The 57,671-nt window shown below is 46.7% G+C and carries 51 protein-coding genes and 1 pseudogene (2 of these 52 only partly in view); 22 read left to right on the top strand and 30 right to left on the bottom strand.

Going from position 1 to position 57,671, the window contains the following annotated elements; all coding sequences use genetic code 11:
• A protein-coding gene (locus WBJ53_RS25910) for a HAMP domain-containing sensor histidine kinase (RefSeq protein ID WP_338871634.1) crosses the window boundary here: on the top strand, positions 1 to 1,051 show its 3' portion. It extends 263 nt beyond the left edge of the window; the window shows 1,051 of its 1,314 coding nt (coding positions 264-1,314); its start codon lies off the left edge, out of view; its stop codon occupies positions 1,049 to 1,051.
• 8 nt (positions 1,052 to 1,059) lie between these two features.
• Positions 1,060 to 1,431, top strand: coding sequence for a DMT family protein (locus WBJ53_RS25905; RefSeq protein WP_338871632.1), 372 nt, complete (start codon positions 1,060 to 1,062; stop codon positions 1,429 to 1,431).
• A gap of 17 nt (positions 1,432 to 1,448) precedes the next feature.
• Here the strand turns inward: WBJ53_RS25905 and rfaD are convergent, their stop codons facing one another.
• Positions 1,449 to 2,414 (bottom strand): ADP-glyceromanno-heptose 6-epimerase, encoded by a 966-nt coding sequence (rfaD, locus tag WBJ53_RS25900; RefSeq protein WP_338871630.1) that lies wholly within the window; start codon positions 2,412 to 2,414, stop codon positions 1,449 to 1,451.
• Positions 2,415 to 2,685: 271 nt separating this feature from the next.
• On the opposite strand from rfaD, the gene WBJ53_RS25895 reads away from it, so the two are divergent.
• A complete protein-coding gene (locus WBJ53_RS25895; RefSeq protein ID WP_338871628.1) occupies positions 2,686 to 3,102 on the top strand; it encodes a 6-carboxytetrahydropterin synthase in 417 nt (138 codons plus the stop codon).
• 64 nt (positions 3,103 to 3,166) lie between these two features.
• Positions 3,167 to 4,291 (top strand): lipid-A-disaccharide synthase, encoded by a 1,125-nt coding sequence (lpxB, locus tag WBJ53_RS25890; protein WP_338871626.1) that lies wholly within the window; start codon positions 3,167 to 3,169, stop codon positions 4,289 to 4,291.
• Here lpxB and WBJ53_RS25885 read toward each other — a convergent pair.
• Both WBJ53_RS25885 and hisB read right to left on the bottom strand, forming a co-directional pair.
• Positions 4,281 to 4,847, bottom strand: a complete 567-nt coding sequence (locus WBJ53_RS25885) for a 1-acyl-sn-glycerol-3-phosphate acyltransferase (protein WP_338871624.1) — start codon at positions 4,845 to 4,847, stop codon at positions 4,281 to 4,283. The two genes, lpxB and WBJ53_RS25885, sit on opposite strands and share 11 nt — an antisense overlap.
• A gap of 306 nt (positions 4,848 to 5,153) precedes the next feature.
• On the bottom strand, positions 5,154 to 6,302 hold the full coding sequence (gene hisB / locus WBJ53_RS25880; protein WP_338871622.1) for a bifunctional histidinol-phosphatase/imidazoleglycerol-phosphate dehydratase HisB: 1,149 nt from the start codon (positions 6,300 to 6,302) through the stop codon (positions 5,154 to 5,156).
• Positions 6,303 to 6,570: 268 nt separating this feature from the next.
• Between hisB and WBJ53_RS25875 the strand changes: the two genes are divergently transcribed.
• The 13 genes from WBJ53_RS25875 (at position 6,571) to WBJ53_RS25815 (ending at position 23,949) form a co-directional block, all read left to right on the top strand.
• Positions 6,571 to 7,590: an NYN domain-containing protein gene (locus WBJ53_RS25875; RefSeq protein WP_338871620.1), complete on the top strand. Its 1,020-nt coding sequence runs from the start codon at positions 6,571 to 6,573 to the stop codon at positions 7,588 to 7,590.
• A 2-nt stretch (positions 7,591 to 7,592) separates the two neighbouring features.
• Positions 7,593 to 8,894 carry an aminodeoxychorismate synthase component I gene (pabB, locus tag WBJ53_RS25870; protein ID WP_338871618.1) on the top strand — a complete coding sequence of 434 codons (1,302 nt, stop codon included), beginning with the start codon at positions 7,593 to 7,595 and terminating at the stop codon, positions 8,892 to 8,894.
• 263 nt (positions 8,895 to 9,157) lie between these two features.
• Positions 9,158 to 12,016 (top strand): TonB-dependent receptor, encoded by a 2,859-nt coding sequence (locus WBJ53_RS25865; RefSeq protein WP_338871616.1) that lies wholly within the window; start codon positions 9,158 to 9,160, stop codon positions 12,014 to 12,016.
• A 132-nt stretch (positions 12,017 to 12,148) separates the two neighbouring features.
• Positions 12,149 to 12,898: a GLPGLI family protein gene (locus WBJ53_RS25860; protein WP_338871614.1), complete on the top strand. Its 750-nt coding sequence runs from the start codon at positions 12,149 to 12,151 to the stop codon at positions 12,896 to 12,898.
• Positions 12,899 to 13,079: 181 nt separating this feature from the next.
• A complete protein-coding gene (locus WBJ53_RS25855) occupies positions 13,080 to 14,159 on the top strand; it encodes a hypothetical protein (RefSeq protein WP_338871612.1) in 1,080 nt (359 codons plus the stop codon).
• 102 nt (positions 14,160 to 14,261) lie between these two features.
• A complete protein-coding gene (locus WBJ53_RS25850) occupies positions 14,262 to 15,311 on the top strand; it encodes an alpha/beta fold hydrolase (RefSeq protein WP_338871608.1) in 1,050 nt (349 codons plus the stop codon).
• A gap of 34 nt (positions 15,312 to 15,345) precedes the next feature.
• Positions 15,346 to 18,348, top strand: a complete 3,003-nt coding sequence (locus WBJ53_RS25845; RefSeq protein WP_338871606.1) for a DPP IV N-terminal domain-containing protein — start codon at positions 15,346 to 15,348, stop codon at positions 18,346 to 18,348.
• 86 nt (positions 18,349 to 18,434) lie between these two features.
• Complete coding sequence (locus WBJ53_RS25840) at positions 18,435 to 18,854, top strand: DUF4180 domain-containing protein (protein ID WP_338871604.1); 420 nt, start codon at positions 18,435 to 18,437, stop codon at positions 18,852 to 18,854.
• Between the two features lie 71 nt (positions 18,855 to 18,925).
• On the top strand, positions 18,926 to 19,372 hold the full coding sequence (locus WBJ53_RS25835) for an SRPBCC domain-containing protein (RefSeq protein ID WP_338871602.1): 447 nt from the start codon (positions 18,926 to 18,928) through the stop codon (positions 19,370 to 19,372).
• Between the two features lie 3 nt (positions 19,373 to 19,375).
• Positions 19,376 to 20,134, top strand: a complete 759-nt coding sequence (locus WBJ53_RS25830; protein WP_338871600.1) for an AraC family transcriptional regulator — start codon at positions 19,376 to 19,378, stop codon at positions 20,132 to 20,134.
• A 112-nt stretch (positions 20,135 to 20,246) separates the two neighbouring features.
• Positions 20,247 to 21,398 (top strand): NAD(P)/FAD-dependent oxidoreductase, encoded by a 1,152-nt coding sequence (locus WBJ53_RS25825; RefSeq protein WP_338871598.1) that lies wholly within the window; start codon positions 20,247 to 20,249, stop codon positions 21,396 to 21,398.
• A gap of 158 nt (positions 21,399 to 21,556) precedes the next feature.
• Positions 21,557 to 22,819, top strand: coding sequence for an acyl-CoA dehydrogenase family protein (locus tag WBJ53_RS25820; protein ID WP_338871596.1), 1,263 nt, complete (start codon positions 21,557 to 21,559; stop codon positions 22,817 to 22,819).
• Between the two features lie 56 nt (positions 22,820 to 22,875).
• On the top strand, positions 22,876 to 23,949 hold the full coding sequence (locus WBJ53_RS25815) for a phosphotransferase family protein (protein WP_338871594.1): 1,074 nt from the start codon (positions 22,876 to 22,878) through the stop codon (positions 23,947 to 23,949).
• Positions 23,950 to 24,025: 76 nt separating this feature from the next.
• Here the strand turns inward: WBJ53_RS25815 and WBJ53_RS25810 are convergent, their stop codons facing one another.
• The 15 genes and pseudogenes from WBJ53_RS25810 to WBJ53_RS25740 form a co-directional block, all read right to left on the bottom strand.
• Positions 24,026 to 24,679 carry an SCO family protein gene (locus tag WBJ53_RS25810; protein WP_338871592.1) on the bottom strand — a complete coding sequence of 218 codons (654 nt, stop codon included), beginning with the start codon at positions 24,677 to 24,679 and terminating at the stop codon, positions 24,026 to 24,028.
• Positions 24,651 to 25,226: a hypothetical protein gene (locus WBJ53_RS25805; protein WP_338871590.1), complete on the bottom strand. Its 576-nt coding sequence runs from the start codon at positions 25,224 to 25,226 to the stop codon at positions 24,651 to 24,653. The genes WBJ53_RS25810 and WBJ53_RS25805 overlap by 29 nt, the downstream gene beginning before the upstream one ends.
• Positions 25,198 to 26,007, bottom strand: a complete 810-nt coding sequence (locus tag WBJ53_RS25800) for a YHYH protein (RefSeq protein ID WP_338871588.1) — start codon at positions 26,005 to 26,007, stop codon at positions 25,198 to 25,200. The genes WBJ53_RS25805 and WBJ53_RS25800 overlap by 29 nt, the downstream gene beginning before the upstream one ends.
• 117 nt (positions 26,008 to 26,124) lie before the next feature.
• On the bottom strand, positions 26,125 to 26,598 hold the full coding sequence (locus WBJ53_RS25795; RefSeq protein ID WP_338871586.1) for a toxin-antitoxin system YwqK family antitoxin: 474 nt from the start codon (positions 26,596 to 26,598) through the stop codon (positions 26,125 to 26,127).
• An 82-nt stretch (positions 26,599 to 26,680) separates the two neighbouring features.
• Positions 26,681 to 27,481: a YHYH protein gene (locus WBJ53_RS25790; RefSeq protein ID WP_338871584.1), complete on the bottom strand. Its 801-nt coding sequence runs from the start codon at positions 27,479 to 27,481 to the stop codon at positions 26,681 to 26,683.
• Positions 27,482 to 27,530: 49 nt separating this feature from the next.
• Positions 27,531 to 28,100 carry a periplasmic heavy metal sensor gene (locus WBJ53_RS25785; RefSeq protein ID WP_338871582.1) on the bottom strand — a complete coding sequence of 190 codons (570 nt, stop codon included), beginning with the start codon at positions 28,098 to 28,100 and terminating at the stop codon, positions 27,531 to 27,533.
• Positions 28,079 to 28,402: a hypothetical protein gene (locus WBJ53_RS25780; protein ID WP_338871581.1), complete on the bottom strand. Its 324-nt coding sequence runs from the start codon at positions 28,400 to 28,402 to the stop codon at positions 28,079 to 28,081. The genes WBJ53_RS25785 and WBJ53_RS25780 overlap by 22 nt, the downstream gene beginning before the upstream one ends.
• A 30-nt stretch (positions 28,403 to 28,432) precedes the next feature.
• Positions 28,433 to 29,017: an RNA polymerase sigma factor gene (locus WBJ53_RS25775; protein WP_338871579.1), complete on the bottom strand. Its 585-nt coding sequence runs from the start codon at positions 29,015 to 29,017 to the stop codon at positions 28,433 to 28,435.
• A 107-nt stretch (positions 29,018 to 29,124) separates the two neighbouring features.
• Positions 29,125 to 30,165: a hypothetical protein gene (locus WBJ53_RS25770; protein ID WP_338871577.1), complete on the bottom strand. Its 1,041-nt coding sequence runs from the start codon at positions 30,163 to 30,165 to the stop codon at positions 29,125 to 29,127.
• A 99-nt stretch (positions 30,166 to 30,264) separates the two neighbouring features.
• Positions 30,265 to 31,635 carry a glutamine synthetase family protein gene (locus tag WBJ53_RS25765; protein WP_338871575.1) on the bottom strand — a complete coding sequence of 457 codons (1,371 nt, stop codon included), beginning with the start codon at positions 31,633 to 31,635 and terminating at the stop codon, positions 30,265 to 30,267.
• 198 nt (positions 31,636 to 31,833) lie between these two features.
• Positions 31,834 to 33,075, bottom strand: a complete 1,242-nt coding sequence (locus tag WBJ53_RS25760; protein WP_338871573.1) for a nucleoside transporter C-terminal domain-containing protein — start codon at positions 33,073 to 33,075, stop codon at positions 31,834 to 31,836.
• 146 nt (positions 33,076 to 33,221) lie between these two features.
• Positions 33,222 to 33,581: pseudogene (locus tag WBJ53_RS25755) on the bottom strand (Uma2 family endonuclease); the annotation flags it as partial.
• Positions 33,582 to 33,596: 15 nt separating this feature from the next.
• Positions 33,597 to 33,800: a Uma2 family endonuclease gene (locus WBJ53_RS25750; RefSeq protein ID WP_338871571.1), complete on the bottom strand. Its 204-nt coding sequence runs from the start codon at positions 33,798 to 33,800 to the stop codon at positions 33,597 to 33,599.
• Between the two features lie 40 nt (positions 33,801 to 33,840).
• The gene (gene ppk1 / locus WBJ53_RS25745) at positions 33,841 to 36,177 is read right to left on the bottom strand and encodes a polyphosphate kinase 1 (RefSeq protein ID WP_338871569.1); all 2,337 of its coding nucleotides are present in this window, start codon (positions 36,175 to 36,177) and stop codon (positions 33,841 to 33,843) included.
• 176 nt (positions 36,178 to 36,353) lie between these two features.
• Positions 36,354 to 36,887 (bottom strand): helix-turn-helix transcriptional regulator, encoded by a 534-nt coding sequence (locus WBJ53_RS25740; protein WP_338871567.1) that lies wholly within the window; start codon positions 36,885 to 36,887, stop codon positions 36,354 to 36,356.
• A 264-nt stretch (positions 36,888 to 37,151) separates the two neighbouring features.
• Here WBJ53_RS25740 and WBJ53_RS25735 point away from each other — a divergent pair, with 264 nt between their 5' ends.
• The 5 genes from WBJ53_RS25735 (at position 37,152) to WBJ53_RS25715 (ending at position 42,588) form a co-directional block, all read left to right on the top strand.
• Positions 37,152 to 37,358 carry a hypothetical protein gene (locus WBJ53_RS25735; protein ID WP_338871565.1) on the top strand — a complete coding sequence of 69 codons (207 nt, stop codon included), beginning with the start codon at positions 37,152 to 37,154 and terminating at the stop codon, positions 37,356 to 37,358.
• A 147-nt stretch (positions 37,359 to 37,505) separates the two neighbouring features.
• Complete coding sequence (locus tag WBJ53_RS25730) at positions 37,506 to 38,810, top strand: hypothetical protein (RefSeq protein WP_338871563.1); 1,305 nt, start codon at positions 37,506 to 37,508, stop codon at positions 38,808 to 38,810.
• Positions 38,811 to 38,844: 34 nt separating this feature from the next.
• Positions 38,845 to 39,240 carry a hypothetical protein gene (locus WBJ53_RS25725; protein ID WP_338871561.1) on the top strand — a complete coding sequence of 132 codons (396 nt, stop codon included), beginning with the start codon at positions 38,845 to 38,847 and terminating at the stop codon, positions 39,238 to 39,240.
• Between the two features lie 3 nt (positions 39,241 to 39,243).
• On the top strand, positions 39,244 to 41,406 hold the full coding sequence (locus tag WBJ53_RS25720; RefSeq protein ID WP_338871560.1) for a peptidase domain-containing ABC transporter: 2,163 nt from the start codon (positions 39,244 to 39,246) through the stop codon (positions 41,404 to 41,406).
• Positions 41,407 to 41,421: 15 nt separating this feature from the next.
• Positions 41,422 to 42,588 (top strand): HlyD family efflux transporter periplasmic adaptor subunit, encoded by a 1,167-nt coding sequence (locus WBJ53_RS25715; RefSeq protein ID WP_338871558.1) that lies wholly within the window; start codon positions 41,422 to 41,424, stop codon positions 42,586 to 42,588.
• A 35-nt stretch (positions 42,589 to 42,623) separates the two neighbouring features.
• Here the strand turns inward: WBJ53_RS25715 and gyrB are convergent, their stop codons facing one another.
• The 12 genes from gyrB to WBJ53_RS25655 form a co-directional block, all read right to left on the bottom strand.
• Positions 42,624 to 44,624, bottom strand: a complete 2,001-nt coding sequence (gyrB, locus tag WBJ53_RS25710) for a DNA topoisomerase (ATP-hydrolyzing) subunit B (protein WP_338871556.1) — start codon at positions 44,622 to 44,624, stop codon at positions 42,624 to 42,626.
• A 458-nt stretch (positions 44,625 to 45,082) separates the two neighbouring features.
• Complete coding sequence (locus WBJ53_RS25705; protein ID WP_338871554.1) at positions 45,083 to 45,487, bottom strand: hypothetical protein; 405 nt, start codon at positions 45,485 to 45,487, stop codon at positions 45,083 to 45,085.
• Positions 45,488 to 45,519: 32 nt separating this feature from the next.
• Positions 45,520 to 46,731, bottom strand: a complete 1,212-nt coding sequence (locus WBJ53_RS25700) for an alanine dehydrogenase (RefSeq protein WP_338871552.1) — start codon at positions 46,729 to 46,731, stop codon at positions 45,520 to 45,522.
• Between the two features lie 139 nt (positions 46,732 to 46,870).
• The gene (gene tsaE, locus WBJ53_RS25695; RefSeq protein ID WP_338877237.1) at positions 46,871 to 47,293 is read right to left on the bottom strand and encodes a tRNA (adenosine(37)-N6)-threonylcarbamoyltransferase complex ATPase subunit type 1 TsaE; all 423 of its coding nucleotides are present in this window, start codon (positions 47,291 to 47,293) and stop codon (positions 46,871 to 46,873) included.
• A gap of 66 nt (positions 47,294 to 47,359) precedes the next feature.
• Positions 47,360 to 47,677: a hypothetical protein gene (locus tag WBJ53_RS25690; RefSeq protein WP_338871550.1), complete on the bottom strand. Its 318-nt coding sequence runs from the start codon at positions 47,675 to 47,677 to the stop codon at positions 47,360 to 47,362.
• Positions 47,678 to 47,882: 205 nt separating this feature from the next.
• A complete protein-coding gene (locus tag WBJ53_RS25685; RefSeq protein WP_338871548.1) occupies positions 47,883 to 49,610 on the bottom strand; it encodes a RagB/SusD family nutrient uptake outer membrane protein in 1,728 nt (575 codons plus the stop codon).
• 78 nt (positions 49,611 to 49,688) lie between these two features.
• On the bottom strand, positions 49,689 to 52,940 hold the full coding sequence (locus WBJ53_RS25680; RefSeq protein WP_338871546.1) for a TonB-dependent receptor: 3,252 nt from the start codon (positions 52,938 to 52,940) through the stop codon (positions 49,689 to 49,691).
• A gap of 180 nt (positions 52,941 to 53,120) precedes the next feature.
• Positions 53,121 to 54,878 (bottom strand): phospho-sugar mutase, encoded by a 1,758-nt coding sequence (locus WBJ53_RS25675; protein WP_338871544.1) that lies wholly within the window; start codon positions 54,876 to 54,878, stop codon positions 53,121 to 53,123.
• Between the two features lie 98 nt (positions 54,879 to 54,976).
• On the bottom strand, positions 54,977 to 56,635 hold the full coding sequence (locus WBJ53_RS25670) for a D-alanine--D-alanine ligase (RefSeq protein WP_338871542.1): 1,659 nt from the start codon (positions 56,633 to 56,635) through the stop codon (positions 54,977 to 54,979).
• A 400-nt stretch (positions 56,636 to 57,035) separates the two neighbouring features.
• Entirely contained in the window at positions 57,036 to 57,230 is a 195-nt protein-coding gene (locus tag WBJ53_RS25665) for a DUF433 domain-containing protein (protein WP_338877236.1), read from the bottom strand.
• A 29-nt stretch (positions 57,231 to 57,259) separates the two neighbouring features.
• Positions 57,260 to 57,526 carry a NifU family protein gene (locus WBJ53_RS25660; protein WP_338871540.1) on the bottom strand — a complete coding sequence of 89 codons (267 nt, stop codon included), beginning with the start codon at positions 57,524 to 57,526 and terminating at the stop codon, positions 57,260 to 57,262.
• 90 nt (positions 57,527 to 57,616) lie between these two features.
• Positions 57,617 to 57,671 carry the final stretch of an Mrp/NBP35 family ATP-binding protein gene (locus WBJ53_RS25655; RefSeq protein WP_338871538.1) on the bottom strand. 1,049 nt of this gene lie beyond the right edge of the window, so the window shows 55 of its 1,104 coding nt (coding positions 1,050-1,104); the start codon falls outside the window, past its right edge; the stop codon is at positions 57,617 to 57,619.

The raw sequence follows: 57,671 nt of genomic DNA, 5'->3' as shown, positions 1-57,671 counted from the left end.
CCCTGACCAGTCGGGGATGGCCTACGATTCTCGCCACCAGTTGCATTGGTATCAGTCGGTTACGGTTCAGACCACACCGTTTCAGTTGCCGAACGGGCTAACGAGTCTGACACTTGCTGTTCCGAAAGATAGCCTGGTTCAGGATATGATTCAGTTGCGGTGGGTATTTGGGGTAGGGTGGCTCATAAGCCTTGGGCTGGCTTTTGTGGGCGGGTATATTGTTGCGGGCTGGCTTTTGAAACCCATTCAGGCCATTGTTCGTCAGGCTGGAAAAATTACGAATGCGGCAACTATTGAGTCAATCGAACTACCCCGAACTCACGACGAACTTTACCGTTTGACCGATACCCTAAATCAAATGCTGGCCCGGATTAGGGAGAGTGCCGAACTACAGCGCAATTTTTTTGGCGCTGCCGCTCATGAGCTTCGCACGCCACTAACGATCATGAAAACCGGGCTCGAAGTAACTCTGAATAACCCTCAGATCGAGCCAGAAACGGTTTCATTATTAACTGGACAACTGGACGACGTAAGGCGTCTTACGCGGCTGTTGGATGAGTTTCTAACCTTGAGTCATCCCGATGTAGAGCGCCGTACATTAAAAAAAGCGATGGTTTCTTTGCCCTCGCTGGTAAAAAACTGCATTCGGCAACTGCAAAGTATTGCAGACGAGTATGACGTGAAAATTGAGCTTGACGTACCAAATCAGGAGATTGAAATGCTTATGACTGATCCGGTTAAACTTGAACAGGTGCTACTCAACTTAATCGAAAATGCTGTAAAATATGCCGTTGGTGGCAGTATTGTGTTTGTGCTGTTGCGCTGGGATAGCGTTCCGGTTGTTGTTGTGCAAAATCAGACCCACAATGAAACGGGCCCTGTTCTTGATTTAATCCAGCCCTATTTTCGGGCCGATCCGCTTAAAGAAGGACATGGATTGGGATTATGGATCAGCCATCAGCTAACAAACTTACTCAAAGGACAGTTAGCTATTCGCTGGGCCAATTTCCAGTTTATCAGTACGTTAACTTTACCAAAAAAAATTGATTGATTTTACCCATGAGAGGGCTCTATTGCGTTTTGTTACTCACGTTATCAAATATTTTTATGACACTGGCCTGGTATGGACATTTGCAGCTCAAACAGTACCCAATGCTTGCAAAGCTGTCGCTTTGGGGAATTGTGGTGTTAAGCTGGGGGCTGGCTTTCTTTGAATATATTTTTCAGGTACCAGCCAACCGGCTCGGGTCGAACGAAACAGGCGGGCCTTTTTCGCTGTTTGAACTGAAAACAATTCAGGAAGGAGTTTCGCTAACGGTTTTTACCCTGATTACTGTCTTTTTTTTCAAGACTGATAAGCTGGCGTGGAATCACCTTGTAGGCTTTGCGTTTATCGTAATCGCCGTATTTTTTATTTTCAGGAAGTGGTAAGCAGGCAGTTACACTATTTAAAGATAATTTCCTTCGCTGAGGTAGCTCCTTACATAGTCGGCAATACCTTCTTCGAGCGAAAAAAACGGGCGGTCGTAGCCAATCGATCGCAGTTTCGACATATTGGCCTGAGTAAAATACTGGTATTTGTCGCGTATGTCGGCCGGCGTATCGATAAATTCGATTTCGGCATCGCGGCCCATTGCATGAAATGTAAGCGTAGCCAGATCGAGAAAAGTACGGGCTTTTCCGCTGCCTAAGTTATAAATCCCCGAATTACGCCGGTGATGCATCAGGAATGAACAGACTTCAACCACATCTTTTACATATACGAAATCCCTCATCTGACCACCGTCGCTGAAATTTGGGTTGTGCGAGCGGAATAGTTTCATGTGTCCCGTCTGGCAAATCTGGTTGTAGGCATGGAAAATTACTGATGCCATCCGGTCCTTATGATATTCGTTAGGACCGTATACATTAAAGAATTTAAGACCAGCCCAGAAAAAAGGCTTACGCTCCTGTTCGAGTGCCCAGATATCGAATTCATTCTTCGAATCGCCGTAAGGATTCAGCGGCTTTAACTGCGGAATCACCGATTCATTATCGTCGTAGCCAAATTCACCAAGGCCATACGTTGCCGCCGATGAGGCATATACGAGCGGAATCTGATAGTCGATACATCGGTTCCAGATTTGCTTTGAGTATTCGACGTTCAGGTGTTCGAAAATTTGCCGGTCAAATTCAGTTGTGTCAGTGCGTGCTCCGATATGGAAAATGAATTCAATTTCCTGATAATTGTTATCGAGCCAGCCAAAAAAATCTTCGCGATCTACCCGTTCCTGAATCCGTTTACCAGTAAGATTAGCTTCTTTACGCGGGTCCGAAAAATCATCAACAGCAATGATAAAATTGAAATTTTCCTGATTCAATTTGTTTATTAAACAACTCCCGATAAAGCCAGCAGCCCCCGTAACGATAATCATAAAGTGCTCTTGGTAAACGTTTTGATTGGTGTAATGAGGAAAATGTCAGGGCGAATGAAGTGAAATTGGCTGTAAAGATACAAAGATAAAGATGAACAAAGGAATAGCGTATTTGATGATTAAATTGTATTTTTCATATAATAGGCTTGTTGGACTGTATCTGATTTTTGGCACAAAGAGATAGTTTTATTCCGCCCAAAGAGTTCGTACCTTTGTGCCCTGATTTTTAAAAACCGGCGTTTCTGGCAACCGCCTTATCTAAACCAGACAAATGGTATACATTAATAGAATTGAACATTTCAACGCAGCTCACCGGCTCTATAACCCGGCCTGGTCTGAAGAGCGGAATAAAGAAGTTTTTGGTCCATGCGCCAATATTAACTGGCATGGGCACAATTTCGAACTAATCGTTACGGTTAAAGGCGAACCCGATCCTGATACTGGCTTTGTGATCGATCTGAAGCTATTGGGCGATATTATCCGGCGGGAAGTGATTGAAAAAGTTGACCATAAAAACCTCAACCTTGACGTTGATTTCATGCAGGGGAAAATGGCCAGCTGTGAGATTTTTGTGATGGAAATCTGGAAAATTCTCGAACGTGCCCTGAGTGCTGTAACAGAGGCTCATCTGCATCAGATTCGTCTGTACGAAACGCCCAAAAATTTCGTCGACTATTTCGGCGAATAGGTTTTTGCGTATGCTATAGGACACACGGCAGACAGGTGAAATACCTATATCATACCCATCATACATGAACTACTACCTCATTGCTGGCGAACGTTCCGGCGATCTTCATGGTGCCAATCTGATTCGGGCTATCCGGCATTACGATTCGGAGGCACAGTGTCGGGCATATGGTGGTGAACAGATGCAGGAAGCCGGTGCTGTACTGGTGCGTCATTACCGCGATATGGCCTTTATGGGGTTTCTGGAAGTAGTTAAAAATCTGGGAACCATTCGGCAAATCATGCGCGAATGTCAGGCCGATTTGTTGGCTCATCGGCCCGATGCACTCATTCTGATCGATTATGCCGGTTTCAATTTGCGGATGGCGCGGTTTGCCCGGCAGCATGGCATTCGGGTTTTTTATTATATATCGCCAAAAGTATGGGCCTGGAATCAGCGACGTGCCCTAAAAATTAAAGCAAACGTTGATCGGCTGTTTACTATTCTGCCCTTCGAAACGGAGTTTTTTGCCAACTATGAGTATGAAGTCGAGTATGTGGGTAATCCGCTACTCGATGCGCTGGCCGATTTTAAACCGAACCCTGATTTTCGTGCAACGCTCAACCTGGATAATCGCCCCGTAGTTGCGCTGCTACCCGGTAGTCGGCGGCAGGAAATTATGGTTATGTTGCCCGTGATGCTCGAGGTAAGTCGGCAGTTTGCCGACTATCAGTTTGTTGTTGGAACGGTTAGCAATTTGCCTGTATCTCTATACAACAGTTTGCTGGAAAAGTATCCTGATGTGAAACAAGTCAACGATGCAGCCTATGACTTACTTCATAATGCAACGGCTGCACTTGTTACGTCAGGTACGGCAACGCTCGAAACGGCCTTGTTCAATGTTCCTCAGGTAGTTTGCTATAAAACAACAACTGTCTCATATGCTATAGCCAAACGGTTGATTGCGGTTCCGTTTATTTCGCTGGTAAATCTGATTGCCGGGCATGAAGTAGTGAAAGAACTGATTCAGAGCGACTTTACCGCTAATTTGGTTTCGAAAGAATTAGGATCTGTTTTACCGGGTGGTCAGCACCGGGCCGAACAACTGGCCGGATATGCCGATGTCCGGCAAAAAATGGGAGAACCAGGGGCATCGGAGCGGGCTGGCCGCAAAATGGTGGAACTGGTGAGAGCAACAGCTAGTGCATGATACCCGTTTGTTCCCAGTCTTTTAACCAGTCTTTTTTTATTCCGTGAACCTGCGAGAAAAACTTATAAAACGGAAGCATGTCGTTTTCATAGTTACCCGTAACGACAATAGGCTCTCCAAGAATAACCAGCTTTCGAGGCCAGTCGAAACCAACCGGAATGATTGGTACACCCGCTTTGAGCGCAATGTAGTAAAAGCCGGTTTTTAGTTTGGAAACGTTACTTCGGGTACCTTCGGGAGTGATGCAGATGTGTAACGACGGATTCTCGTTAAATACGTCAACTGTAGCATCGACGAGGTTGTGCGATTTGTCGCGATAAACGGGTTTGCCCCCCAGCAGTCGAAAAAACCAGCCCGCATACCAAGTAAATAGTGTACTCTTGGCCAGATATTGAATCCATACGCCAATGGCAGAACGGACACCTAATCCGACAAAAAAATCCCAGTTGGTGGTATGGGGCGCTACCGCCCATATTCCTTTTGGCAAGTGCGGCACAGAGCCTGCCACCCGCCATCCGGCCATAGTAAACAACCAACGGCTAAGGGCATTAAACATGTTACGGTTTTCGGTTACAGTTTACAGTTTCCGGTGGTAGCCCAGTCTTTTAATGACTAACGACAGGAAACCGAAAACTGTAAACCGTAAACCTATTTAGTACTTCCGGTCGTTGCGCTCCAACCAGCGGCCAGTGATGAACGAAGCAGCCAGAAGGACAACATAGAACAGAATTGTTAATGGGGTTGATAAATCCATGTCTGTGTTCGGTTGAATTCAGATGCAAAAGTACAATAACATTGGATATTCGGCACTCGAAATCAGACAAAAATCAACGATTGGCTTTTGCCGGATTCGGCACTGCAATTATAAAACTCCCTTCGTGCTTGGCAGATTATCCAGTTCTTTACTATCGCGCCGAACCGCCATTTTTATTGCCTTGGCAAATGCTTTAAAAATGGCTTCAATTTTATGATGTTCGTTATCGCCTTCAACCTTTATATTCAAGTTGCATAAGGCTGTGTCGGAGAACGACTTAAAGAAATGGAAAAACATCTCGGTTGGCATATCGCCGATCTTTTCGCGTCGAAATTCGGCATCCCAAACCAGCCAGGGGCGTCCCGAAAAGTCGATAGCCACCTGAGCCAGCGCTTCGTCCATAGGGAGCAGATAGCCATACCGGCTAATGCCTCGTTTATCGCCCAGTGCCCGTCGGTAGGCTTCGCCCAGGGCCAGAGCCGTATCTTCAATGGTGTGGTGCTCGTCGATATGCAGATCGCCCTGAACCTGAATGCTCAGATCGGCGCCCGAATGCTTGGCTACCTGATCGAGCATATGATCGAAAAAGCCTAGCCCCGTATGGATATCGGCTTTTCCGCGACCGTCGAGGTTCAGCATTACCCGAATCTGCGTTTCGTTTGTGTTGCGTTCTACTGTAGCTCTACGAGCCGGTAACCGCAGAAATTCATAAATCTTGTCCCAGTCGTCGGTTGTCAATGCAATTGCCTGCTGCATCACTTCGGTCATACCCGAAACATCGGCCGATTGTACGGAAGCAAGGCCATTGGGCGGTAAAAATAGAATTGCTTTGGCACCCAGATTGACGGCTAACTGTACATCGGTCAGGCGGTCGCCAATTACATAACTGTTGGTAAGGTCATAGTTTTCGCCGAAATATTGGGTTAACATGCCAATGCCCGGCTTACGGGTAGTTGATTTTTCGTGCGGAAAATGGCGGTCGATATGAACAGCGGAAAATTGAACACCTTCGCCGGCAAACGTTGCCAGCATTTTGTTATGAGCAGGCCAGAACGTTTCTTCGGGAAACGACGCCGTTCCCAGACCATCCTGGTTGGTAACCATGACCAGTTCATAATCAGTGTCTTCGGCAATTTTTCGCATGGCCGAAATGGCCCGTGGAATGTAATCGAGTTTGGCTAATGAATCGACCTGCTGATCGGGTTGTGGCTCCGTAATGAGCGTACCATCCCGGTCGATGAATAAAATTTTTCGCATATAACAAATATCTGGCCGACAAAGATACCGTACAGACCGGATTGTAAGCGAAAAGGTGTTAATTTTGCCGTAACTTAGCGTTTTCGGTATTTACTGTTTGTAGGATTTCGGTTGTGACTTCTGGTTTTATACGTAATAAAGTCCTATCAGTTCGTAACTCGCTTATATATATCTAGTAAAACAAGACTATCCCATCTGAACGATCATTCTAAAAGTAAAGTGCGAAAAAGTAATCCATAGAATAGATACATAAATTACAAATCAAATTATGCCAGCAAATGCATCCAGACTAACCCGGATCGGGGTTTTCTATGACGGCAATTATTTTTTACATGTAAGTAACTACTATAACTACTCTCACGAACGGCGCAGCCGGATTAGTATATCGGGTTTACATGCATTTATCCGGCGCCAGGTCGCCGAAGAAGAAGAAGTGAATGAGCGTTTATGCCAGATTGTAGATGCTCATTATTTTAGAGGACGTTTGAACGCTCACGAAGCTAATCAGCGGGGTAATCAACTGTTTTATGATCGCCTGTTCGACGATATTCTGATGTCGGAAGGCGTTGTTACCCATTATCTTCCGGTAAAAACCTATCAGGGCTACCGTCAGGAAAAAGGAATTGATGTATGGTTGGCGCTGGAAGCGTTTGAACTGGCTCAATATAAAAAATTTGATGTTGTTGTTCTCATCACATCCGATGGCGACTATGTTCCGCTGATTCGTAAGCTCAATACACTAGGCTCGCGGATTATGGTGTTGAGCTGGGATTTTGAATTTTTGAACGAACAGGGCGAAAAGCAGGTGACCCGCACTTCGCAGGATTTGCTGGAAGAAGTCTCGTATCCGGTTGCAATGCACGATCTGATCGATGACCGAAGCCGCCGTAACGATACAATTATTCAGAGTCTGTTTGTTAAACAGCAACAATCCCGCCCTACATTTACGCTGGCTGGCAGTAATGGCAGTAGCTTTAGTAGTAGCTTTGATTCCGATTATTCGACTGAAGACGGGTTTGAGAACTACTCCCCGTCTGATGAACCAAATTATAATATTGCCGATACCATTGACGATGATCCGGAAGGACGTAAGATTAGTACAATTCGTAGTCTGAAAACAGGGTACGGGTTTATCAACTACCCGCCCAATAACCTGTTTTTTCATTATACAAGCCTGATCGATACCGATTTCAACGAATTGCAGATCGACGACGAAGTAGAGTTTACCATTGGCCATAATGCCGAAGGAAAAGATATTGCCGTTGATGTGCGGTTGATACGGCAGTAAACATGAATCCGATTCATGCAATTGCTGATGACCCCGATTTTCGGTGGAAAGCCCTGTATTGGGCCATCGCCCAGCAAACCTCAGAAAACGGTTTTGTCGCTTTTCTGAATAATAATAACATTGCTTACCCGAACGACCCATTTCCAAACCGACTTTTTGTCGGGACGAAACGGGTCGTTTCCTGTTCAGACACCGATACCTTTCAGAAACTATATGCTGCTCATCGGGAACAACCGGGCTATCTGGTTGGCTATTTGGGCTATGACCTGAAAAATGAACTGGAAGCGTTGGAGAGCCAAAATCCCGACCATCTGGGCTTTCCCAACGCATATTTTGTTGAACCCGAATGGGTGATTGATTTCTTCAGTAATGAAATTGTCATTACGGGCGAAGGCAGCGTTGATGAGGTTATTCGGGCCATTAGCCTGACCGAGCTGCCCACCTATAAGGGGAGCCGGGTTGGGTCCATACAGTGTCGGGTGTCTTCGGATGAGTACCTTCATGCCGTTCGCCAGATTCAGCAGCATATTCTGGCGGGTGATGTATATGAGTTAAACTATTGCATCGAGTTTTTTGCCGAACAGACAACACTTGATCCGTTTGGGGTTTATCGGGCCCTGAATGAGCAGTCGCCCATGCCGTTTTCGGCTTTTCTGAAGCTGGGCGATTTATATGCTATAAGCGCTTCGCCGGAGCGATTCCTGAAAAAACAAGGCTCTATCCTTCGTTCGCAACCTATAAAAGGTACTATCCGGCGAGGACAAACTGCCGAAGAAGATACTGCTCTTCGCAATCAGCTTCTTAACTCCGAGAAAGAACGTGCCGAAAATCTGATGATTGTCGATCTGGTACGCAACGACCTGGCACGCAGTGCCGAAACCGGTTCAGTGCGGGTCGATGAACTGTTTGGGATTTATGGTTTTCGGGCGGTTTATCAACTGATTTCGACCGTTTCGGCTACCCTACGCAACTCGGTTAGCTGGGCCGATGCCATCCGCCATGCTTTCCCGATGGGTAGTATGACGGGCGCTCCGAAAATCCGGTCGATGGAACTGATCGATGCCCTGGAAGTGAGTCGGAGGGGTGTTTATTCTGGAGCTATCGGATTTATCACACCCGAAGGCGATTTTGATTTCAGCGTTGTTATCCGAACCTTACTCTATAACGCGCGAAGCCAGTATGCATCTTTTTCGGTTGGGAGTGCTATTACCTACGATGCCGACCCTGAGCAGGAATGGGAGGAGTGCCTGCTCAAAGCTCGCCCAATTCGTGCTGTGCTGGAGCAGAATTTAACTGCCACCTAATTAGCTGCAACCTAAAGAATGTGTTTAAAGCTGCCGTTTAAAAGATTATTACCTCCCTTGTGTGGAATTCGGCTGCTTTTTGAATCTCTTCTCATAAACCAAGCAACATTCTGATATGAAAATCGCTCATTATGAGCACCCTAAGCCGTTTGCGAGGTTTACTACTATAAATTTAGTTAAAAAACGTTAATCTTGTAACCAACTTGTTGCAGTCCGATTATATTTGTTCTTGATACACCAGTTCAACCTTTACCTGTTCATCGATGAGAAACCTTTTCCTGCTGGCCGTACTGTGCCTGTTGGCGGCCACTACCCACGCCCAAAACCCCTCAAATGCCTCCCGATTTACGCTTCAGGGCCGCGCTGTTGATACCGCATCGGCACCCCTACCTTCATCGACAGTAATGCTGCTCAGCCCAAAAGATTCGTCGCTGGTCAATTTTACACGGGCAGATGAGAAAGGAGCCTTTTCAATAAGAAATGTGAAGGCTGGCGAATACATTCTCAAAATTTCGTTTGTTGGCTTTATTCCGTATAACCACGTGGTTAAGTCGAAGGGCGAATCTGTCATCGACCTGGGGGAGCTAAAGATGAAACCGATTACCAAAGAATTGCTTGAGGTAGTTGTGAAAACGGCAAAGGCACCACTGACCATCAAGGGCGACACAATTGAGTATAATGCCAGTTCGTTTAAAGTGCCGCCTGGTTCAACGGTAGAGGACCTGCTCCGAAAACTTCCTGGTGTACAGATCGATCAGGATGGAAACATTCGGGCGCAGGGCGAAGAGGTAAAGAAAATAACGGTTGATGGGAAAAGCTTTTTCGGGAATGACCCTAAGCTGGCTACCAAAAACCTGCAGGCCGAAGCTATTTCGAAAGTGCAGGTCTTCAACGATAAAACGGAGCAGTCTAAACTGACGGGTGTTGAAGATGGAAAGAAAGAAAAAACCGTTAATCTGGAACTGAAAGAGCAGTTCAAAAAAGGGGGCTTCGGGAAAGTAAGTGCCGGTGGTGGGCCAGCCTCCAACGATATTTCGGCACGTGGCGAAATCAAAGGAAACTATAATAAATTCGACTCGAAACGCCAATTTTCGGTTATTGGGCTGGCCAACAACACCAACCAGCAGGGTTTGTCGTTCAACGATTATCAGGACTTTCGGGGCAGTAATTCATTTAACTGGAACGACAACGCCGATTTTGGATTTGGTGGTAACGGCCGATCCATTTATTTCGGCAACGACGACGAAACGTTGGGTATTCCTGTTGGCGGGGGCGATGGGCGAGGTTTTTCTAACAACGTAGCCGGAGGGGTTAACTACAACTACGATACGAAGAAAACCAAGCTTAGCACCAGCTATTACTACAACCAAACCCGGCTGGAACTGGATGCGATCCGAAACCGAAAAAACTTTTTGTCGACAGGTTCATATCGTACAGAAGAAACCAGCAATCAGGTTAATTTTAATGGAAATCACCGGATTAGTCTGCGTTACGAAAAAATGATTGATTCGGTCAATACGCTGGTTGTGCTGAGCAATGCCCGTCTGAACAATGGAAATGCAAGCCTGCTGACGTTGCAGGATTTATACCGGACGAATGGAACCAGTGGAGTGGAGGCTCTTTCGACCCGAAATCGTACAAATAACCTGAACACAGCACGGCAGTTTGGTATGGCTAATACGGTACTATATCGGTTGAAGTTCAAGAAAAAAGGCCGTTCGTTTGCGGCTAGTGCTACGTATCAGATCAATACGAACGATGCTACGCTGGGGCTGGACGCCCGAAATGAGTTTCTGGATGCAACCAGCGCAAACGACATGCTCCGCATAATTCGGCAGGATCAGAGTACGAACAGCCTGCGTAACGAGTATAAAGTTAGCTTGCAGTTCGTAGAACCATTTGCTAAGAAATTTTTCTGGGAGACGTTTTACAATTTCAGCCTTCGCACCGACGAAGTTGACCGGAATGTGCTGGATGTGGGCGATGCCACACGTACGCGCAATGACTCCCTTAGCCGGTATTACCAAAACAATTATCTCTACAATCGGCTAGGCTCAAGTGTTCGCTATTCCTACAAAGGATTGAATGTGTCGGCCGGAGTGGCGGGTCAGCAATTTACACTCGATGGTAAATATGCACCCGATCAAACGTCGCCCACCTTTAACCGAATCAACCGAACCTTTACCACGTTCGTACCGAATTTGTCGCTCAACTACGACATGAAAAACAATCGGTATCTATACGGGGGGTATAGCCTTAATGTCCGAATACCTTCTTCGCGGGATCTGCAGCCCATTATCAACAACAGTAACCCACTGTTTATCAATGAAGGAAATCCCGATTTGCTGCCACAACTGGAACACAACGTTAATGCCGGGTTCTATTATTTCAATCCGGGCAGTTTCATTAACCTCAATCTGAACATCAACGGTTCGTATTACGAAAATCAGATTGTATATAGCCAAACAGTAGACACGCAGACGCTGATTACGACAACTCGCCCCGAGAACCTTACGGGTGGACGGAATATCGGCTCGTATTTCAACTTTGGATTTCCACTTAAGAAAACCAAGGCTACGCTGAACCTCAACTCGCAACTGAACTTTGGGCGCAACCTGACAACTATTAATAAAGTGCTCAACCAGACCGATAATCAGAACTACAACATCGGTACCCGTCTGGATCTGACGCCAACCGAATGGCTAACATTCTACGGAAGTGCTAACTGGGGTATAACCGGCACGCGCTATTCGATTAATGCGGGTCAGAATCAGACCATTATCAACAATAATTACCGGGGCGAAATGAACCTGAAACTGCCTGCTGATTTTTATGTGAATACAACGTTGAATTACCGTATTTATAAAAACGATCGGTTCGGATTTCATCAGCAGATACCCATCTGGAACGCGTCGGTATATCGTATTCTGGGTAAGGCCAAGAAAGCCGAAATTCGATTGTCGGCGGTCGATATGTTGAACCGCAACATTGTTGTGTCGCAGTATGCTGGTCAGAATTACGTGCAGGATGAACGCATTCAGACACTAGCCCGGTATTTTATGCTTAGCTTCACTTATAACATGCGGGGCGTATCTGCAAAAATGCGCCGGGATGGGTATTAGGTTTATAGTCTATGGTTTATGGTTGCTCCGCCCGGATATGACAATTGGTCCATGGCAATGCTATTGCAGCGCAGCCATAAACTATAAACCGTAAACGCAACACTGACTAACACAAACGAATCTGAAAAAGATATGAACCGCTTCTTTCCCTTATTTCTCTTTTTTGCAATCTCAGTTTCGACCTATGCGCAGAATTCTGAGGGCATTGTGAATTACGAACGTAAAACATACTGGACCAAAATCATTGCCCGAATGACGTTTTTGAGTCAGGAGCAAAAAGACCGGGCTGCGCAAACCTGGAAAAACGACGACGAGTATAAAGAAAAAATGAAACTGGTTTTCACCGAAAACGAGAGCTTATATACGTATGCCAATGAGCAGGGTGAAACGGAAGATGGCAGTTATTCCTGGCGACATTCGGAGTTCAAACTCCATCGCGATTTCGCTAAAGACCGAAAACTCGACATCATCGAAATGCTGGGCAAGACCTACGTAGTTGACGACTCGCTGCATACACCAACCTGGAAAATAGGCAATCAGATTAAAGACGTAGCTGGCTACATCTGTATGAAAGCCGAAGCCGAAGACCCCATTAAAAAACAGAAAATTACGGCCTGGTTTGCGCAGGATTTACCCGTTCCGGCGGGGCCAGAGCGGTACAATGGTCTGCCGGGTGTTATTCTGGAACTGAACCTGAACGATGGCGATGTAGTGATTGAAGCAACTAAGGTGACACTGAAAAAAATTACTCCCGACGAGCTGAAGATGCCTAAAACGAAGGGTAAAAAAATTAGTGATGCTGCCTATGATAACATTATTCGTCAGCATATTGCCGAAAGCATGACCGCTCACCGCAATCCGTATTGGTCTATACGCTATTAACAGAGCTGTTTTTGCAGAAGATGGGGTAGCTGGAGCAGAAGCTCTGGGTACCCTATTTTTGTTGTGTATGAAAAACAAAAGATAAAGAATAAATAATTGAAGAAATATAATATTGCACTAGTTTGTTTGGTGTATTTTGAAATTATATACTTTAAATTGCGTTTAATAACCTTCCTCTTTTATGTTTGCCGCCCGCAGTTTCTGGCTTAAGTTTTCAGAAACGTTTTGCCTGTTTCTGGTAATTATCGGGTTAACGCAGCTATCGGAGGCTACTTCGCGCTGGCAGTTTGAGGTAGTCTCCGATTCGGCTAAGCGACTGATTGCCCTGGCCATCCTGTTGGGCATAAGTTTTCTTGTAACCTATAGCTGGGAACGCATTGGTAAAGGCAATCAGTGGCACACTTGGTTGCAAACAATCATCACGGTTTATGTCGCCTATTCCATTACGGGATATGGAGCCGCCAAAATTCTGAAAACCCAATTTCAGGCACCCCAGTATATTCGGGAAACACCTATTGGTGAACTAAACGGTTTCTGGCTAACCTGGACCTACTACGGCTATTCGCAGACGATGGCCTATATTCTGGGCTGGACACAAGTACTTGGCTGTGTTTTGCTACTGTTTCGCCGAACGCAGCTAATGGGGGTAGTTGTGTTGTTGCCCGTTATGATCAACATCGACCTGATCGATCATTTCTACGACATTTCGCCGTTGGCCTACTACAACGCGCTGCACTATACTTTCCTCTTGTTTTTTCTGCTCCTGCTCGATTACGATACACTCAAAGCCGCCTTTCTGTCGTATCAGAAAACCGCTAATACAACTATCCGTACGGCGCTCCTGACAGTTGTGCGCCTACTGGTAATTGGGCTGGCATTCTGGCGTATTAATTCGCTGCGCGAAAGCTTTCAGCAACCAACCAAACTGAACGGTGTCTGGAAAGTTGAGAGCCTTGGGCGCAACAACAGCGTTGTGATTCCGTCGGCCTATCAGGATTCGGTCTGGTCGAAGGTATATTTCGAATGGCGATACGGTTGTTTATTCAAGTATCACCCCGACAAATTTCAGCAACGAGATCTGCATGGCGATTATAAAGTAGATGAAGCTACTAAGGTGCTCACGGTTCATTTTCCGAGCGAAACGGGCAAATCGGTCGATTCAATGCGGGTTAGTTACCAATTTGTAACTGATAGTACGCTGACAATGCGGGGGCGGTTCCGGCAGGATTCGCTGACATTAAAACTGAAGCGGCTGATCTGAACCAAACAGGATTGGTCCTGAAAGCAGGCGGGCAGAATTTTTCTAATTATCGGTTCATATCCACTACTCTTACTATTACTGACTCTAATTTGTACTCTGTCTATGCGTCGGCTTTATTGTTTATTACTTTTTATTTGCATTGGTTTTAGTATCAAAGCCCAAACGGCTCCTGCATCAACTACGTCGGCTCCCGATCTGAATGAACGAATTCGGCAATTAGAGGAGAACCTGCGTCACTCCGACCAGACCATCACTAAACACATCGACGATTTACTCTGGTATCAAAAACTGGGCGATGTTGCCGTTATCGACAAAATTCGCTATGCCAGTAAACCGCCCCATGTAATCAAAAATCCGACGGGACAGGGGGCTTCCAATCCGGTCATAATTCCGGCTTATACGTTTGTGCCGAAGAAATTTGCGTCGGCAAAGAAACTGCCATTGCTGGTATTCGTTCACGATGGGATTCATGGCGATTTCAGTACACTTTATGCTCACATTGTCCGCGAACTCCTCGATCAGGGATACCTGATCGTTGCCCCTGAATATCGCGGTAGCGTGGGCTACGGGGGCGGGTTTTACAACCAGATCGACTATGGCGATTACGAAAACGACGATGTACTGGCCGGAAAGCGCTGGGCTGTCGAAACTATGCCACAGGTAGATGCCGATCGGGTCGGGATTATTGGCTGGAGCCACGGCGGTATGATTTCGCTGATGAATATTTTCGATCATCCCGAAGACTATAAAGTGGCTTATGCGGGCGTGCCTGTGAGCGATATTATTGCCCGACTGGGTTATAAAACACCACAATACCGGGCAATTTTTTCGGCTGCAACGCACATTGGCAAAGATCCCTCCGACAATGTGGCCGAATACCGTCGTCGGTCGCCGGTCTGGAATGCGCAGAAGCTGAAAACTCCGCTATTGATTCATACCAATACCAACGACGAAGACGTCAACGTGCTGGAGGTAGAGTCGCTGATCAATGCGCTGAAAGCCCACGAAAAGAAGTTCGAGTATAAGATTTATCAGGATGCACCGGGTGGGCATAGCTTTAACCGGCTCGATACGAAACTCGCCCGCGACTCGCGCGAAGAAATCTACAAGTTTCTGGCTCGCTATCTGAATCCACCTGCAGCCCTGAAATAGGTGAATGTAAGTCAATTGCTAACTCGCTATTCTAATGAAGACCTGTTTTGAGTTTGCCCGATTTCTGCTGTTTTATGCCTTGTGTATAGGTGTTACTACGGTTTATGCCCAATCGGATTCGGTCCGAATCACGGTTTCGGAAGGAACCAACATGTCGGCGGCACTGTCGCCCGATGGGCAGTCGATCGTGATGGATATGCAGGGAACCATCTGGCTCATTCCGGCCAGGGGAGGGGCTGCTCGCGCCCTGACCGATTTTCGCGACGATGCTCGTCAGCCAGCCTGGTCGCCAGATAGCAAGCGCGTTGTCTACTCGTCGTTTCGGGATGGAACGTTTCATATTTACAGCGTCAAAACGGATGGTTCTGATCTGCAGAAACACACAACTGGTGAGTTCGATAACCGTGAACCGATGTATTCGCCCGATGGCAGTAAGCTGATTTTTTCGTCGGACAAGGGCGGAAATTATAACCTGTTTGAACTAATCCTCAAAACGGGCAAACTCATCCAGTTGACGGATCACCTGGGAAATGAATATGCTCCCTCATACTCGCCCGATGGCAAACGAATTGCTTATGTGGCTACGCGCCCAGACGCTTCGGGATTGTATGTGCTGGAAGGCGGAAAGGAAACATTAGTTTGGAAAACGTCCGCTACAATGGGACCACCGGCCTGGTTGTTGAATGGCACGTCGCTGATTGCACAAACGGCCGAAATTGGCAAAACCACGCTGGTTATTAAAGACCTGAAAGTCGATGCAACCCCCAATGTCATTTCGGCAACTGGCGAAGACGTATTTCCGTTCCGGCCAACGGTGGCTAAGGACGGAGCCATCTGGTATACGGCCGATGGGGCTATTAAACGTAAAACGGCCGATCTGGCGAAGACCGAAAAAATAAACTGGCAGGCTACGCTGGCGCTGAGTCGTAAACCCTACACCCGTAAGACCTATCTGCTCGATAACCCTAGGTCAAGGCCGGTGAAAGGTATTCGGGCTCCGGTAGTTTCGCCCGATGGCAAAGCCATTGTGTTTTCGGCTTTGGGCGACCTATACTGGCTCGACATTGGTAACCCAACCCCTAAAAAGTTAACCGACGATTCGTTTATTGAGGCCGATCCGAATTTTTCGCCCGATGGTCGCTATCTGGTGTTTGTTTCCGATCGTTCGGGCAGCATCAACCTATGGGCGCGGGATTTGCAAACGGGCCAGGATCGGCAACTGACCAATGGCGCTACCGAAGTCAGCACACCCGTGTACTCACCCAATAGCAAACACATCGCGTTTTTCATGGTCGACCGATCGGCATATGGCCGCAATACACTCCATACAATTGATGTACCTCCGTCTGAAGACCAGCCTTTTCCGGCACCCAAACGCATTTATGAACCTTTGTTTGGGCCGGGAGTACCGAGTTGGTCTGCCGATGGAAAAAGCCTGGCCGTTTCGGCGCTGGATGTCTACTCGACCCGGTTTCGGGAGGGCTTGAATCAGTTTCTGGTCATTCCGAGCGACGGAAGCGGGCGTGCGCTCGAATTAAAACCCGATTCGTCGGGGCAAACCATCAGTTTTCGGGGGCGCAGCGGCCCGGCCTGGTCGCCCGATGGTAACTGGATGGCGTATGTGCTCGATGGTATTTTGTGGACATTGCCCGTCACATCGGATGGCAAACAGACCGGTCAGCCCATTCAGCGCACGAAAACACTGGCCGATAACATGAGTTGGACCTCCGATGCGAAAACGCTGGTATATCTGTCGGTTGATACCTTAAAACAACTCGATATTGCATCCGGACGGGTAACCAACGTTCCGCTGGAATTTAACTATCAGGCTAAATTGCCTACCGACCAGACGGTTATTCATGCAGGTAAGTTTTTTGATGGAAAGACGAATTCCTATCGCGAAAACGTAGATATTATTCTGAAGGGAAGCCGTATTCTGGCTATTGAACCGCACAAAGCCGGCCGGTCGGGCCAACTGGTCGATGCGTCGAAATTGACTGTAATGCCTGGACTTTGGGAAATGCATACCCACCAGAGTATTCTGACTGGTGAAAAGCAGGGACGTATCTGGCTGAGCCATGGCATTACGAGCGTTCGCGAAACGGGTGCCGACCCTTACGATGCACTCGAACGGCGCGAAGCCTGGGATGCCGGTGTTCGGGTTGGGCCACGGAGTTTTTATACGGGCAATATTAACGAAGGATACCGACTCTATTACGGACTGGCAACGAGTATCCGTAGTGAAGGTCAGTTACGGATGGAACTCGACCGTGCCAAACGGCTGGATTATGACCTGTTGAAATGCTACGTTCGCTTACCCGATCGCTTGCAGCAGTTAGCCGCCGATCTGGCGCATGAGATTGGGATTCCGGTTACATCGCATGAACTGTATCCGGCCGTAAAATACAATATCGACGGAGTCGAACATTCGTCGGCTACCAGTCGTCGCGGATTCTCACCTAAGCTGACCTCTACCAATCATATCTATGGCGATGTGCTGAATCTGATTACCAAGTCGGGAATGAATATGACGCCGACAACGAGCTTGCAGGGTGGCTTTAGCTACCAGATTCGGCTCGATACGGCATTGTTCAGTTACGAGCCGTTTACGCATTTCTACGACGAAACGTACCGGAATAATATGCTGGCTCAACAGCAGACCATGCGCCGGATGATGCCGGGGGCTCTCGAAAACTTCAGGACGCTGGCCAGTAATGTGAAGAAATTTATTGCCGCCGGTGGCCGGGTAACACCCGGAACCGATTCGCCCCTGATTCCTTATGGATTGAGCCTACAGGTTGAGTTGCAGAACTGGGTAGAAGGTGGTGTAACACCATTTGAAACACTCAGGGCGGCAACGCTCTGGTCGGCCGAAGCGGCCGGGGTCGGTAAGGATCTGGGAAGCCTCGAAGTTGGAAAAATTGCCGATCTGATTGCGGTTGAAGGCGATCCGCTGACGAAAATTCGCGATACGATGAATGTGCGATATACCATCAAAAATGGTCAGGTCTGGACCAAAGACGATTTGTTGAAATAGACCGCTTAGTTATCTGCCATTAATTATTGGTCATTGGGCACTTGCCATTGGGAAATCGATAAAGAAATTCTAATGACAAATGCCCGATGGCCAATTACTTTTATACGGTGAGGTATTTGCTGGCTGGCAGCATAAAAATTGAACTAATGGAAATAAACGTAATTCAGATTGGCGGAGTAGAAATAGCCGAGGTTGTTTCTGATACGATGGTAATTGGCAGTGCGGATGATGGGCTGGATTTGCTGGGGAATCTATACTATCGGGGATTTGATAAAATAATGCTGTATGAAAAAAATATAACTCCCGATTTTTTCAATCTCCGAACGGGCATAGCAGGTGAGATCCTTCAAAAATTTTCAACGTATCGGGTGCAACTGGCTATAATTGGTGCATTTGCGGCATATCAAAGCAAAAGCCTGAACGACTTTATTGTTGAGAGTAACAACATCGGTCACATCAATTTTGTGAAGTCAAAAGACGCTGCGGTTGAAAAACTGGCGAAATAGCATAAAATAAGTTGACCCACGAAAACGACTACCCTGGAAGCGATGTTTGTCAGACTTAACGCTTATAGGAAATGACGAATCAGGCCAAGGTTGCAGAACCGGTTGTTCGGAAGCAAATAACCATCGATGCTCCAGTTTCGAAAGTCTGGCATTTACTGACATCGCCAGCGCTCATAAAACGGTGGATGCTCGATACAGAAATTGAGGTCATCTCAGACTGGCAGGTTGGAAGCTCAATTCGGTTCAGGGGCGATTTGCACGGTAAATACGAGCAAAAAGGTACAATTGTGCAATTTGAACCGAATGTTGTCTTTGCATATACGTCGTGGAGCGCTCTATCCCGCTTGCCCGACAAAGCCGAGAACTACACGACCGTCGAATTCAACCTAATCCCTGCCGACAACCAGACAATGCTGATTGTTACGCATCGGAATTTAATTGCCGAAACCGCAGTCGAACATGCCAGTTTTTATTGGAATGGCACGCTGGGAATTATAAAAAAGATAGCTGAAGAATGAGTCATGACTGCTATTGATATTGACTACAACGTTATGCAGCCCGACCAGCCGCTTTTCAAATTTGTCAAAGCGTTTTGGCGGCTTAGTAACCCATCCGACAATGAAAAACCGGTTACTATTGTGCCCGACGGATGTTTCGATGTGCTGTTTTCTATCTCCGCTACCGAACCGTTCCATGTCATCCTGGCTGGATTGGGTACCGAGCCTGGTCCGGCTTTTATTGCTCCGCATACGGTTACGTGTGCTGTTAATTTTAAATTGCCCGCTGCCGAATATGTCCTGAAAACGAGCATAGCGCCGTTGCTGAATGGAGTTCACTACCTACCTGCCGATTTCTGGGGTATAACGCCTGCCGATCTGGACAATTTCGGGCAGTTCTGCAAGAAAGCGTCTGCGGCAATTGCCGGAGCCATACACGAAGCAATCGACCCACGTAAATATGCCTTGTTTCAACTTATGTATGCTTCCGAGGGCGAATCGACCGTTCGGGAGCTTGCCGAAGCGGCACAGTGGAGTAGTCGGCAGATCAATCGTTATTTTCAGCAGTGGTTTGGGATGTCGCTGAAAGCCTATTGCAACATTCTTCGCTACCGGGCTTCGTTCAAACAGATTCAGGAAGGAAAGCTGTTTCCCGAGCAGGATTTTGTCGATCAGGCGCATTTCATAAAAGCCGTAAAACGCTATTCAGGTGTGACACCCAAAGAACTCGCCCGCAACAAAGACGACCGATTTATACAATTTTTCCGATTGCCCGAACAGTAGGTTTGTGACATAAACAGATGGGTTTAACAGCCATCACGCCTGAAATTGAACAGGTTGTCTGGCATACTCCATTGGTTTAGATTTCTATAAACAACTGTTAACAAGGGGTAATATGCGAATTGAAAACAAAAAAATAGCCATTGTGGGCGGAGGTCCCGGCGGATTAACGTTGGCCCGGCTGCTGCAAATGAAGGGCGCTAGGGTCAACGTATACGAACGAGATGTGGATAAATATGCTCGGGTGCAGGGGGCCACGCTGGACTTGCACTACGAATCTGGATTGCTGGCCTTGCGGGAAGCCGGATTGCTGGATGCTTTCAACGCTAATTATCGGCCGGGTGCTGATAAATTGCGAATTGTTGATAAAAAAGGCATTGTAGTACTCGACGAACACGTAAACGAAGCCGATGAACTGTTTCGGCCTGAGATTGATCGGGGACCGCTTCGGAAAATTCTGCTGGATTCGCTGCAACCCAACACGGTTGTCTGGAATAGCCAGTTTATCACAATGTCGCCCAACGGCGACGGCTGGAAACTTGAATTTCGGAATGGAACATCAGCCGAAGCCGACATTGTGATTGCGGCCGATGGCGCAAACTCAAAAATCCGGACGTATATCACGCCCATCAAGCCATTTTATGCCGGTGTGACGGTAATGGAGGGAGCGGTATATGATTCTGAAACGGCCTCTCCGCGTGTTCATAAGTTGCTCAATGGAGGAAAATTGTTTGTGCTGGGCGACGAAAAAACGCTGATCGTCAGTTCGAAAGGCGATGGTAGTATGGTGTTTTATATTGGCTGCAAGACCGACGAACACTGGATGCGAAACTGTGGTATCGACTTTGCTGATAAAGCACAGGTACTTGGCTGGTTCCGGCAGGAGTTTGCCGATTGGGACGACATTTGGCTCGATCTGTTCGAAAAGGCAGAATATCCACTCATGCTTCGTCCGCAATACTGTATGCCTTTAGACCAGACCTGGGAATCCCTCCCAAACCTGACAATGCTGGGTGATGCCGCCCATCTGATGCCTCCCTATGCGGGCGAAGGTGTTAATATGGCAATGCTCGATGCGCTGGAACTAAGCAACTGCCTGACGAACAGCTTGTTTCTCGACGTGCAGGCTGCCATTGCTGCTTATGAAAATCAGATGCGAAACCGGGCCTCAGAAGTGGCCCGATTGACGTTAGATCAAACCGAAGCGTTACATTCGCCAGCCGCCATTACGCATATGCTTGCCGTATTCAACGAGCCAATCGGATAAAGAAAAAGGCTTTTAAACCGTAGCGGTCACAAAGTACACGAATCACCTGGCGAGCGTTGCGGTTTAAAAAGGCAATCATGAGTTCTACACTTGCCCCTTCGTTCGGGAACCCTTACTTTAGTGCCTGCCACGTTGGCGCTCCTAGACCCATACCCCGAATGGAATCTATATTTATTACCGACCGCGTTCGGCCGTTGCTGGCGCAAGTCCGTAACATTGTCGAAACCGAATTGATACCGCTCGAAGACGGTTTCTCTCACCATCGTCTTGATGAGCTAATCCCCATTCTTAATCAAAAACGCCAGCAGGTAAAAGATGCCGGGCTGTGGGGCTTGCATCTGCCGAAAGATGCCAATGGGCATGGACTAAGCCTCTGCGAGTTTGGGCAGATTAGCGAACAATTGGCCTATGCGCCATTTTTTGGGCATTATGTGTTCGGCTGCCAGGCTCCCGATATTGGTAATATTGAACTGCTCCACAAGTTTGCATCCCCCGAAATCAAAGAACAATATCTGAAGCCGCTCATGGATGGTGATATTCGGAGTTGTTTTTCCATGACCGAGCCCGAGTTTGCTGGTTCTAATCCAACGCGCATGGCAACGGTGGCCGTTCGCGATGGCGATGAATACATAATCAACGGTCGAAAATGGTTCACCTCGTCGGCCGACGGAGCCGCATTTGCAGTAGCCATGGTGGTGACTAATCCTGAGGCCGCTCCACATCAGCGGGCCAGCATGATTATTGTGCCGACCGATACGCCTGGTTTCAGGATCGAACGAAATATTCCTGTTTTTGGTGATGTTGGGCAAGAATGGTTTAGCCATGCCGAAGTGACTTATACCGATTGCCGGGTGCCGGTGTCTAACCTGATTGGGGCCGAAGGCATGGGCTTCCGGCTGGCTCAGGAGCGGCTCGGACCGGGGCGCGTTCATCATTGTATGCGATGGATTGGAAATGCCGAAAAAGCACTGGATTTACTCTGTAAACGAGCTGCTTCGCGCGAGATTGAAGACGGGGTGATGCTCGGCGAAAAGCAGTTTATTCAGGATTTTATTGCCGAAAGCCGGGCCGATATTGATGCCAGTCGGCTCTATGTGCTCAATACGGCATACCTCATCGATACGGTAGGCGTGGCCAATGTTCGGGAAGCGGTGTCGGCCATCAAATTCTTTGTGGCCAATGCCTTCCTGCGCGTGCTCGACCGGGCCATACAAGTACATGGCGCCCTGGGCGTAACGGACGATACGGTACTGGCAGCTATGTATCGCCATGAGCGCGGTGCCCGCATCTGGGATGGTGCCGACGAAGTGCACAAGCAGAATCTGGCAATCAGTATTCTGAAAAAATATGGTCTCGACATCAAGAAAAAAGCTCGTGAGTTGCAGGAGTTTCGTCGGCTGATGGCCGCCGGGCAGTTGTAATCCTGATTTTTTGTCGTATAAACCGCATCTGGCCAGCAATCCAATTGACCTAAGTCATGATTACTCCCGATTCTCCACGCGCCGTACGTGTAGGCGAAGAACTTGATAGAGCAGCCCTCAATGCTTACCTGCGCGAGCAGATTCCTGCTATTGGCGACGTGCAGGAAATTCGTCAGTTTCCCGGCGGCTTTTCCAATCTGACGTACTTACTCAAAACAGCTAACCGCGACTTTGTACTGCGCAGGCCACCCGCCGGGGCTACCATCAAAGGTGGGCACGATATGGGTCGGGAGTTTCGGGTATTATCGTTGCTAAAAGGCCACTATACACCTATCCCCAATCCCATACTTTACTGCGAAATAGACGCGATACTGGGGACACCGTTTTATATTATGGAACGGGTATCCGGAATTATTTTGCGGGCTCCAATGGCTCCATCACTGAAACTGTCGCCGGAACGGATGCGGCAGCTATCGGAAGCCCTGGTCGATAATCTGACAACCATTCATGTGCTCGACATTGTCGAAACCGGTTTAATTCAACTGGGTAAGCCGGAAGGGTATGTGCAACGACAGGTTGAAGGCTGGATCAAACGCTATCGGAATGCCCAAACCGACAACATTGCCGCCATGGATGCTGTAGGCGAGTGGCTCGTAACGCATTATCCGCCCGAGCAGAAACCCGCTTTTTTGCATAACGATTACAAATATGACAATGTGCTCTTTGCTACCAACGAACATACGGGCGATCCACTTCCGGTTATTTGTGGAGTGCTTGACTGGGAAATGGCAACAGTAGGCGATCCATTAATGGATCTGGGAGCTACACTAGCCTACTGGTCCGAAGCGGCCGATACACCCGCCTATCGCACCTTCAACCTGACCTGGCTCCCCGGCAACCTGACCCGTCGGGAGGTGGCCGACCGGTATGCCGAGCGCAGTGGCCGTAATTTGTCGGCTATTGTGTTTTACTACGTGTTTGGACTCTATAAAAATGCCGTAATCGCTCAGCAGATCTACGCTCGCTGGAAACAGGGCTATAGTAAAGACGAGCGGTTTGGGAAAATTCTGCCGATGATTATCGAACTGGCAAACAAAGCCGCGGGGGCTATCGAGAGCGAAAAAATCTAAATATGTACTATGTTGAACTGACTCTGGCAGCGTGCCACCTTATGTTTCGCCAACATAAGGTGGCACGCTGCCAGGTTTAGGATTCCTGCCTTAATGTTTTAATATCGGCGATAAGTTGCTGCATTTCCAGTTCGAGTGTACCGTTGTAGATGCCCCGGATGCGTTTATGTTTGTCAATGAGTAGAAAATGTTCGGTATGCAGAAATTCGGTGCTGTCTTTACTAAACCCAAGTTCTTCTTCCGCAAAATACGACTGGCGGGCAAGCTGGTAAATTTCTGATTTATTCCCCGTCAGTAAATGCCAGTTTTTCGACTGGATGTGGTTCGTTTGGCAATAACTTTTCAGGCGGCCAACACTGTCGATCCAGGGCGTAACGCTGTATGAAAGCAACACAACATCAGCTGCATTCGGAAATGCTTTTTCAACTAGTTGCATGTGTTTGGTCATACGGGGGCAAATAACTCCGCAGGAAGTAAAGAAAAAATCGGCTACATGAATTTTCCCTTCGATGTCGTGTTGCGAAATGCTGACACCATGCTGATCGGTGAACGAAAAACGACCAATTATATGTGGAACTTTTGCCGTTAGGTCTGCCTCTGACTGAACAAAAATGGGGGTAAAATCAGGCGTGTTGTAATACGGTAAGCGTTGAGTTGATTCTTTTTGACAGGCTACAAAAAAAATGATGAGTGCCAGCAAACTATTGGCTGAAAACGCTGTCCGAAACATTTTTGCAGTTTTTGGTGCCCAGTAATCCATAGCGTCGATTGTCTTGAATGATGTAATTCATTTTAATTCGCCCATCGGCAGACCAACTTTGCTGATGGCCCGATTCCTGACCCTTTTCAAAATTCATGTTGCGAAACAACCGCCCATTTGGAAACCACTCTTTATAACTCCCCTCAAACATGTCGTTCTGAAAATGGTATTCGAACATTGGCTTGCCGTTTTCGTACCAGCCCCGATGGGTGCCTTCTTTCCAGCCATTTACGAAAAAACGCTCTTCGCGAAGCTGGTTTTTTGAGTAAAAGAACTTTGCTATACCATTTTCTTTCCCATTCATAAACGGCACCTTAAACAGGGTATCGCCTTTGGCATTCGTTGAAAAGACAATGCCTGAAACGGGCTCACCCCCGATGTAATGAATACCTTCTCTGGGTACAATTTGTACCTGGCCGGAGTCAATATACTGAATTGCTGGCGGTTTCTGGCAGGTGATCAGGGTAGCTGCCAGAAACCAGAGTAGCTTATTTCGACCACGTACCAGCTGTTCCATAATAGCCATTTCCGTTGATGTATGGAGCATCGGCGGTTGTGTGGTAATGATAAATTCCATTCGGGTAGTCGGCCGTTACGGTCGTATGTCCATGGTAGGCATCCAAATCGTTGCTGGTTAGTGTTTTCCCATTTTCGACTGGCCCGTAGAGGGGGAAGCCGTCCAGCAAAAAACCAATCAGACTACTACTACCCTGAGTTGCCGTCAGGTAATTGGGTTCAATGTGGTAGTGGTATTCGCTAAATGGAGTAGGATGACCACCGTATAAATCGAAGGATACATATTCGCCAGCGCCGGGAGTGAGCAACTGGTTTTCCATTTGATATTGATTGAAAAGCGGCACACCATTAATAGCCACCCCAATAGTGGCAGCTTGTAGTGCTTTGTGGGTAGATGCGACCACCGGATTTTTGGGAATCTTAAACGTGTAACTGAAGGAAGTGATTGTGTTTGAGTTGGCATGAAAATCGGAACGAGTGTCGGCCACATACAGAGTCGACTCCCATTGAGTTCCTTTGTAGTATGGTGTTTTGTGGTCGGGTAAACCACTGGATTTGATAACGATATAATCGCCTTCTACATAAATCTGAGAAGCCCCGTAAATCTTTTTGTACACATCGGGCACACCTGTGCCAACAGAAGTTGTCGTACTGCTGGTACCTGTTGAACCTGTTGTTGTAGGATTGACCGAACTGTCGCTGTTGTTACAGGCTGAAATGGTGATGCCCAGGCAAAGAACCAGGCCACTAAGTGTAGAAATAGTTTGCTTTTGATTTATCATAGAAATTGTTATGGTAATTGTTTAACTGACTCTCAGAGGGTAGTTAAGTGGCCCGGCCAGCTTAAAAGTATTTTATGACGCAAAAGGGATGGGAAAGTATCTTTTGGAAGCACCAGATTATTGTTCAAACAGGGTGTCGGTTGCATTGACACAGTTTTTTGTTCCCAACAAACCATATCGGCGCCCAGCCGTGATTATGTAATTGGCCTTGACTTTGCCACTCTCGTAAAACTGCTTCTGAACACCTTCTTCATACCCATTTTTGTAGGTCATCTCTTTAATTAAAACACCCGATGGCGACCATTCGCGGCAAATTCCGTCGTATTCGCCATTCGCAAAGTGGTAGGCCAGTTTCTTATGCCCATTAGGCCACCAGGCAAGCAGATTCCCTGTCTTTTGCCCATTGTCGAAATAGCGTTTTTCGGCTGGTTTTCCATGTTCATAAAAACGTCTCCATTCGCCATGCTCTTTGCCATTGCGGAAACTAACTACCTCAATGGTATCTTTCCCGTTAGCGGCCAGGGTGTAGACAATGCCCGTAAAAGGATGGTTGTTTTCTACCGCGATTCCATTCTGCCAATGTACGTTCACCGTTGTTGCGTCGAATGCAGTGATCCTCTCCGACTTGAAAGAGCCAGAACAGGACGACAAAACCATGCTTAGCCATAAAGCTTTATTTCGAAAACGTGCCCGCTGTGCCATAATACCCGCTTCCATTGATATACGGATCTGTGGATGTGATGTGGTAGTGGTAGATGCCATTCGGATACTCGGCTGTGGCGTGCGTGTGCCCGTGGTAAGCATCCAGCGATGCATTGGAAACCGTGGTTCCATTTTCTTCGGGTCCATACACTGGAAACCCATCGAGTAAAAAGCCCAATAAGGATGATTTGGTGGCAGTAACGGTTGTGAGGTATAGAGGCTCTACGTGATAGTGGTATTCGTTAGTTGGTGCCGGATGCCCCCACCACTGATCAAAAGAAACGATCTCATTCCTGAGCGGCTGATTCGGCCCGGCATATTGGTTGAAAAATGGGACTCCATTCAGCGAAACGCCAATGGCTCCCAGATTGGTTGCCGTATGGGTTGTGGCCGCTTTAGGATTTAGTGGAATCTTGAATGTAAAGTTCTGAGCCGAGATCGAATTCGGATTTTTTGAAAACCGATTGCCTCCAAAGGTAGTACCTGTAAAGCTTTCGTAAAGGCTATTCGACGTTGGATAGTATGCGCTTTTATGATCGGGCATACCCGTTGTTTTTATATAAACATATACACCATCGGTTGTGATGCTGGTGGCACCGTAGATTTTTTTGAATACATCCGGCACGCCCGTACCCACAGAGACCGTTGTGCTGGTCGTACCGGATGTTGATCCCGTAGTTGATGGCGTAACCGAGTTGTCGGTGTTGGAGCAGGCCAGTAAAGCCAGCAGACTACAGGCAAGCGTTGAGGTGGTTATACGAAATCGATTCATGGCAAGTAGTGCTTATCTGTTGCTTCAGACGACACTACCTGCCTGATTCCTACGGCCTGGGTCCAAAATTTTCGGGTGGGCCGTCGGGCCGACCTTCTGGCGGACCGCCCATGCCTCCTGCTGGCGGACCTTCACCACGGCGGGGGGGATGCTGACGTCGACCAAACAACCGAGCCAGCTCATCGACCAACTGTGTAAAATAAGCCTGTTGGTCGGGACGGCAAAGGGCTTTTAACTCCTTGAAATGCGCAAAGTTTAGTTCAGCAATAGCCCGCTGATTGTCGGCAATTTGCTGGCTAAGTGCGTTCGCCTGAACAGAATCGGGAGGTGTTTCGGCCAACAGACCATAATAATTCCGATACAACCGCGCCGTTTTTTCGTTTAAAAGCCGCGTTTGCTTCTGATGTTCATCAATCAACACCTGATACTGCTGTTTCTGCTGTTCGTCGAAATGAAGTCGCTGCATAATCAGTCGCGCCGGACCTTCACCTTCGGGCGGCCCCTGCGATCGGTCCGGCAAGCGAACCGAATCGGATTTTAACAGAACAAAGCCCAGTGTAAACAGATTGAGTAGAAATAGGCCAATAACAAAAAGGGTTAAAAGTTTTGTCCGCTCCATAGTTCATAAGGTTGATTGGAGTCTGGGTAGAGTTGCATCTCCGAAATAACCGTATTTAACGCTGGCTTGCCAGACGGTGTATCTTTCGCGAACCGGTTGGTAATTCGCCAGTTCAGCAAAACAAGTAGTGCAAACGACGCGATTGCCAGCCAAACCATTCGGGCCGGAACGCGCTGGGTGGTATCCGTCACCTTCAGACGATGTTGGATTTTGGCATACAGAAAAGGACCTGGTTCGGCCCGGTTCATACCATCAATACTGCCCAGTACATCGTTTATCCATTTATCTTTTTTTGGTTCCATACTAATTCAGACGACGAATCGTTTTTATTCCTACGGCTTTTGTAGCGATTTATACAAACTGGCCAATTGTTTTTTTAAGTTTTCATTGGCTCGCTGCAACAGCGACTCTATAGCCCCAACAGTCACTGTCATAACGCTGGCGGCTTCAATATTCGTCAGCCCTTCTACCCGAGTGAGAATATAGGCCGTTTTTTGTTTTTCGGGAAGTTGGTCGATGGCCTGAAACAATCGGGCGGCATTTTCCTGATTTTCCAGCGCAATGCCCGGATGGAAAAAATCAGTAGGATGATGGATCACCTCACCTGTATTGCTATCGAATAAACTCGTCAGAAAGGCGAACCGTTTTTGCCTCTTTTTACGCTTCTGAAAATCGAGGGATTTGTTGATCGTTATCCGATAAATCCAGGTAGTAATGCTGGACTCTCCCTTAAAGGCAGCTGCCGACCGAAATACTTCAACAAATACATCCTGTGTAATTTCTTCGGCGTCTTCGCGGGAACGTACGTAACTAAGAGCCGTATTAAAAACCCGGCTCTTGGTGCTTTCATACAGTTGTCGGAAAGCCGATTCGTCACCTTGTCGAATGGAATCAATGAGTTCTGACGTATCGGGCATCGGGCTTTAGAATTGGTCATTAGTTGTTCGTCAATAGTCATTTGTTATTAGCTGTTGACGAACAACCAACGACAGCCGAAGGCTAAATGACTATTGGCAAATGACTTTTATATTCCCAGCGCTCTCAGGATTTTCTCGGCGTCAAATGTTTCAATAGACGGGAAATAGGTTTGGTATGCTTCGCGCTGGAGTTTAGTAGCATACGTGCGATGGAAAAAATACCGGCCGTATTTGATAACGTAGTTGAGAATGAAAAAACGGTAGGCTTCGGGCAAAAACCGAATTTCGTTCTCAGTTAGCGGATACACTTTATGATATTCCTGTAAAAACAGCAGAAAGCGCTCTTCCATCAATGGCCCTATGACGTAGCTAAATACGGTTCGGTCACCAATGTCGGACGTAACCCGGCTGAAGAAATAGAAGTCCATGACCCGATAGCTGATTCGGAACCAGTCGTAATCCCAGCGCGAATACAGCTCCAGGTTTTCGGTTACGGAGAAATTTCCAATGTTCCAGTCCACAAATACAGGCATGGTTTCGACCGTTCCAGCCACAAGTTTTTGCCGATTTTCCAGAAAAAGATTACACTGCCGTTTCAGTTCGTCAATATTCATGCGGTGTTCGAACTGACCGGTTTCGGTTTCGAGCAGGTCGAGTAAATCCCAGATATCGGAACGCAGCGTTTTCGAAGATTTCGGTAGCACCGGACTCACTCGTGAGCAGGCTTTGTGAAACTTGGCAATCTGAATGCCGAGTTTTCGAATGTGCTCTTCTTCGAGTCGGCGGGGCAACCGGTACTGACTGCGGATTGGATTATAAAAAACAACCCAGGCATCAATAAACCCTTCTTTGTGGCGATATGTATAGACCTGTCCGTCGCGTACGAGCGATTTGGCCAGCACGTTCTCGAACGGATAGAGCAGGTTATTCGAAAGCGCATGAATAATACGATGGTCTTCTACAAAATGCTCATACTTACCAAAATACGATAGCTTGGCAATAATACTGTCGCCATCTTCAAAGGTTACCTTGAAAACGTGATTGGTCGAAACCTTGGCACTGATGTCCGTAATGGTCTGGATCTGTTCGGACGGGTCGAAGCTGGCCCAGGCTTTTTTTATAATGGTTGGGTAATCAACTAAGCGCATGAAAATTTTCCGTTTTCCGTTTTCCGTGGCTGTCGCAGGAGTTTTGATACAAGAAGCGATCAAGTATTTCTACGACAGCCACGGAAAACAGAAAACCCATTAAATGATTTCAAAATATCGTTTCAACTCCCAATCACTCACCTGGCTGGCATATTGCCGCCATTCCCAGTCGCGCGTGCGGGTGAAATGGTCAACAAATTCGGCACCAAACAGTTCAGCAGCAATAGCTGAATTTGCCATGGCCTGAGTCGCTTCGTGTAAATTGGCTGGTAATACGCCGTGTTGTTTATCGGCATATCCGTTCCCTACAGAAGCTGGTATGTTGAGACTGAGCTGGTGCCGGATGCCATATAATCCTGATGCCAGGGCAGCCGCTATGGCCAGATAAGGATTGGTATCGGAACCCGACACCCGGTGTTCAACGCGGGTATAGCTCTCGTTCCGATTCAGTACACGAAGAGCCGTTGTTCGATTATCTACTGACCAGGTTACCGTAGTGGGTGCCCAGGCCCCTTCGACCAGCCGTTTGTAGCTATTGATAGTTGGCGCAAACATGGGCGTAATGTGTGGCAGACAATACAACTGACCGGCTATAAACTGACGCATCAATTCGCTCATGCGGTTGGGCTGTTGGGAATCGTAGAACAGATTTCGATTGTTTTCGGGGTCCCAGAGGCTTTGGTGAATATGGCCGCTACAACCGGGTAGATGCGCATTCCATTTGGCCATAAACGTGGCAACAAGACCATGCCGGTAGGCTATTTCGCGGACGGCCGTTTTGAACAGAACAGCTTTGTCGGCAGCACGCAGGACCTCATCGTGTGTGATGGCGGCTTCGTAAACACCAGGGCCTGTTTCGGTATGGAGTCCTTCGAGGGGAATGCCGAATTGGCCCAGTAGATCGAACAAATCATGATAAAATGCACTTTCGAGCGAGGGCCGCAGAATGGAATAGCCAAACATGCCGGGCGTGAGGGTTTCCAGGTTTCGGAAACCTTTTTCCTGCAAACTCTGGGGTGTTTCACGAAAATTGAACCATTCAAATTCCTGGGCATATTCGGCATGAAACCCCATTTGGCGACATTGAGCAGCAATCCGTTTGAGCAGCGAACGAGGGCAGGCAGCCAGATCATTGCCGGGCCGATGAGTTGGGTCGCCACTAAAATCGGCCAGAAAGAACGGAATGTTTTCTTCCCAGGGAATTTGCCGCAGCGTGCTTAGGTCAAGCCGGACCGACGCATCAGGATAGCCCGAGTGCCAGCCAGTTGTTTGGCCATTATCGTAAGGAATATCAGAAGAATCCCAGCCCCAAACCACGTCGCAGAAACCATAACTGTCGGTCAGACCGTCCAGAAATTTCTGTCGCCCAATAATTTTTCCACGAAGTACACCGTCGATGTCGGCAAAGGCATACTTTATTTTTTTTATATCGTTTTGCTCGATGAAGGAAATAATCTCCTGCTGGTTCATGATGTGTTGATGCGAGTAGGACGCTGAAAAGTCTGTAAGCGGAAACAATAGTTTTGATTTTCTTAAACGATTGCCAGTGGTTTAAGCAGTGCGATTTATAAAAACTCCCTCAGTTACACAAACAAAAACAGACGGCCCGTTTGGGAAGCCGTCTGCTCTAAAAAAAGGAATGGCTATAGCCGTTGGCTTTTTTGCGAATTATAACAATAAGCCAGCCAAAGTTGCCGACATATAACTGGCGAGCGTTCCGCAAATCAGGGCTTTGAAACCTAATTTGGCCAGGTCGCTTCGACGTTTGGGAGCCAGCTCGCCAATGCCGCCGACCTGAATGGCAATTGAACTAAAATTGGCAAAACCGCACAAGGCAAAACTGGTGATGGCAATGGTTTTTGGATCGAGGGTTGGCTTGATTTTTACTAAGTCGAGGTAGGCGACAAATTCATTTACAACCATTTTGGTGCCCATCAGCGAGCCTGCGGCCTGAATATCTTTGCCCGGAACACCCATAGCCCAGGCGAAAATAGAAAAGACTTTTCCCAGCAGAAAGTTCATGCTCAGGTTGTCCATGCCCAGGATGTAGAAGCCCAGACGGAAGAGGATGCTGTCGATCAGGGCAATCAGGGCAATGAAGCCAATCAGCATGGCTACCACATTCAGACCTACTTTTAAACCCTCGCTTGCTCCGGCGGCAATGGCATCGAGCAGGTTTGCGTGCGTTTTTTTGATTTCTACTTTAATAACTCCCTGAGTTTCCGATACCTCGGTTTCGGGCATGACAATTTTGCTGATGACCAGTGCTCCAGGAGCAGCCATAATACTAGCTGCCAGCAGGTAAGGTGCGGGTACGCCCAGCGAAATATAGACAGCAAGTACACCACCGGCAATACAGGCAAATGAGCCCGTCATGGAGGCTAGTAGTTCCGAATTGGTCATGCCGTTTAAGTAGGGCTTAATCATAATCTGGGCTTCTACCTGCCCCACAAATGTGCTGGCTACGTTGGAGAGCGCTTCGGCTCCGCTTACACCCATCAGCCATTTCATGGCCCGCGCCATAATGGCTACCACGCGTTGCATAATGCCAAGGTGATAGAAAATATTGACCAGCACGGCCACAAAAATGATGGTTGGGATCACTTTAAAGAAGAAAATAAAATCATTGCCGGGGCCAAATGCTTTTTGAAGCACATCGGAGCGAACCAGCGACGAAAAAACAAATTCGGCTCCAATATTGGCTTTCTGAAGCAGGCGATCCACATAATAACCCAACCCCTGAAAGAGATTCTGACCAACATCCGTTTTAAGTACAAAAACCGCGAGCCCAAACTGAAGGGCAAGCCCCACTCCGACAGTTCGGTAATTTATTGCTTTTCTATTGTTGGAGAGGGCATAAGCAATGCCCAGAATCAAGGCGATTCCTAGTAGTCCGGTGAAGCGATCCATTCAGTGAAAATACAAATACAGTTAGGTTGGCGAATATACGAAAAGAAGGTTATGAATAAGGCGTTTCTAGTCTCTTTGAAATGAAAAGAGGTTGAATCGACAAATAATATTCGTCAATTCAACCTCTTTTAGTTTCAAAGATAGGGTTATGCAGTCAGGTTTGCGAGGTCGAGCGTAAAGCCCAATAACACGTCTTCTCCTGATAATTGTCCTAATCCTGTTATTTCTTCGCGTTCCTGATTGGGGCGGTAAATGTAGGTAGTCTGATTAGCTAGATCGATGAGCCAGCCTAGCCGACAACCATTGGCCATCCAGTCGTCCATTTTCTCGAAACAGTCTTTCAGTCGGTCCGACTGTGAACGCAATTCGAGTACAACGTCTGGGCAAATAGGGGCAAATGTTTTCCGTTGATCGGTTGTCAGAGCTTCCCAGCGGCTACGCTCCATTACCGCTTCATCCGGCGACATAATAGATGAGTCTGGTAAAGTAAAGCCTCCTGATGAATCAAAAACTTTACCGAATCAGTTAGCACGATTCCAGATTACAAAATCAGCATTAAGTTCTGAATTTTCAGATGATGTTTTACTTCCAGTGAGACCCATAAAAACAATATCGCCGTTTTTTCGACGCTCAAACTTCAGGTCAGGATTGTCCTGGCAAAAGCGGAAAAACTCGTCATCGTTCATCCGTAAGTCTTCTGGCAGATGCACTCGTATCGATTCCATTCTCCTGTTAATTAAGCGACCAAAATCGAGAAATTGTTTACTAAATATCGGCAATAGCTCGTTCGGCTCCTTCCTGATATTCTTCCTCAATCTTTGCAACTTCGGCCGGTTTAAGTTCAGGGTCGAACAGATGCGTATCCATCGCTTCTTTTTCTGTTACGTCGAAGAATTTCTGATGGATGTTGAATGGTTCGGCTCCTTCTGGCACTTCGCACTTTTTAAAGTCACCATCTTCCATCAATTCATACGAATTGATGTTATCTTTTAAGTTATAATCCAGAATCAAAATGGCAAGTTGTTTCACCCGCTGATCGGCTAGATAAAACAGCGATTCAATGCGTCGGTCAAAGCTCCGAACCATCACATCGGCACTGCCGCCATATACCTTCGGGTCGCCGTTATTATGAAAATAATAAATCCGGGTATGTTCCAGAAAATCGCCAACAATTGACCGTACTGTGATATTATCGCTCAACCCAGCCCGATGAGGGCGCAAACAGCAGATGCTCCGAACAATCAGCCGAATCGGTACGCCAGCCTGCGATGCCTTATAAAGTTCGTCAATTAACTGCTTGTCTTCCAATGAGTTGACTTTGATGCAGATGCCGCTCGGCAAACCGTGCTGAGCGTTAGTGGCTTCGAGCCGGATCAGGCGAATCAGTTGCTCTCGCATGTCGCGGGGAGCAGTAATCAGGTATTGATATTCGTTGGGCAGCGAGTGCCCAGTTATAACATTAAAAAACTCGGAGATATCGTGTGTATAGGTTTCGCTGGTTGTCAGCAAACCAATATCGGTGTATAGTTTCGACGTATCTTCGTTGTAGTTGCCGGTAGCCATGTGGGCATAGCGTACAACCCGACTACCCTCATTTCGTACGACCAGCAATAGCTTTGTGTGCGTTTTATAACGGCTGATTCCATAAATCACAAAACAACCGGCTTTTTGCAGACGCTGTGCCTCGCGAATGTTGTTTTCTTCGTCGAAGCGCGCTTTTACTTCGAACAATACCGACACGTGTTTCCCATTTTCGGCTGCTTTGAGCAGGGCCTCTGTAATACGCGATCGTTTGGCCAGCCGATAAACAGTGATTTTGATTGCCAGTACCTGCGGATCTTCGGCTGCCTGTTCGAGCAACTGAAGCACAGGTTCGAAATTGTTATATGGATGATGCAGCAGTAAATCGCGCTGCTTGATCAACTCAAAAATATCGTCGTTTTTATCGCGGCTATAGCCCAATGGCGGCACGGGAGCGTGCTGTCGGGGCATATCGTCTTTAAACTCCGGATGGCCAATAATTTGCCAGAAAGCTGAGAAATCGAGGAGCGTTTGCGATTCAAAGATGTTCAGTTCGTCGATTTCCCATTTCTTTTTAATCAGGTTCATCATCCAGGGCGATCCTACTTTCCCGTCGCTATCGGCTTCAACTTCAACACGGGTTACGCGGCCCAGCCGCCGACTTTTGATTTTCTGACGAACTTCGTCCAGAAAATCTACCTCATCGTCGTCGTTTTCGTCAAGCGTAAAATCGCCGTTTCGGGTAACCCGAAACAGGGTCATGGACAGAATCTCAATGTTGCGGTATAGCTTCTTGATATTATGACGAACAATTTCTTCAATTGGCAGAAACGCGATGCTATCTTCCCGTTCGAAGGCAAGAAAGCGCGGTAAGTTGGCTGGTATCTGCACAAACGACAAGCGCTGCCGGTCTTCTTCGTCTTCGGAGCGCAGGCTTTGCAGGTCGGCTCCGTCAGGGTTTTGCGTTACGACACCAAAAATCAACACTTTAGCCAGCAATACGGGAAAGGTGTGGGTGTAATCGTAAAGCATCGGGGTTAGGGTTGGGTAGATCGCTTTGTCGAAGTAATCAGTGGCTTCGCTCTGCTCTTCCCGGCTTAAATCGCCAAACCCCACCAATTCCAGCCCATTTTCAGGAAATAGCGGTAGTAGTTGTTCGGTAAAGAGTTGTTGTTGTTCCCGGCAAAATTGCTGGGAGTTGGTATAAAGTGCCTTACGGAATGGCACTTCCCGTAGGCCAGAGTAATCGACCCGCTGTTTATGATAGTCCAGATAATTATAGAGACTACCCACGCGGATCATAAAAAACTCATCGAGATTAGAGGCCGAAATTGCCAGGAATTTCAATCGTTCCATGAGCGTTCGACGCTGGCTACGTGCCTGATCCAGAACGCGTTCGTTAAATTTCAACCAGCTTAAATCGCGGCTGAGATAGTCGCTCTGGTCAATTACGCTGCTAACTTTTTCACTAACCTTTGCCATTTTATCAGTTACCGACGGAGTTTGGTCCTGCTGACGGTGAGTAAATCGGGAAACAAGGTTGCCTAGTAAGGTACGGTTTGGATTTAAGGAATAACGCATTGGCTAATAATAACTAGTATTTGAGGGGCTGTTTACTGAACAGTCGACATGGCTATAGTCAATTATCAAATTGCTTACATTAACAAGATACAACAAAAATACTGGTTTTGTGCCCTACGTATGTTATTATTCGGTTAAATGAATGTGTTGTAGCTACTTCTAAAATAGTGGAAGTATCACTGTCTGAACACTATTGTTTTATGAGTTAACGCTCCCGATTCGTTTTCTGGCAGCAGAAGATTATATAGTTCTGGTAGTAGAAAGACAGTCCAATCGGAAAAGGACAAAGAGGTTGCTACTTGTTTCAATCTACCAATTTTCTGGCTACTGTCGTCCGCCGACTCTATCATACTGTACGTTTTCTGGCTAATTCCCATTCGATAAGCCAACTCCTGTTGCCGTAACCCTTGTTTTTCGCGCAAAAAGCGGATTCGACCACCGATAGTAATAGGTATAATCGAAAAATCGCTCTGAACAGGGTTAGGCAATGCATACATTTTATGGATCTCTGATGATGGCTTTATTAATTCTACGATGGGCAGGTTAAAGATAGTGGCAATTTTAACGAGTCGGCCAATTGTTAAAATGTCTTCATTTTTCTCAAGATAACTATAGGCTGTTTGACTAATGCCCAGTTCATAGGCCATTGCTTCCTGAGAATAATGTAACCGATGACGTATTGTACGGATTGTGTGTATCAAGGTGTCCATGGGTGGGGTTATTAACTAGTTCTATAGGACTATAAAATACATCTCAGGTTACTATGTATTTTGTTCTATATATTACTAGTGTATAATAGGGAATAATACAATATTCTTTTGGTTGCTAATATATTCCTTTCATTGCTAAAAAAAGGGGGGGGGGCGTGCTAAGTAGCTTATTATTTAATCACTATTTTTGTCGTAACCCAATCATACTATTCGGCCGATAACGTCTTGGGGATATTGCTTATTTTTACTTAAATAACTAAAATCATGTTACTTGAATTAAATGATTACGGTGTTCAGGAAATGAATCAACAAGAAATGGCCGCTGTTGAAGGTGGATCATTTTGGGCTTGGGTTGGAGGTATCCTTATGGTTGTTGCCGGATTTTTAGCTGCACCTGTAGCTGTACCTTTAGCAGCAGCGGGCTTTATTATTTCTACGATCGATGGCTTCGTGTCCGAACAATTTGCGTAAGAAATGCCATTTTGTTTTAATTCACTGTTTAGAGATTTTCAGTATTTTGAACTGAAATAGGATGGTTGTGTGTCAAATGGTTACTAATTAGTCTTTTGTCAGGGTAGAGTAAAGTCTACTCTGACACTTTTTGTTATAATTTTCCCAATGAAACTTAATAGAAGTTTTTCTATAATCCCAAAGTTACTGTTTGTTTCTGTGCTTTCTTTTGGGCAGAAAAAAAATGAAATAGATACTTTGAAAAATAACTATTTTTCGTGGCAATCAGAAGCTGAGAAAAAGATTACTGATATCTATCCTTTTACACTAGTTGATTATTCTCCCAAGCTGTATACGATGCGGCAATTTAATGAAGGATATTTATCGTTTTATCGAATTACGTCAGATATAACCTATAAGCATACTACTAAGAAATATCAGTACCTGATTTTACCCATACAAATGCTAGCTTCGTTATACCTGATTCCTTTGACACACGAAGAAGGGCATCGTTCTGTATTAACTAATTTGGGGATTGGCTCTATTTCTGCCCCCCTTTTTAAGAAAGGTGTGGCTAAAGTAACAGGAGTAACGGATCTGACTTTAAAGACTTTGCGCGATACTGATTTGCCCTATTATATACGTCTGCATACGGCTGGTATCGAATCCGATTATGCACTCTCAAAAAGGGAGCAACAATTGGTTATGTTTGATCAGGAAAAAATCAGGAATGTGATTGGCGATTTTTTTGTACGACGCCTAGGAGTTGTCTTATATTATACGTTTAGTGCTTCTCGATATAATAATACTACTGAGGCCGAAGAGGCCAACGAGCTAGAGAGGGATATTGTTGGCGATGATGTACGGGGGGCTGTTCGCCATTTACATAGGCCTACTAGTACATTTTATCGATATACAAATTATGGCGACTTACTGCCAGATGAACGTAGATATTTACGAAATATTGGGCTATGGTCACTCGTAAATTTAGCAAACCCACTATTGTTTGGAAAGAGTAATTTTATTATTAATAATACATTGAAAGCTGGATTTGGTATAGGGTATATTATGGTGCCGTTTGGTACAATGACTGAAGAAAATATATGGCTGAAATATAAACATAACGGTAATCTAGCAATTTGCGTAAGACAGTATAATAATAAAAATAACACCTATTGGGCAATTGGCCTTTCTTTATTTGACCTACCTTTTAGCAAACATTATGCTATGTCGGCCATCGTACAAGGATGGAAACAACCCGAAAAATTAAGCTTTACCACTAACAAAGGTATAGTAGGCGGTGCTGCCAATTTTCGATTCAGTTACCGGATATTTGGTAGAGAAAGTTCTCCTTTAAAATGGTTGTCGGTAGATGGGGATATTCGAGTCAAAACAGAGGGTTTTATACCTGAAGATCCATCATTGAAAGAAGCGTTTAACGTTGCCATTGGTTTTTCGTTTTGCCCCAAATAAAAACAGTTTTATGCATAGGTACAGATATATTTTTATGCTTTTACTTTTAATAAGTATTGGCTTGCCTGGAAAATGTCAATTTGCGAATAATAAGATTGACTCAACGCATTTTGCGAAAATTTACATATACAGACCTTTTACATTATCTGCTGTTTTGTTAGGTTTTGGTATAAGAAAAGAAGGTGAAAAACTTTTTAAACTTCGCAATAATTCGGCTAGAGAACTTAGGATCTATAAGTCAGCACCAATAATACTATCAGCAAAAAGTGTTGAACGAATTTCAAAAATTACGCTCAATGTTGAAGTAGGAAAGTCTTATTATATCCGTTGTATTCCCCGCATTAGTTATTTGACTGTCAACCCTAAGCTGGAGTTAGTCAACGAAGCAAAAGGTAAACAGGAGTACGAGGCTATTGTTGATGAAAATTAAATTGTGGCTCATAAATCTACGCGTATCCGTCAACATGATATTACCGACTGTGGAGCCGCCTGTTTGGCTTCCATAGCGGCTCATTATCAGCTAACGTTACCCATTGCCCGCATTCGTCAGTATGCCAGTACCGATAAGCGAGGAACTACCGTATTGGGGCTGGTTGAAGCGGCCCATAAGTTAGGTTTTCAGGCCAAAGGTGTTAAAGGTACTGTCGAAAGTTTACAGAAAATCCCCAGGCCGGCCATTGCCCATATCGTTGTTAAGCAGCGGCTCCAGCATTATGTAGTTATTTATGACGTTACAGCCACTCATGTCCAGATAATGGACCCTTCAGATGGGCGGATTCATCGTAAAACGATGGATGCGTTCAGTAAGGAGTGGACAGGCGTTTTGGTGTTGTTATTGCCTGAGCAAACAATTTTCAGGCCTACTGATCAGAAAATTTCAATATACCGAAGATTCTGGTTTCTGCTTAAGCCGCATTGGAGCATTATGGTTCAGGCTATTTTCGGGGCTGTTATCTATACGCTGATTGGCCTTTCGACGTCCATCTATATTCAGAAAATTACGGATTATGTCATTCCAGAAAGTAATCAGAATCTATTAAACATACTGGGGGTGGGCATGTTCCTGTTGCTAGTCTTACAGACCATTGTCGGTACGGTTAAGTCTATTTTTGCTCTGCGAACAGGCCAGCAAATCGATGCTCGCCTGATTTTAGGGTATTATAAACATTTGCTGACATTACCCCAGCCTTTTTTTGATTCAATGCGTGTGGGCGAAATTATTTCCCGTGTGAACGATGCGGTTAAGATTCGCACTTTTATTAATGACACGGCACTGAATATGCTCGTTAATGTGCTGGTGGTTTCGTTTGCTTTCGGGCTGATGTTTACCTATTACTGGAAGTTAGCGCTGATCATGCTAGCGATCATTCCGTTTTATGCGAGTATCTACTGGTTTGTGAATCATCTGAACCGTCGTCAGCAGCGGTCATTAATGGAGCACAGTGCCGATCTGGAAGTGCAATTGGTAGAGTCACTTACGGCAGTAGCAACCATCAAGCGTTTTGGGCTAGAGTCGTTTGCCAATCTGAAAACAGAAAATCGGTTTGTTAGCCTGCTGAAAAGTGTTTACGAAACGAGTCTCAATGCCATTTATACGGGAGCAGCTAATGAAGTAGTGTCACGAGCATTTACGATTATTCTGCTTTGGGTTGGTACTTATAGTGTAATTGAGCATGAAATTACGCCTGGTGAATTATTGTCGTTTTATGCGCTTATTGGCTATTTTACCGGGCCAGCAGGTCAGTTAATAACAGCTAATCGAAGTATTCAGGAAGCGCTGGTAGCAGCAGATCGGCTGTTTGAAATTATGGATCTGGATAAAGAAGAAGATCCTCAGAAGGTAGATTTATTGCCAGCCTTTATGAGCGATATTCAGTTTCAGGATGTTAGCTTTCGGTATGGTTCCCGTGTACAGGTATTTGAGCATTTAACCCTCACTATTCCTCATGGTAAGGTAACGGCGATAGTGGGCGAGAGTGGTTCGGGCAAATCAACACTACTTGCCCTGCTTCAGAATATGTATCCGCTTCAGAGAGGCTGTATCACCATTGGTAAACTTGATATCCGGCACATTCGAAATGAAAGCCTACGCCAACGCATCGCGGTGGTTCCTCAACAGATTGACCTGTTTGCGGGAAATGTGATTACGAACATTGCTCTAGGCGATTTTGAGCCCGATATGCCACGTTTGATGGCTATCTGTGAACAATTGGGTATTACCGAATTTGTCCAGAAACTCCCCGGTGGGTTTGGGGCATATATTGGTGAAAACGGCAGCAATCTGTCAGGAGGACAACGTCAACGTTTGGCCATTGCTCGTGCCTTATACCGCCAGCCTGATATTTTAATTCTAGATGAGGCCACCTCTTCGCTTGACTCTACTTCTGAAAAATATGTGCATCAGGCTATTCAGGAGTTACGTAGCCAGCAAAAGACAGTTATACTAATCGCTCATAGATTTAGCACGATTCGACAGGCCGATAAAATTATCGTGCTTGCAAATGGGCAGTTAGTAGAAGAAGGAACCCATCAGGAAGTGATACAGCAAAATGGTGTGTATCAAAAGCTGTGGCAACAACAAACTGAACTTATTTAAGTAGGCTCTGTCATCATGCAACATCAACTCTTTCCGGTCGAAATAGTCGAGAATACACTGGAAGCATATTTGCCGCGTGTTCATCGGCAAAGTCAATTGCTCTATACGCTGGTTTTAGTGAGTCTTTTAGGGGCTATGTTAGCACTACCCTTTGTTTATGTAGATGTTTCGGTTACAAGTCCGGGATTACTTCGAACTGAGCAGGAGAAGACAGAAGTCAGGCCTTTAGTAGCTGGAACGGTTACTAGGATCACAGTTCGTGAAAATCAATATATTTATAAGGGCCAGCCTTTAGTATTTTTACAAACCCATGTACTGGATACAAAATTACGTTTGAATCAGGATCAACAGTCGGAGAAATTGATATTTCTGCATGATTTAGATCGATTGGTAAAGCTGGATTCGGCCCATTTATTCTCGTTGACTGATTTATCATCTTCACTGTATATGCAGCAGTACTCTCAATTTAGGTATTCGCTGACTGAGATGCTGGATCATCAGAATAAGGTCAGGAAAGAGCTTGATGCCGACCGTAAACTATATCATGATAAGGTGATTGCGATGCGGGAGTTTGATGAGAAAGCATATGCTTATCGGCGCCTGCAAACCGAGTATAGTACTTTTATTGAAAAGCAACTATCGCAGTGGCAATTAGATCGGAATAGGTACCGTGCTGAATTAACCGAGCTACAAGCACATGAACGGCAATTAGAGGAAGAAAAACGTCCTTATACATTGCATGCACCTATCTCAGGGCATATACAGCAGTGGAGTGGTAAATACGTTGGAAGTTATATTCAGGCAGGTGAAAATCTAGGTATTATTTCTCCTGATTCTGCTTTATTAGTAGAGTGCCATGTCAGTTCTAAAGATATTGGATTATTACGAATAAATATGCCCGTACAATTCCAGATCGATGCATTTAATTATAATGAATGGGGGTTGGTTTCTGGAAAGCTAGTTGATATAGCCAATGATTTTGTTGTAGTTGACAACAACCCTATTTATAAGGTAAAATGCCGGTTGGACAATGAGATTATTCGGCTTAAAAACGGAGCACAGGGCCATTTAAAGAAAGGCATGACTCTAAAAGCCAGATTTATCATCACACGTCGAAGTCTTTTTCAACTTCTTTACGATAAAACCGACGATTGGCTAAATCCGAAAAATACTATTGTTTAAAATCAAAAAGGAGCTTACGAAGCTCCTTTTTGATTTTAAACATCCACTCGGGCATATTTTGCATTTCGTTCGATGAAGTCACGTCGGGGGGCAACTTCATCGCCCATCAGGGTCGAGAACACGTGATCTGCATCGGCTGCCGACTCAACCGTTACCACTTTCAGGCTTCGGGTTTCGGGGTTCATGGTTGTGCTCCAGAGCTGCTCAGCGTTCATCTCGCCGAGGCCTTTATAACGCTGAACGCCTACATTTTCTTCCCGGCCACCACCGGCTAGTTCTTTAACGGCAGCTTCACGCTGGGCTTCGGTCCAGCAATACCGCTCTTCTTTGCCTTTTTTAACGAGATAAAGCGGTGGCTGAGCGATATAAATATAGCCATTATCGATCAGCGCTTTCATATTGCGGTAGAACAGCGTCAGAATCAGCGTCCGAATGTGGCTACCGTCGACATCGGCATCGGTCATGATAATGATTTTATGATAACGAAGCTTATCGAGGTTCATTATCGTTTCGTCATCTTTCTTTTCAAGCCGAACGCCGAGGGCCGTCCAGATATTTTTTATTTCTTCGTTTTCATAAATTTTGTGCTCCATGGCTTTCTCTACGTTGAGAATTTTACCACGTAAGGGTAAAATGGCCTGGAATGCCCGGTTGCGACCCTGTTTGGCGGTACCACCGGCCGAGTCACCCTCTACCAGATAAAGCTCGCACTTTTCCGGGTCGGTATCGGAGCAGTCGGCCAGTTTGCCCGGCAGGCCCATACCGCCCATAAAGTCTTTCCGCTCGGTCATGATGCGCTTGTAGGCAAGGTCGGCCGCAATACGCGCCTGAGCCGAAACAAGCACTTTTTTAACAATACCTCCAGCGGTTTTGGGATTCTCTTCCAGCCAGGTTTCGAGCATATCGGCCATAGCCTGACTAACGGCGCTTACAACGTCCTGGTTACCGAGCTTCGTTTTTGTCTGACCTTCAAACTGAGGTTCCGCTACTTTTACGGAAATAACGGCTGTTAGGCCTTTCCGGAAATCTTCGCCACTAAACGTTACTTTACCCGCATTCTTTGGCAATACGCCGGGATTTTTATCGGCATAGTTCTTCAGAACGCGTGTTAGTGCCGAGCGAAAGCCCTGAACGTGTGTGCCACCCTCATGCGTGTTGATGTTGTTAACGTAGGAGAGGACGTTTTCGCCGGCTTCGTAATTGTAGACCAATGCAACCTGAACGGGTGTAGAGCCTTTGTCGCTCTCCATATAGATAGGCTTCATGCCATCCAGCGAAGGGCGGGTTTCGTCAAGATACTGAACGAATTCGACCAGGCCACCTTCTGAGAAAAAATCGTCCTGACGGAGTGGTTGACCATCCTCATCCAGTTCGCGCAGGTCTTTCAGGAAGATATGAATGCCTTTGTTCAGGTAAGCTAGTTCACGTAAACGTCCGGCTACGGTGTCGTATTTATAAACCGTTTCGGTGAAGATGCTGCCGTCGGGTTTGAAGTGCGTTATTGTGCCAGTATCGGAGGCTTCGCCAATCACACGAACGTCATACTGGGGAATACCAATTTTGTATTCCTGCTCGAAGATTTTGCCTTCGCGATGGACTTCCACGCGGACATCGGTTGAGAGTGCATTCACGCAGGAGACACCAACGCCATGCAAACCACCAGAAACTTTATAGGTATCTTTATCGAATTTACCACCGGCATGCAGGATTGTCATGGCAATCTCCAGGGCTGATTTGCCCATTTTTGTGTTGATGCCAGTTGGAATACCCCGCCCATTATCCTGCACGGTAATGGAGTTGTCGGGATTAATTGTTACGGTAATTTTATCGCAGTAGCCCGCCAGCGCTTCGTCAATCGAGTTATCGACGACTTCCCAGATGAGGTGGTGCAGGCCGCGAATACCAACATCGCCAATATACATGGCTGGGCGTTTACGGACGGCTTCCAGGCCTTCGAGGACCTGAATGTTATCGGCACCATAATTACCTAACGCGGTTTCAACTGGAGTTTCTGCGTCAATCAGTTCGTTGGTCATATCGGAATGGGAGCGTGTCTGAAATTTGTTATTTAGGGCTCAGTAAACCACACTCTCGGGTGAGCCTAACAGATTGTAAAAATACAAAAAAAAGTTATCTTTTCCTAGCCTTTTTAGTAAGATTGGCTTAATATACGCAAAATTGATTTAATCTCCAATACACTCGATAAGTAGCGGTTTTTGATAGGTACAGGGTCGATTTTGACCCTATTGTCTGACGACTAATTTACTAGCAGGTAACCAGATGAAATGCCGTTTTACTAGGCTTTTTCGGAGAAAGGAATTTCCCGAAAAAGTATTATTGAACCAGAGCCGCAGGTTCATTCTTTCAATCTGGTTTTGGTTGGTGAAGAATGCATCGGCCAGCAGTGAAACGAGACTGCCTGCCAACATCTCCAGAAAACACTAAAGCCGATTCAGTAGTGAATCGGCTTTAGTGTTTTCTCATCGAAAAGATGTCAGTCTTCTGGATACGGGATATAAACAAATCCGGCAAAGTCACCATGAACAACAAATAAACAGCAGTATTCGTCAGGCTTTTTATAGTTCTCTTTCCAGAGGTCGACCGATTCGGGGCCAATCAGCGCGCGTTGTATGAACTCGTCCAGAAACGATGCTTTGTAGTTCCACTGATTTTCCAGCTCATTTGCGCCAATCAGTAGTTGACCCACCGGAACCTCCCGGCGCGAAGCCACAAATAGTGGATATTCCGAAAAACCGCGTTTTCTGATCTGATAGGAAGCCTCTTTCAACTGATCGGCCACCTTAACAAAATCCGACGAAATAGCACCCATCAATTCCTTATTGACATCGTAGGAGTTGGCATCGTCGAGAAGTGTGTTTTCGTTACTATGGTTAATCATTGTGAAAGTAATTTAGAGCCCCCAAGGGGCTTTTAAAAACGTGCTGCCAGCAGAAGATCCAAATCCTTAAATCGCATGTTGAACTTCCGGGCTATATAGGCATTCGTTAATGTTCCTTTATGAGCATAAACACCTTTCATAAACCAACGGTTCGCATACATCATTTGCTCAATACCACCAGTAGTGCCGGTTTCGAGCAGAAATGGCAGGAAGATGTTGCTCAATGCCATACTGGCCGTATGCGCAACTCGTGCTGCAATATTGGGTACGCAATAGTGAATAACACCCATATGTTTGAACGTTGGGTGTTTATGCGTAGTCATACGCGAAGTTTCGAAGTTGCCGCCCTGGTCAATGGACACGTCGATGATAACCGAATCGGGTTTCATTCGACCAATCATTTCTTCCGTTACAACAACGGGGCTTAATCCATCTTCGGCCCGCATGGCACCAATCACTACATCGGCCCGCTGAATGGCTTCCGTTAAGGTGTCAGAGTCGATAATGGAGGTGTAAACATGCTGACCAACCGAGTATTTGAGCCGTTGGAGTTTGTATAAATGCTTGTCGAATACTTTCACATCGGCCCCCATGCCCAGCGATGTGCGTACCGCATATTCAGTAACGGTTCCGGCTCCCAGCATCACAACCTTCGTTGGCGGAACACCCGTTATGCCTCCCAGAATAATACCTCGGCCATTGTCGGCATTGCTGAGGTATTCGCCTGCAATAAGCATCACAGTGCTACCGGCAATTTCACTCATGGAACGAATGATGAGCATGTTGCCAGCCTGGTCTTCGATATACTCGTAGCCAAAGGCAGTGAGGTTTTTGCTGTTGATTTTCTCAAAGTAGGAGCGGTCATGAGCGGGTAGATTCAAGGCCGAAATAACCGTGCTACCCGACTTGACATAGTCGAATTCTGATTCGACCAGAGGCTCAACTTTGAGAATCAGATTAGCCTCGTAGACCTCCTGGGGCGATTGAGCAATCTGGGCTCCGGCTTCACTATATTCGGTATCCGTAAATTTGGCTTTTTCGCCAGCCCCTTTCTCAACAATAACATTATGGCCATTTCGGATCAGAATGGCTACCGCTTCGGGGGTGAGTGCAATACGGTTCTCCTGAAGCGATACTTCTTTCGGTAAACCGATGAGTAAACCATTCCGGCTGGTCTTAACGGCCAGTGGAGCTTCTTTTGGATATAAGGCCGTTTGCTTGGCCAATTCCTCAAATCCAGTCACACGATAAAAGTTTTCAGTTTTCAGTTTTCAGTTTTCAATTTACGGTTTATGGTTTATGGTTGCTCTGCCTGTTAGAACCTAAAGGCGTAGAGCAACCGTAAACCATAAACCGTAAATCATAAACCCATAAACTGTAAAACTAGTCAACTGATAAGGTTTTCACCGTTCGGCGACCAACATGGTCGGCCGAAAGATGAATTTGGTAATATGTGGCAGGCCATAGCGATTCTATACGTTCCGGCCACTCAATAAAACAATAATCGCCTGAATCAAAATACTCTTCAATGCCAATGTCCAGTGCTTCGGCTTCGTTGCGGAGACGGTAGCAGTCGAAGTGATAAATGGAATGGCCTTCGTGCGTACTATACTCGTTAACAATCGAAAATGTTGGACTTTGTACCATACTTACGACTCCTAATGCCCGGCAAAGTGCTTTAATGAGCGTGGTTTTACCAGCTCCCATTTCGCCTTCAAACAGCCATACCGAATGCTTTCGCCCTTCGGCCAGCAATTGACGGGCTACTGTGTCGAGTTCGTCGAGTCGATGAAAATGTACAGTCATAAAGGTGTTGTTTTCCGGATAGCCAGTGGCCAGGCCGGAACGAACAGCCTGCAAAGATAACGAATTTTAGGAGGTCCACTTCGTTCGCACAGGGCGACTTAATAGCTTATTGGCTTCGGCATCGTTCCCAAATTTTTCTTTTTCAGGATTCCAGCGAAGCAAACGGCCCAGTTGGTCAGCGGTGTCTTTGCCGGAAAGCAGATTTCGGTAATTGTCGTATGGCTGGTATCCTTTATAAGACTCGTTCTTGGCCTTTTTGGCAAAATGTTTATTGACTGCATCGGTAAAAGATATGACTTTGCTTTTATCGACAGTGCAGGCGCTAATAACCCGAGGTTCATTCTTTGAAAATTTACCCCGAAGCCCGGCTGTTTGTTTCAGCAAGGTTTGCCGGTTTGATTGAAAAGAAGAGTATCTATAATGGATCACTCATGTTTTAGCATAAAAAGTGGCCGACAGGTTACCTATACTTACCTGCCGACCACGTTACGAGTTACGGTTTGTAGTTTATGGCTTACCGTTTAGGGTTACGCGGCCTATGCGTATACATTCTCTTTATGCCCCTAAATCGAATACCGTAAACCATAACCTAATACCCTGGATTCTGTGTCAGGGTTGCTGTACCGCCTTTTTTGCTGTTAAATATTTCCTGAATCGGAATTGGGAAATATTCATGTTTGCCTTTCACAAATGAAACGCCATTGAGGTAAGAGCGTTTTTTAGCTTCTACCGGATAATAGGCGTTCAGTACCTGATCTGCAATACCCCACCGAACGAGGTCGAACCGACGATGGCCTTCCATGGCAAACTCCAGCCGCTGTTCAAACTGTACGGCCTTGCGTGCCAGATCTTTGTCGGTCCAGGTTGCGCTGTATTCTTTGATCAGGTAGTTGGCAGAGGGCGTTCCGTCGGTATTTTTTACAAAACCGTCGGGGTTCGCAGCCCGTTTGCGGATCTGATTCACGTAGGCGCGTGCTTTTTCCAGATCGCCAATTTCGACTTCAATCTCGGCCAGCCACAACAACACATGGCTATATCGGATAATTCGGTAGTTGTTGGCGTTCAGGCGTGGGTTCCCGGCAAACGTATTGGTACCTACATCTGATTTATACATGACGTGTTTTTTGGGCGAATAGGGGCCGCCATACGATTGGTCACGAACGTAGGCTTTGCCCGGATGAACACCCCAGTCCAGGAAAGGAATTCCCCGGCGCCCAACTGTCCAGTCGAGTCGTGGGTCAACCGTACCGGCATAGGGTGTAAAAGGGGCTGTAGACTCAATTCCCTGATCGTTTGTTACATCAGAAGCATTGAACGTATCGAGCATAGGCAGGCCAGTGGCATCGGTTTTGAAGGCATTGACCAGATTTTGTGAGGGCTGGAAAAAGCCACAGCAGGTTGTAACACCGCCACCACCGTAGGGGTAGTTGAGCGTTGACCCGATATTGCCATTTTCGCCACCCGATGCGCCGTCGTTAACCGAATATTGGATTTCAAAGATCGACTCCGCATTGTTGTTCGTTACGGCTTTGAAATTGTCGTGATACTTATCGACCAGTTTATATTGTCCGCTAGCGACTATTGCTTCCAGCAGCGTTTTGGCTTCGGCATATTTTTTCTGGAACAGATAGGCTTTGGCCAGTTCGGCTGCGGCAGCCCACTTGGTTGGCCGACCGACCTGAGTTTGTTTGGTTGGCAATGCATCATAAGCCGCTTTTATGTCGGCTACGATATTGGGCCATATGTCGGTGTTGTTTGGCAGCTTTGTGCTTTCCAGATCATTGGGGTTGTAGGTTTTCTCGTCGATGTAAGGAACCATGTTATACATCTTCTTCAGCTCGAAATGATAATGGCCCCGCAGAAAACGAGCTTCGGCAATAACCTGCTGTTTTTCGGCATCGGTCATGTCTTTAGCTACGGCTACAGCCTGTAAGGCATCGTTAGAGCGGGCTATACCATCATACATACCGCGCCATTTACCCCGAAAATAAATGTTGTCGGACTGTATATTGCCCTGCTCGATCAGAGAAATTGGGGGTTGGTCGCCCGCAATAGTGCCCTTATAGGCGTCATCACTGGCAACGCTCCCATATACCCAGTTGTCGGCACCAACCTGATAAGACCGGTAAGCGCCTTCGGGGGTTGCCCAACCATCGAGCAACGAATAAGCACCAATCAGCAGGGCATTGACACCTGCTTTGTTTTGGAGCGTTGTAACGGCCAGGGCAGCTTTGGGTTGTACATCTAAAAACTTGTCGGAGCAGGAAGTAGCTACTGCCAGACTAAGTGAGATTATGACTAGGGTTGTTTTTTTCATGGCGATAAATGGATCGTGACTAATGAGACATAGCAGAACTATGCGCTCCATCAATCACTGCTCATTAGGCTTTATTCATTAAAATGATAGATTCAGACCAACCAAAACAGTTTTGGCAACAGGATACGAGCCACCGTCGACACCAATCTGGCGGTCGTTGCCAGCTGAGTAGCTCCGCAGATTGACTTCTGGGTCCATGCCAGAATACTTCGTGACTGTAAACAGGTTTTGCCCCTGAACGTATACCGCCATTGTGCCGATTTTTAACCGCGACAGGAGCGCCTGCGGCAACTGGTAAGTCAACTGGATGTTCTTCATCCGGAAGTAAGAGCCGCTTTCGAGGTAATAGGTCGATGGTTGGATACTAACCTGGTCGCTTGAGCGAAGCTGGGGTAAAATAGCATCGGTTGCCCCTGGCCTCCATGACTGATACAGCATACGGGTGCTGCGGTTGCCACCAAACGTTGGGAAGTCGGTCCAGTATTTAGTGTAGTTGAAGATCTGATTGCCCTGAACGCCCTGACCGAAGATGGTTAATCCAAAGTTTTTGTAGTTCAGGTTCAGGTTCAGCCCGTAGGTGAATTTGGGGTGTGGGCTACCAATGATGCTCAGATCCTGCGAATCGATTTTGCCATCGCCGTTAACATCATGGAATTTGAACCGTCCGGCTACGTTTTCAGAAGCCGCATTGCCAAACTGCACAGGCCAGGCTTTCGCTTCTTCGTTGGTCTGGAAAATACCATCGATTGTATACCCGAAGAATGAAGCGATGGGGTAATTCTGCTGGGTTACAACAAAGTTCTGGATACGCTCGTCGTTGATACCGAAATACTGCGTGCTTGGGTCGCCGTTGGTTTTGGTAACTACGTTGCGATAGGTGCTGAAGTTGGCTCCGATGTTGTAGGTAAAGCCACTGGCTCCAATTTTGTCGCCGTAGTTAATCATCAGATCTATCCCCCGGTTACGCATCGACCCAATGTTCTGGAAGGGAACCGTAGCAACGCCCTGTGTGAGCGGAGCCTGTACCGGGAATAGCATATCGGAGGTAGTGCGGGTATACCAGTCGAAATTAATACCGAGTTTGTTTTTTAACAGACTGGCATCGAAACCAATGTTGAGGCTGGTAGTGGTTTCCCATTTGGCTTTGGCGTTGCCAAACTGCGTTAGTTCATAACCTGGAACGGCTGACGTACGAGTGCCGTTGATGTCGTAGAACGACGTGATTGGGTTCGTACTAAACTGCGTATACGGGTTGTAGTTACCAATTTCCTGATTACCCGTTTGCCCTAAACCAGCTCTGAATTTCAGGTCGTCAACAAAGGTCAGCGGTTTGAAGAAATTTTCTTTTGATATCCGCCAACCCACGCTGGCTGCCGGGAAAACAGCCGACCGAAATTCGGGAGCAAACCGCGACGAGCGGTCACGACGAACGGTCAGATCGACCAGGTATTTATCGTCGAGGGCATAGTTCAGTTTAGCAAATTCCGAAGCCAGCCGCCAGTTCGAAGCGCCACCATTGTTGGTCTGAACACCCGTACCGGCACTCAGGTATCGGTTCTCAATGTCATCGACGGCAAAGTTGGTCCGGCTGGCATCAAAAAACTCATAGTAATTTTTGATCGATTCAGTACCGGCAATCACATTAAACCGATGCCGATCGCCCAACGATATATTGTAGGTCAGGGTGTTATACCATGTCCACGTCCATTCGTAGTTATTGCTGGTTGTCAGACTGTTTGAACCGCGGGCTTCGGAGGCTTCGATGTTTCGAATCGAGTAGTTGCGGTAGTTGAACAAATTGTAGTCAATACCGAAACTGGTTCGAGCCGTCAGGTTTGGCAGAATGTCGACTTCGGCAAAGGCATTACCAAAAAGGCGAATTTCTTTCTGAACGTTGTCCTTGTTCCGGTATAAATCGGCCATTGGGTTGAAGGCATTGTCCAGATCGCCACCGCGTGTACCTGCAAAGTTACCTGCTACGTCATAAACCGGAATGATGGGTTGAATGCGGTAAGCAAACGAGATTGGATTACTTTCGGTATTGTTTCCACTGGGTTGTCCCACTCGCTCACCGTAGGCAACCTGAAAGTTTTGACCAACCCGAACCCGTTTGGTAACGTTGAATTCTGTATTCGACCGCAGCGAATAGCGCTTGTAGCCGGTATACTTCATGATCCCATCCTGGTTGAAATAGTTGAGCGACATGGCATAACGCCCATTTTCGCCACCTCCCGAAACACCTATCTGATGATTTTGAATGGGGGCTACCCGAAAAATTTCTTCCATCCAGTTGGTACCTTCTTTATTGGCTTTCGTAATCAGCAGAAATTTCGACGAGTTGATGTCGTTGTTGTAATTTACATACGTTCCGTCTGGATTGCGGGCTACACGCGGATCGCCTTCAAAAGCGCCACTAGGCAGAATATAATCGGGAATGACGGGAGTTGGGCCATTACCGAACTGCGAATGGAGCGGATTGCCGTTTGCGGCTACAACTCCCGAATTTTTCCGAGATTCCCAGATCAGATTGGCATACTCCTGCGTGTTAAGCATGTCGAGTAACTTGCCATGTCGCTGTGAGCCATAGTACATATCGTACGTAAACTTAGGCTTTCCGGCTTTTCCTTTTTTAGTGGTAATGATCACCACACCATTGCCCGCCCGCGAACCGTAGATCGATGCTGCCGACGCATCTTTCAGAATCTGCATGCTCTCGATGTCGTTCAGGTTCAGGGTGTTCAGGTTGCCTTTGGTAGGCACCCCGTCGATAACGTAGAGAGGGGAGTTGTCGTTGATAGTTCCAAACCCCCGAATCCGGACCATAACTCCGCCACCCGGTGCATTTTCGTTACCCACCGTTACACCGGCTACACGACCCTGAAGTGCCTGTCCTACGTTTGTGGCCGGAACAGACAGCAGTTGTTTGGCATCTACCGTTGCTACGGCCCCCGTAATGTCGCGTTTAGCCTGGGCACCGTATCCCGTTACCACAACTTCGTTGAGTGTTTTAATGTCGGGAGAAAGGGTAATGTTGATGGTTGTTCGGCTACCAATCGTAACGTCCTGCGCTACATAACCGATTGCCGAAATCGTTAGCACATCGCGCCCGGCAGGAACATTGAGTGAGAATTGCCCAGTGGCATCGGTAACCATACCCGTTTGTGTGCCTTTAACCACAACGTTGGCACCGGGTAGGGCATTGTTGTCGTTTCCATCCGTAACCCGGCCAGTAATTTTACGTTCCTGAGCAAACGCTCCCGTACACACGAGCCAGCATAGCAGCACGATTGGTAAGGTGTAATACACCCGTTTCAAACAGTTGTAAACCATAAGGTTAATTAGAATAGATAAAATGATCCAAGAAAAAAGATACAGGATAATTACTTAGTACTTATCCTTAAAGCATTATTCTGGCAATTCTAATTAATAGAATTTTAATTTTTTATTGTAACCAATAAAAAAAGCCAGATTACTTGCGTAATCTGGCTTTTTTAGGGAAAAAATAGCAATTTAGACTAGTTGCAGCTCGTCAATTACTTTCTGCACTTTTGCTTTTAGCTGTGCATACGTGTCGTCGAAAGCTTCTTTGCTTTCGAGGGGCTCACGAACGCTGACGTAGAATTTAATCTTAGGCTCCGTACCTGAAGGCCGGGCCGAAACTTTGGTGCCATCGGCGGTAAAGAACTGAAGTACGTTCGACGACTCAATGCCCATTTTACCGGCTTCAATAGCGCTTGTCTGGCCGCTCCGGGCATCCAGTCGGGTCAGGGCTTTGTAGTCGTCAACACGAATAACGGGCGATCCGGCAATTGACTGCGGTGGGTTTGCCCGGAAGTTGGCCATCATCTGCTGAATTTCTTCGGCTCCTGATTTGCCTTTCTTCGTCAGCGAAACAAGCGCTTCATAATAGAAGCCGTTTTCCTGATACATGGCCATGAGCATATCGAACAGGCTCTGGCCACGATCTTTGGCATAGGCAGTCAGCTCGGCAATCATGGCGCAGGACGCAATGGCGTCTTTGTCGCGGACAAAATCGCCAATCAGGTAACCATAGCTTTCTTCGCCACCGCCAATAAACTGTTCCTGACCTTCCAATTCCCGAATGACTTCGGCAATATATTTGAAACCTGTCAGGGTATTGTAGCACTTTACACCATACCGCTCGCACATCTGATCGATCAGATCGGTTGTAACAATTGTTTTGGCAACAAACTCCTTGCCGGTCAGTTTACCAGCATCTTTCCAGGCGTTGAGCAGGTAGTAAATAATAAGGCTAGCCATCTGATTGCCATTCAGCAATTCAAATTCGCCATGATGGTTGCGGGCTCCGGCGCCAACACGGTCGGCGTCGGGGTCGGTAGCCATTACCAGATCGGCATTGAGCGATAGGGCCAGGTCAAGCGCCAGTTGCATGGCAGCTCGCTCTTCGGGGTTGGGTGATTTAACGGTCGGAAAATTGCCGTCGGGGGTTGCCTGCTGTTCAACAATATGCACATTGTTAAAACCAAGCGCATCGAGCGCACGTGGCACAAGCGTGATGCCTGTACCATGAATTGGTGTATAAACAATATTCAGATTGGCCTGACGCTTGATAACATCCGGATTAACAGCGTTGGACTTAATCCGTTCGATATAGGGCACGTCAATCTCCTCATCGATCATGTGGATTCGCTCGGGCGCGCCATCGAATTTAATCTCATCGACCGACTTGATTTTATTGACTTCGGCAATAATGGCTTTGTCGTGTGGCGATACTACCTGGGCGCCATCGTTCCAGTACACTTTGTAGCCGTTGTATTCGGGCGGATTATGAGAGGCCGTTACAACAATACCGCTCTGACAACCCAGTTGGCGAATGGCGAACGATAATTCAGGCGTTGGCCGTAAGGCACTAAAAAGAAAAACTTTTATACCATTGGCCGAGAAGATATCGGCTACCAGCCGGGCAAATTCGGGACTCATCCGGCGGCTATCGTGGGCGATGGCCACGCTAATGTCCTGATCGGGGAAAGCGGCATTGAGGTAGTTGCACAGGCCCTGCGTAGCTGCTCCAACCGTGTAGCGGTTCATTCGGTTCGAGCCTACGCCAACCACACCGCGCAGGCCGCCAGTTCCGAATTCGAGATCGCGGTAGAACGAGTCGGTTAATTCGGTAATATTTCCCGAATCGATCAAATGCTGGATCGTTTCTTTGGTATCAGAATCGTAGTTGCCACCCAGCCATTGGTCAATTCGTTGCTGAGTAGAAGCATCAAGGGTCGTTGTCATCGTGTAAGGGGCAGATTAAGCTATAAGCGATTATTGGCCAAAATTACAATTCCACGGTGGTCTACCAAATCCTTACGGTAGTTTCCCAAACAGATCTGTTACAGATATCGGGCAGTTATATGAGCGGTTCGCTCGGTGGTTTCAACCAGTAGCGGATGCCGGGGTTGACGGAGAGCTGTTTCCAGTTCGACAATGGTTTCCTTAAAGAGAAAATGTACCGGAATTTCGTATGATTCGGACTTGCTTTTAATGTACATCAGCGTCGGATTCACTGTTCCTGAAGCTGCCCGCTCATTATACTGCTGTTTGGCCGCCACAAACTCGTCGTCGTTCGGGCCGAACGAAATAACGTGTTCGGGCAGCGGATTAGCCTTACGGTTGGCCAACTGCGCGTCCAGACCAGCCAACAGCTGTTTAAGATAGAAGGTATCTTTGCCGGTACGAATACGCTCGCGTAATGATTGGCGAATAAGGTAGGTTAGCGAATTAGCCAGATTTAAGCCAATTTCAGCCATTTGTTTGAAAATTAGCGACGATGGCGACATGCCCGGAATGGTATTCGGATCGTGCAGCAGTACGCGCCCGTCGGCAGTCAGGAAACCGTCGATTCGGGCATAAACATTAATGCCAAGCCGGGTAAATACATCGGCTACTGCCAGTTGTATTTTTCGGTTGTTCTCCAGTGTTGTATCAACTGGAATTCGTTTCTTTGTTGTATTGAGTTTATATTTCGACTCGAAATCGAAACTGGTTACGTTGTAAATTTCAGTTGGAGGCAGGGCAATGGCCATCTGATCGTCGTCCTGAATGACTCCACACGAAAATTCCTGCCCGCTGATAAACTCTTCGAACAGTACTTCATCTTCTGCATTGAGCGATGCCAGCGTAATCGGAAATTCGGTAGAGGAGCTTGTAAGGGCATCGAGCTTTTCAACAAAATCTTTAGGATGTCGAATTATTTCGCCCGTTTGCTCAATAACGACAGGGAAACTTATTCCCGAATCGAGACTAACCATTGTTTGGGCCAGTTCCTGCTTTTCGTCGGGCGATAAGTCAGACCATTCGCTTAGTTTGCTCCAGCCGTCGGGTTGAATGCTCATTGTGAAGAAACATTGCTCCACCGAGCGACAGAATTGTGTAAGATTAGCTTCGCGAACAATAGATACGCCAATTGAAGAACCCTGGTGAGGTGCTTTCACCACAATTGGCAAACCCAGATGATCGATCAGCGACTGAAAAAACTGGGCTTTATCGGCTCGTTCATACGCATCGCGGCTGATGGTAGCTGTTTTCTTCTGCTGTCCGTTGGCGAGCGCAATCAGTTCGTTTTGCAGAATTTTGTTGATACCTACTGCCGACCCAACCAGGCCGGGGCCGGTATAGGGCATTTTATACCATTCGAGCAAACCCTGAATGGCGCCGTCTTCGCAATCGGGGCCGTGCATGGCAAGAAAAGCAAAGTCGAAGTAATGCCGGAAGTGTTCTGGGCGAATTTCGGGCAAGGTGGCCTCCAGCACATCAGGATCGAGCGATTCGTCGTAGACCGAGAAGCCTGAATTATCCTGCGGAAGTGCATCCCGGAGCGAGGGTGCATCCAGAAAATCGGGTTCGACAAGCCGAAAGTGCCCACGGCCATCGACAAATACCAGAACAGGCTCAAATAAGCCTTTGTCTAAATTAGCCAGAGCTGTACGCCCACCTGCATACGACACCTCACGCTCCCGCGCCGGTCCACCGAAGAAAATGCCTACTTTCACTGAATTGAGGAGAAGATACGGGTGCAAAGAAACAAAAAAGCCGCCTGTTTTAAATAAGCGGCTCTATCCTTACGGATCAATGATAACTACTTTACCAATCGGTAGCTTATCTAATAAATCGTAAAGCTTAGGTAAGATTGGTTGAATATCCTGATATTTAGTTGTCTTGACGTTTAAGACAAGTACTGTAACCGCAAACTTATCTAAATTTTGTTGTTTGTACAGGCTCTTGCCGGCAGTAATCAATACCTCAAATCCATTGAATGTTAATAACCCAAGTAGCTCTTCTTCTTCCGACCATTCCAGTTCATTTCGCGAACAGTTTTAACATCGGAGATACCTATTCTGGAAACTAATCGAAATCGTAAACGTTTGGGTAAGTTTTCGTCTAGCAATAGCCTCATAGAGAGGCTTCTTTAATTAAAGAAGCCATGCCTAGCTCCAGGAAAGCCATAGCCTGTTCTCTTGAAACAGTAGGGAAATCATCCAGAAATTCTTCAATGGAAATGTTTCCCTCCAGGTGATCAATAAGTGATTGTACTGGCACACGGGTGCCTCTAAACACAGGCGTGCCTCCAATCAGTTCAGGATCGATATTAATTTAGACGTCATTGCTAAATGAGGCTAAAACGCTGGCGTGATGTTAATCGCTTCGACTTTAGCTATTTCTGGCACCGCCCGTAAGATCGCTTCTTCCAGACCACCTTTGAACGTCATGGCCGACATTGGGCAGGAACCACAAGAGCCAATCAGTTCGAGTCGGACGGTTTTGTCGTCGGTCACTTCCAGCACTCGCACGTTGCCCCCATCGGCAGCCAGATAAGGCCGCATACTGTCGAGTGCACGTTCGATTTTTGTAATCAGTTGATCGTTATTAACTACCGTCTCCATGAAGTTTTGTATTTACGGTAAAGTTACAGGTTGTCGAGGTTTTATGCAACTGGCAGCGCCGGTCTAAGACATGGCCCTGCCAGGTATTGATTAGGCTACTTCAACGCGCCTGGTGCGGTCTATGGTAGCATTCCGAATCGCCACT

Origin of the sequence: Spirosoma sp. SC4-14 (genome assembly GCF_037201965.1) — a bacterium.
Classification (GTDB): Bacteria; Bacteroidota; Bacteroidia; order Cytophagales; family Spirosomataceae; genus Spirosoma.
This window is presented reverse-complemented; position numbering and strand designations above follow the sequence as displayed.

Excerpts from the sequence above, each read along its gene's own strand:
- WBJ53_RS25860 (WP_338871614.1), top strand. The coding sequence starts at position 12,149 with ATGAACCGCTTCTTTCCCTTATTTCTCTTTTTTGCAATCTCAGTTTCG.
- WBJ53_RS25800 (WP_338871588.1), bottom strand. The coding sequence starts at position 26,007 with ATGATAAATCAAAAGCAAACTATTTCTACACTTAGTGGCCTGGTTCTT.
- ppk1 (WP_338871569.1), bottom strand. The coding sequence starts at position 36,177 with ATGCGTTATTCCTTAAATCCAAACCGTACCTTACTAGGCAACCTTGTT.
- rfaD (WP_338871630.1), bottom strand. The coding sequence starts at position 2,414 with ATGATTATCGTTACGGGGGCTGCTGGCTTTATCGGGAGTTGTTTAATA.
- WBJ53_RS25845 (WP_338871606.1), top strand. The coding sequence starts at position 15,346 with ATGAAGACCTGTTTTGAGTTTGCCCGATTTCTGCTGTTTTATGCCTTG.
- WBJ53_RS25810 (WP_338871592.1), bottom strand. The coding sequence starts at position 24,679 with ATGTTTCGGACAGCGTTTTCAGCCAATAGTTTGCTGGCACTCATCATT.
- WBJ53_RS25905 (WP_338871632.1), top strand. The coding sequence starts at position 1,060 with ATGAGAGGGCTCTATTGCGTTTTGTTACTCACGTTATCAAATATTTTT.
- WBJ53_RS25850 (WP_338871608.1), top strand. The coding sequence starts at position 14,262 with ATGCGTCGGCTTTATTGTTTATTACTTTTTATTTGCATTGGTTTTAGT.
- WBJ53_RS25820 (WP_338871596.1), top strand. The coding sequence starts at position 21,557 with ATGGAATCTATATTTATTACCGACCGCGTTCGGCCGTTGCTGGCGCAA.
- WBJ53_RS25735 (WP_338871565.1), top strand. The coding sequence starts at position 37,152 with ATGTTACTTGAATTAAATGATTACGGTGTTCAGGAAATGAATCAACAA.
- WBJ53_RS25865 (WP_338871616.1), top strand. The coding sequence starts at position 9,158 with ATGAGAAACCTTTTCCTGCTGGCCGTACTGTGCCTGTTGGCGGCCACT.
- WBJ53_RS25855 (WP_338871612.1), top strand. The coding sequence starts at position 13,080 with ATGTTTGCCGCCCGCAGTTTCTGGCTTAAGTTTTCAGAAACGTTTTGC.
- WBJ53_RS25840 (WP_338871604.1), top strand. The coding sequence starts at position 18,435 with ATGGCCAATTACTTTTATACGGTGAGGTATTTGCTGGCTGGCAGCATA.
- WBJ53_RS25765 (WP_338871575.1), bottom strand. The coding sequence starts at position 31,635 with ATGAACCAGCAGGAGATTATTTCCTTCATCGAGCAAAACGATATAAAA.
- hisB (WP_338871622.1), bottom strand. The coding sequence starts at position 6,302 with ATGCGAAAAATTTTATTCATCGACCGGGATGGTACGCTCATTACGGAG.
- WBJ53_RS25660 (WP_338871540.1), bottom strand. The coding sequence starts at position 57,526 with ATGGAGACGGTAGTTAATAACGATCAACTGATTACAAAAATCGAACGT.
- pabB (WP_338871618.1), top strand. The coding sequence starts at position 7,593 with ATGAATCCGATTCATGCAATTGCTGATGACCCCGATTTTCGGTGGAAA.
- WBJ53_RS25835 (WP_338871602.1), top strand. The coding sequence starts at position 18,926 with ATGACGAATCAGGCCAAGGTTGCAGAACCGGTTGTTCGGAAGCAAATA.
- WBJ53_RS25715 (WP_338871558.1), top strand. The coding sequence starts at position 41,422 with ATGCAACATCAACTCTTTCCGGTCGAAATAGTCGAGAATACACTGGAA.
- WBJ53_RS25775 (WP_338871579.1), bottom strand. The coding sequence starts at position 29,017 with ATGCCCGATACGTCAGAACTCATTGATTCCATTCGACAAGGTGACGAA.
- WBJ53_RS25815 (WP_338871594.1), top strand. The coding sequence starts at position 22,876 with ATGATTACTCCCGATTCTCCACGCGCCGTACGTGTAGGCGAAGAACTT.
- WBJ53_RS25790 (WP_338871584.1), bottom strand. The coding sequence starts at position 27,481 with ATGAATCGATTTCGTATAACCACCTCAACGCTTGCCTGTAGTCTGCTG.
- WBJ53_RS25680 (WP_338871546.1), bottom strand. The coding sequence starts at position 52,940 with ATGGTTTACAACTGTTTGAAACGGGTGTATTACACCTTACCAATCGTG.
- WBJ53_RS25785 (WP_338871582.1), bottom strand. The coding sequence starts at position 28,100 with ATGGAGCGGACAAAACTTTTAACCCTTTTTGTTATTGGCCTATTTCTA.
- WBJ53_RS25885 (WP_338871624.1), bottom strand. The coding sequence starts at position 4,847 with ATGTTTAATGCCCTTAGCCGTTGGTTGTTTACTATGGCCGGATGGCGG.
- WBJ53_RS25830 (WP_338871600.1), top strand. The coding sequence starts at position 19,376 with ATGACTGCTATTGATATTGACTACAACGTTATGCAGCCCGACCAGCCG.
- WBJ53_RS25805 (WP_338871590.1), bottom strand. The coding sequence starts at position 25,226 with ATGGAACAGCTGGTACGTGGTCGAAATAAGCTACTCTGGTTTCTGGCA.
- WBJ53_RS25770 (WP_338871577.1), bottom strand. The coding sequence starts at position 30,165 with ATGCGCTTAGTTGATTACCCAACCATTATAAAAAAAGCCTGGGCCAGC.
- WBJ53_RS25760 (WP_338871573.1), bottom strand. The coding sequence starts at position 33,075 with ATGGATCGCTTCACCGGACTACTAGGAATCGCCTTGATTCTGGGCATT.
- tsaE (WP_338877237.1), bottom strand. The coding sequence starts at position 47,293 with ATGACTGTACATTTTCATCGACTCGACGAACTCGACACAGTAGCCCGT.
- gyrB (WP_338871556.1), bottom strand. The coding sequence starts at position 44,624 with ATGACCAACGAACTGATTGACGCAGAAACTCCAGTTGAAACCGCGTTA.
- WBJ53_RS25895 (WP_338871628.1), top strand. The coding sequence starts at position 2,686 with ATGGTATACATTAATAGAATTGAACATTTCAACGCAGCTCACCGGCTC.
- WBJ53_RS25730 (WP_338871563.1), top strand. The coding sequence starts at position 37,506 with ATGAAACTTAATAGAAGTTTTTCTATAATCCCAAAGTTACTGTTTGTT.
- WBJ53_RS25725 (WP_338871561.1), top strand. The coding sequence starts at position 38,845 with ATGCTTTTACTTTTAATAAGTATTGGCTTGCCTGGAAAATGTCAATTT.
- WBJ53_RS25875 (WP_338871620.1), top strand. The coding sequence starts at position 6,571 with ATGCCAGCAAATGCATCCAGACTAACCCGGATCGGGGTTTTCTATGAC.
- WBJ53_RS25740 (WP_338871567.1), bottom strand. The coding sequence starts at position 36,887 with ATGGACACCTTGATACACACAATCCGTACAATACGTCATCGGTTACAT.
- WBJ53_RS25780 (WP_338871581.1), bottom strand. The coding sequence starts at position 28,402 with ATGGAACCAAAAAAAGATAAATGGATAAACGATGTACTGGGCAGTATT.
- WBJ53_RS25705 (WP_338871554.1), bottom strand. The coding sequence starts at position 45,487 with ATGATTAACCATAGTAACGAAAACACACTTCTCGACGATGCCAACTCC.
- WBJ53_RS25750 (WP_338871571.1), bottom strand. The coding sequence starts at position 33,800 with ATGGAATCGATACGAGTGCATCTGCCAGAAGACTTACGGATGAACGAT.
- WBJ53_RS25675 (WP_338871544.1), bottom strand. The coding sequence starts at position 54,878 with ATGACAACGACCCTTGATGCTTCTACTCAGCAACGAATTGACCAATGG.
- WBJ53_RS25825 (WP_338871598.1), top strand. The coding sequence starts at position 20,247 with ATGCGAATTGAAAACAAAAAAATAGCCATTGTGGGCGGAGGTCCCGGC.
- lpxB (WP_338871626.1), top strand. The coding sequence starts at position 3,167 with ATGAACTACTACCTCATTGCTGGCGAACGTTCCGGCGATCTTCATGGT.
- WBJ53_RS25685 (WP_338871548.1), bottom strand. The coding sequence starts at position 49,610 with ATGAAAAAAACAACCCTAGTCATAATCTCACTTAGTCTGGCAGTAGCT.